At 70.6% G+C, this 56,388-nt stretch carries 48 protein-coding genes, 2 tRNA genes, 1 pseudogene and 4 riboswitches (2 of these 55 only partly in view); of the genes and pseudogenes, 23 read left to right on the plus strand and 28 right to left on the minus strand.

From position 1 onward, the window contains the following. The 3 genes and pseudogenes from AC3DEV_RS09935 to AC3DEV_RS09945 all read right to left on the minus strand — a co-directional run. Positions 1–1,296 carry the 5' portion of an HNH endonuclease signature motif containing protein gene (locus AC3DEV_RS09935; RefSeq protein ID WP_488371983.1) on the minus strand. The gene continues 228 nt to the left of window position 1, outside the view, so 1,296 of the gene's 1,524 nt are visible here — the first part of the coding sequence; its start codon is at positions 1,294–1,296; its stop codon lies off the left edge, out of view. 108 nt (positions 1,297–1,404) lie between these two features. Further along, positions 1,405–1,751, minus strand: a pseudogene (locus AC3DEV_RS09940) (dihydrofolate reductase family protein); the annotation flags it as partial. 49 nt (positions 1,752–1,800) lie between these two features. Further along, entirely contained in the window at positions 1,801–2,223 is a 423-nt protein-coding gene (locus AC3DEV_RS09945; protein WP_488371984.1) for a nuclear transport factor 2 family protein, read from the minus strand. A 59-nt stretch (positions 2,224–2,282) separates the two neighbouring features. Here AC3DEV_RS09945 and AC3DEV_RS09950 point away from each other — a divergent pair, with 59 nt between their 5' ends. The 4 genes from AC3DEV_RS09950 to AC3DEV_RS09965 all read left to right on the plus strand — a co-directional run bounded on the left by AC3DEV_RS09950 (position 2,283) and on the right by AC3DEV_RS09965 (position 6,194). Then, entirely contained in the window at positions 2,283–3,671 is a 1,389-nt protein-coding gene (locus AC3DEV_RS09950; protein ID WP_488371985.1) for a carboxylesterase/lipase family protein, read from the plus strand. A 52-nt stretch (positions 3,672–3,723) separates the two neighbouring features. Further along, positions 3,724–3,800, plus strand: a tRNA-Ile gene (locus tag AC3DEV_RS09955). Between the two features lie 91 nt (positions 3,801–3,891). Then, positions 3,892–5,457: a cobyric acid synthase gene (locus AC3DEV_RS09960; RefSeq protein WP_488371986.1), complete on the plus strand. Its 1,566-nt coding sequence runs from the start codon at positions 3,892–3,894 to the stop codon at positions 5,455–5,457. Then, a complete protein-coding gene (locus AC3DEV_RS09965; RefSeq protein WP_488371987.1) occupies positions 5,454–6,194 on the plus strand; it encodes a cobalt-precorrin-6A reductase in 741 nt (246 codons plus the stop codon). The genes AC3DEV_RS09960 and AC3DEV_RS09965 overlap by 4 nt, the downstream gene beginning before the upstream one ends. 26 nt (positions 6,195–6,220) lie before the next feature. Here AC3DEV_RS09965 and AC3DEV_RS09970 read toward each other — a convergent pair whose 3' ends face one another. The 4 genes from AC3DEV_RS09970 to AC3DEV_RS09985 all read right to left on the minus strand — a co-directional run bounded on the left by AC3DEV_RS09970 (position 6,221) and on the right by AC3DEV_RS09985 (position 10,970). After that, positions 6,221–6,592: a nuclear transport factor 2 family protein gene (locus tag AC3DEV_RS09970; protein WP_488371988.1), complete on the minus strand. Its 372-nt coding sequence runs from the start codon at positions 6,590–6,592 to the stop codon at positions 6,221–6,223. A gap of 102 nt (positions 6,593–6,694) precedes the next feature. Further along, entirely contained in the window at positions 6,695–8,155 is a 1,461-nt protein-coding gene (locus AC3DEV_RS09975; protein ID WP_488371989.1) for a cobyrinic acid a,c-diamide synthase CobB, read from the minus strand. Further along, complete coding sequence (gene cobO, locus AC3DEV_RS09980; RefSeq protein WP_488371990.1) at positions 8,149–8,763, minus strand: cob(I)yrinic acid a,c-diamide adenosyltransferase; 615 nt, start codon at positions 8,761–8,763, stop codon at positions 8,149–8,151. The genes AC3DEV_RS09975 and cobO overlap by 7 nt, the downstream gene beginning before the upstream one ends. After that, positions 8,763–10,970, minus strand: coding sequence for a magnesium chelatase subunit D family protein (locus tag AC3DEV_RS09985; protein ID WP_488371991.1), 2,208 nt, complete (start codon positions 10,968–10,970; stop codon positions 8,763–8,765). The genes cobO and AC3DEV_RS09985 overlap by 1 nt, the downstream gene beginning before the upstream one ends. 22 nt (positions 10,971–10,992) lie before the next feature. Continuing rightward, positions 10,993–11,179: riboswitch (cobalamin riboswitch) on the minus strand. A 76-nt stretch (positions 11,180–11,255) separates the two neighbouring features. Between AC3DEV_RS09985 and cbiE the strand changes: the two genes are divergently transcribed. Together cbiE and AC3DEV_RS09995 are read left to right on the plus strand one after the other, a co-directional pair. Further along, complete coding sequence (gene cbiE, locus AC3DEV_RS09990) at positions 11,256–12,500, plus strand: precorrin-6y C5,15-methyltransferase (decarboxylating) subunit CbiE (RefSeq protein WP_488371992.1); 1,245 nt, start codon at positions 11,256–11,258, stop codon at positions 12,498–12,500. After that, complete coding sequence (locus AC3DEV_RS09995; protein ID WP_488371993.1) at positions 12,497–13,255, plus strand: cobalt-precorrin-4/precorrin-4 C(11)-methyltransferase; 759 nt, start codon at positions 12,497–12,499, stop codon at positions 13,253–13,255. Before cbiE ends, AC3DEV_RS09995 begins: the two co-directional genes overlap by 4 nt. A 301-nt stretch (positions 13,256–13,556) precedes the next feature. On the opposite strand, the gene AC3DEV_RS10000 is transcribed toward AC3DEV_RS09995, so the two are convergent. Then, complete coding sequence (locus tag AC3DEV_RS10000) at positions 13,557–14,153, minus strand: recombinase family protein (protein ID WP_488371994.1); 597 nt, start codon at positions 14,151–14,153, stop codon at positions 13,557–13,559. A gap of 209 nt (positions 14,154–14,362) precedes the next feature. On the opposite strand from AC3DEV_RS10000, the gene cmtR reads away from it, so the two are divergent. After that, complete coding sequence (cmtR, locus tag AC3DEV_RS10005) at positions 14,363–14,722, plus strand: Cd(II)/Pb(II)-sensing metalloregulatory transcriptional regulator CmtR (RefSeq protein ID WP_253003346.1); 360 nt, start codon at positions 14,363–14,365, stop codon at positions 14,720–14,722. After that, positions 14,719–15,318, plus strand: a complete 600-nt coding sequence (locus tag AC3DEV_RS10010) for a cadmium resistance transporter (RefSeq protein ID WP_253003345.1) — start codon at positions 14,719–14,721, stop codon at positions 15,316–15,318. Before cmtR ends, AC3DEV_RS10010 begins: the two co-directional genes overlap by 4 nt. A 259-nt stretch (positions 15,319–15,577) precedes the next feature. Here the strand turns inward: AC3DEV_RS10010 and merA are convergent, their stop codons facing one another. Continuing rightward, entirely contained in the window at positions 15,578–16,972 is a 1,395-nt protein-coding gene (gene merA / locus AC3DEV_RS10015; protein ID WP_317815268.1) for a mercury(II) reductase, read from the minus strand. A gap of 92 nt (positions 16,973–17,064) precedes the next feature. Between merA and AC3DEV_RS10020 the strand changes: the two genes are divergently transcribed. Next, positions 17,065–17,454 (plus strand): heavy metal-responsive transcriptional regulator, encoded by a 390-nt coding sequence (locus AC3DEV_RS10020; protein WP_061230215.1) that lies wholly within the window; start codon positions 17,065–17,067, stop codon positions 17,452–17,454. 95 nt (positions 17,455–17,549) lie between these two features. On the opposite strand, the gene AC3DEV_RS10025 is transcribed toward AC3DEV_RS10020, so the two are convergent. Together AC3DEV_RS10025 and AC3DEV_RS10030 are read right to left on the minus strand one after the other, a co-directional pair. Beyond that, entirely contained in the window at positions 17,550–18,146 is a 597-nt protein-coding gene (locus tag AC3DEV_RS10025; protein WP_488371995.1) for a CueP family metal-binding protein, read from the minus strand. A 5-nt stretch (positions 18,147–18,151) separates the two neighbouring features. Further along, positions 18,152–20,092 carry a heavy metal translocating P-type ATPase gene (locus tag AC3DEV_RS10030; protein ID WP_488371996.1) on the minus strand — a complete coding sequence of 647 codons (1,941 nt, stop codon included), beginning with the start codon at positions 20,090–20,092 and terminating at the stop codon, positions 18,152–18,154. Positions 20,093–20,131: 39 nt separating this feature from the next. On the opposite strand from AC3DEV_RS10030, the gene AC3DEV_RS10035 reads away from it, so the two are divergent. Beyond that, the gene (locus tag AC3DEV_RS10035; protein WP_312027428.1) at positions 20,132–20,344 is read left to right on the plus strand and encodes a hypothetical protein; all 213 of its coding nucleotides are present in this window, start codon (positions 20,132–20,134) and stop codon (positions 20,342–20,344) included. Positions 20,345–20,560: 216 nt separating this feature from the next. On the opposite strand, the gene AC3DEV_RS10040 is transcribed toward AC3DEV_RS10035, so the two are convergent. Together AC3DEV_RS10040 and AC3DEV_RS10045 are read right to left on the minus strand one after the other, a co-directional pair. Continuing rightward, a complete protein-coding gene (locus tag AC3DEV_RS10040) occupies positions 20,561–21,208 on the minus strand; it encodes a DUF305 domain-containing protein (protein ID WP_488371997.1) in 648 nt (215 codons plus the stop codon). A gap of 60 nt (positions 21,209–21,268) precedes the next feature. Continuing rightward, complete coding sequence (locus AC3DEV_RS10045) at positions 21,269–22,771, minus strand: multicopper oxidase family protein (protein ID WP_488371998.1); 1,503 nt, start codon at positions 22,769–22,771, stop codon at positions 21,269–21,271. Positions 22,772–23,084: 313 nt separating this feature from the next. Here AC3DEV_RS10045 and AC3DEV_RS10050 point away from each other — a divergent pair, with 313 nt between their 5' ends. From AC3DEV_RS10050 to AC3DEV_RS10060, 3 genes are all read left to right on the plus strand, one after another. After that, a complete protein-coding gene (locus AC3DEV_RS10050; RefSeq protein WP_338082645.1) occupies positions 23,085–23,774 on the plus strand; it encodes a winged helix-turn-helix domain-containing protein in 690 nt (229 codons plus the stop codon). A gap of 92 nt (positions 23,775–23,866) precedes the next feature. Further along, positions 23,867–24,952: a sensor histidine kinase gene (locus AC3DEV_RS10055; RefSeq protein WP_488371999.1), complete on the plus strand. Its 1,086-nt coding sequence runs from the start codon at positions 23,867–23,869 to the stop codon at positions 24,950–24,952. Positions 24,953–25,869: 917 nt separating this feature from the next. Beyond that, on the plus strand, positions 25,870–26,649 hold the full coding sequence (locus tag AC3DEV_RS10060; RefSeq protein ID WP_488372000.1) for an SDR family NAD(P)-dependent oxidoreductase: 780 nt from the start codon (positions 25,870–25,872) through the stop codon (positions 26,647–26,649). Between the two features lie 88 nt (positions 26,650–26,737). Here AC3DEV_RS10060 and AC3DEV_RS10065 read toward each other — a convergent pair whose 3' ends face one another. From AC3DEV_RS10065 to AC3DEV_RS10080, 4 genes are all read right to left on the minus strand, one after another. Continuing rightward, the gene (locus AC3DEV_RS10065) at positions 26,738–26,914 is read right to left on the minus strand and encodes a hypothetical protein (protein ID WP_488372001.1); all 177 of its coding nucleotides are present in this window, start codon (positions 26,912–26,914) and stop codon (positions 26,738–26,740) included. 142 nt (positions 26,915–27,056) lie between these two features. Then, positions 27,057–28,619 carry a precorrin-2 C(20)-methyltransferase gene (locus AC3DEV_RS10070; protein ID WP_488372002.1) on the minus strand — a complete coding sequence of 521 codons (1,563 nt, stop codon included), beginning with the start codon at positions 28,617–28,619 and terminating at the stop codon, positions 27,057–27,059. Next, positions 28,616–29,281 carry a precorrin-8X methylmutase gene (locus AC3DEV_RS10075; RefSeq protein ID WP_488372003.1) on the minus strand — a complete coding sequence of 222 codons (666 nt, stop codon included), beginning with the start codon at positions 29,279–29,281 and terminating at the stop codon, positions 28,616–28,618. Before AC3DEV_RS10075 ends, AC3DEV_RS10070 begins: the two co-directional genes overlap by 4 nt. Before the next feature lie 73 nt (positions 29,282–29,354). Beyond that, a riboswitch (cobalamin riboswitch) is annotated at positions 29,355–29,429 on the minus strand. Positions 29,430–29,449: 20 nt separating this feature from the next. After that, complete coding sequence (locus AC3DEV_RS10080; RefSeq protein ID WP_488372004.1) at positions 29,450–30,343, minus strand: nitrite reductase; 894 nt, start codon at positions 30,341–30,343, stop codon at positions 29,450–29,452. Positions 30,344–30,435: 92 nt separating this feature from the next. Here AC3DEV_RS10080 and AC3DEV_RS10085 point away from each other — a divergent pair, with 92 nt between their 5' ends. The 4 genes from AC3DEV_RS10085 (at position 30,436) to cobA (ending at position 37,380) form a co-directional block, all read left to right on the plus strand. Next, a complete protein-coding gene (locus AC3DEV_RS10085) occupies positions 30,436–31,602 on the plus strand; it encodes a M23 family metallopeptidase (protein WP_488372005.1) in 1,167 nt (388 codons plus the stop codon). Positions 31,603–31,823: 221 nt separating this feature from the next. Beyond that, positions 31,824–32,019, plus strand: a riboswitch (cobalamin riboswitch). 72 nt (positions 32,020–32,091) lie between these two features. Beyond that, positions 32,092–35,775, plus strand: a complete 3,684-nt coding sequence (gene cobN / locus AC3DEV_RS10090) for a cobaltochelatase subunit CobN (RefSeq protein ID WP_488372057.1) — start codon at positions 32,092–32,094, stop codon at positions 35,773–35,775. Continuing rightward, complete coding sequence (gene cobF, locus AC3DEV_RS10095; protein WP_159148798.1) at positions 35,768–36,556, plus strand: precorrin-6A synthase (deacetylating); 789 nt, start codon at positions 35,768–35,770, stop codon at positions 36,554–36,556. The genes cobN and cobF overlap by 8 nt, the downstream gene beginning before the upstream one ends. Beyond that, positions 36,553–37,380, plus strand: a complete 828-nt coding sequence (gene cobA, locus AC3DEV_RS10100; protein ID WP_488372006.1) for a uroporphyrinogen-III C-methyltransferase — start codon at positions 36,553–36,555, stop codon at positions 37,378–37,380. The genes cobF and cobA overlap by 4 nt, the downstream gene beginning before the upstream one ends. 78 nt (positions 37,381–37,458) lie before the next feature. Here the strand turns inward: cobA and cbiB are convergent, their stop codons facing one another. The 5 genes from cbiB to AC3DEV_RS10125 all read right to left on the minus strand — a co-directional run bounded on the left by cbiB (position 37,459) and on the right by AC3DEV_RS10125 (position 42,705). Next, positions 37,459–38,487: an adenosylcobinamide-phosphate synthase CbiB gene (gene cbiB, locus AC3DEV_RS10105; RefSeq protein WP_488372007.1), complete on the minus strand. Its 1,029-nt coding sequence runs from the start codon at positions 38,485–38,487 to the stop codon at positions 37,459–37,461. Further along, a complete protein-coding gene (locus AC3DEV_RS10110; protein WP_488372008.1) occupies positions 38,465–39,238 on the minus strand; it encodes an ABC transporter ATP-binding protein in 774 nt (257 codons plus the stop codon). The genes cbiB and AC3DEV_RS10110 overlap by 23 nt, the downstream gene beginning before the upstream one ends. After that, positions 39,235–40,320 carry a FecCD family ABC transporter permease gene (locus AC3DEV_RS10115; protein WP_488372009.1) on the minus strand — a complete coding sequence of 362 codons (1,086 nt, stop codon included), beginning with the start codon at positions 40,318–40,320 and terminating at the stop codon, positions 39,235–39,237. Before AC3DEV_RS10115 ends, AC3DEV_RS10110 begins: the two co-directional genes overlap by 4 nt. A gap of 4 nt (positions 40,321–40,324) precedes the next feature. Next, positions 40,325–41,365 (minus strand): ABC transporter substrate-binding protein, encoded by a 1,041-nt coding sequence (locus AC3DEV_RS10120; protein WP_488372010.1) that lies wholly within the window; start codon positions 41,363–41,365, stop codon positions 40,325–40,327. Positions 41,366–41,420: 55 nt separating this feature from the next. Then, a riboswitch (cobalamin riboswitch) is annotated at positions 41,421–41,598 on the minus strand. A gap of 12 nt (positions 41,599–41,610) precedes the next feature. Next, positions 41,611–42,705 carry an alpha/beta hydrolase gene (locus AC3DEV_RS10125; RefSeq protein ID WP_488372011.1) on the minus strand — a complete coding sequence of 365 codons (1,095 nt, stop codon included), beginning with the start codon at positions 42,703–42,705 and terminating at the stop codon, positions 41,611–41,613. Positions 42,706–42,764: 59 nt separating this feature from the next. Here AC3DEV_RS10125 and AC3DEV_RS10130 point away from each other — a divergent pair, with 59 nt between their 5' ends. From AC3DEV_RS10130 to AC3DEV_RS10145, 4 genes are all read left to right on the plus strand, one after another. After that, the gene (locus AC3DEV_RS10130; protein WP_119192619.1) at positions 42,765–43,718 is read left to right on the plus strand and encodes an ABC transporter ATP-binding protein; all 954 of its coding nucleotides are present in this window, start codon (positions 42,765–42,767) and stop codon (positions 43,716–43,718) included. Beyond that, the gene (locus AC3DEV_RS10135; protein ID WP_488372012.1) at positions 43,715–45,295 is read left to right on the plus strand and encodes an ABC transporter permease; all 1,581 of its coding nucleotides are present in this window, start codon (positions 43,715–43,717) and stop codon (positions 45,293–45,295) included. The genes AC3DEV_RS10130 and AC3DEV_RS10135 overlap by 4 nt, the downstream gene beginning before the upstream one ends. A gap of 112 nt (positions 45,296–45,407) precedes the next feature. After that, entirely contained in the window at positions 45,408–46,283 is an 876-nt protein-coding gene (locus AC3DEV_RS10140) for a serine hydrolase domain-containing protein (RefSeq protein WP_488372013.1), read from the plus strand. A gap of 202 nt (positions 46,284–46,485) precedes the next feature. Further along, the gene (locus AC3DEV_RS10145) at positions 46,486–46,995 is read left to right on the plus strand and encodes a DUF3145 domain-containing protein (RefSeq protein ID WP_067714234.1); all 510 of its coding nucleotides are present in this window, start codon (positions 46,486–46,488) and stop codon (positions 46,993–46,995) included. Positions 46,996–47,201: 206 nt separating this feature from the next. Here the strand turns inward: AC3DEV_RS10145 and AC3DEV_RS10150 are convergent, their stop codons facing one another. From AC3DEV_RS10150 to aceE, 5 genes are all read right to left on the minus strand, one after another. Next, the gene (locus tag AC3DEV_RS10150; RefSeq protein ID WP_096905695.1) at positions 47,202–48,638 is read right to left on the minus strand and encodes an acyl-CoA carboxylase subunit beta; all 1,437 of its coding nucleotides are present in this window, start codon (positions 48,636–48,638) and stop codon (positions 47,202–47,204) included. Positions 48,639–48,893: 255 nt separating this feature from the next. Continuing rightward, a complete protein-coding gene (acpM, locus tag AC3DEV_RS10155; RefSeq protein ID WP_067714230.1) occupies positions 48,894–49,145 on the minus strand; it encodes a meromycolate extension acyl carrier protein AcpM in 252 nt (83 codons plus the stop codon). Positions 49,146–49,247: 102 nt separating this feature from the next. Beyond that, the gene (locus AC3DEV_RS10160) at positions 49,248–50,174 is read right to left on the minus strand and encodes an ACP S-malonyltransferase (RefSeq protein ID WP_488372014.1); all 927 of its coding nucleotides are present in this window, start codon (positions 50,172–50,174) and stop codon (positions 49,248–49,250) included. Positions 50,175–50,329: 155 nt separating this feature from the next. Next, on the minus strand, positions 50,330–51,574 hold the full coding sequence (locus AC3DEV_RS10165; protein WP_096905693.1) for a PucR family transcriptional regulator: 1,245 nt from the start codon (positions 51,572–51,574) through the stop codon (positions 50,330–50,332). 5 nt (positions 51,575–51,579) lie between these two features. Further along, positions 51,580–54,375: a pyruvate dehydrogenase (acetyl-transferring), homodimeric type gene (gene aceE, locus AC3DEV_RS10170; RefSeq protein WP_132061884.1), complete on the minus strand. Its 2,796-nt coding sequence runs from the start codon at positions 54,373–54,375 to the stop codon at positions 51,580–51,582. Between the two features lie 307 nt (positions 54,376–54,682). Between aceE and AC3DEV_RS10175 the strand changes: the two genes are divergently transcribed. Next, complete coding sequence (locus AC3DEV_RS10175; protein ID WP_256821476.1) at positions 54,683–55,117, plus strand: DUF3052 domain-containing protein; 435 nt, start codon at positions 54,683–54,685, stop codon at positions 55,115–55,117. A gap of 97 nt (positions 55,118–55,214) precedes the next feature. Further along, positions 55,215–55,287: transfer RNA gene (locus tag AC3DEV_RS10180), tRNA-Val, on the plus strand. A 75-nt stretch (positions 55,288–55,362) separates the two neighbouring features. On the opposite strand, the gene AC3DEV_RS10185 is transcribed toward AC3DEV_RS10180, so the two are convergent. Then, on the minus strand, positions 55,363–56,388 hold the 3' portion of the coding sequence (locus AC3DEV_RS10185; RefSeq protein WP_488372015.1) for an SURF1 family cytochrome oxidase biogenesis protein. 27 nt of this gene lie beyond the right edge of the window; 1,026 of the gene's 1,053 nt are visible here — the last part of the coding sequence; its start codon lies beyond the right edge, outside the window; its stop codon occupies positions 55,363–55,365.

Consider the following 56,388-nt stretch of genomic DNA (forward strand, 5'->3'; position numbering starts at 1 on the left):
CTTCTCCCGGTGGTGTTTCCGACACAGGCAGACGAGGTTCCACTCGGTGGTCGGCCCGCCGAGCTCGGGATCCTTCTTGTTGAACGCGATCACATGGTCCACGTCGCAGGCCTCGGCGGGAACCGAGCACCCCGGGTGACGACAGGTGCCGTCGCGCATACGGATTCGCTCGGCCATCGCGGGGGTGATCACGTAGCGCAGGGCGTGCTCGGGGGAGTCGAGCACGCCGGGGGCGGGGTCGATGAGCTCGAACCGCACGCTCGCGTCGTCGCCCTCGAGCAGTTCCGTGCAGAGCCACTCGACGCTGCTGTACGTGCCGTGGACGAACTCGACACGGTTGGGCAGGCCCCGGGCTGCGGAGGCGATCACGCTGATGCGGATCGGCTGACCGGCCCGCGCGGCGTTGCCCAGTGTGGGCCGGGGCAGGTCCGCCCCGAGTCTGACGTCGCCGAGTTCGATGCCGTCGTGCTCGGACGCAGGGGCCGGGCCGGAGCCGGGGCTGGTCGCGGACGGGCCACCAGCAGGCGGATAGACGGCGAGCGCGGCGAGGGCGTCGGCGCGGAGCTGATCCAGGGAACCGTCCAGTCCGTCCGCCGAGGCGGCCGACGCATCGGTCTCGATGCGACGCCGGAGGAGCTCGGCATCGGCGGCGGTGAGCCTGGCCCACATCGTGGCCATGCCGTTCCGGTCGCCGCGGAATCGGACCGAGCGGGTGGCGGCCGCCGCTGCGGCGGCGTCCTCCGCGGCAGCCGGGTCGTGTCGCTCCACGGCGTCATCGATCGCCGAGTCCACCGCGTTGCGGGTCGGCCGGTCGCCACCGTCGAGATCGTCCGTGAAGCGCGCGACCACCTCGTCCTCCACGACCGACACGATCGCGTCCGGCACCTCCGCCAGGCGACACGCGATATCGACCGCCAACTGCTCGGGCAGCAGCCCGCGGTCGACCGTGGACCGCAGACGAGGCAGCCGTCGGTGGATCTGCGTCCCGGCCGTCACCAACCGCGCAGCGTGCCAACACGTGAGCTGACATGCCGCCACGAGGTGATCTCGGGCCCTGGCCTGCGGATCCAGCCGGGCGTACGCGGGTCGGCGCGAACCGGCGCCGGCCTCCTCCGCCTGTGCCTGCTCGGCCCGGGCGAACTGTTCGACCAGGACATGCGCCGCCTCCAGCCGCGTGGCCCCGGCGCGGTTCTGCGCCAGCGTCGCGGCACGGGCCGCCTCGCTGACGGCCTCCCTGTCGACCATGCCGAGGGGCTCGGGTACGGCGAACAGTGCACTCGTCGTCGTCGTCACCATTCCACCCCCTCCGCCACCGGCATCGAATCTACATTCGACAGTACCCGCACCGGCTCACTAGCACAAGGGTTCGATCATCTTCGATCACTCACCCCAACCTGGAACCCACCCACTGCGCCAGGGAAACACTGTCGCCTGCATCCGATCGACCAGACCGGCGGCCATCAGCGCCCGGTTCATCGACAAGCTGCCGTGCGAGCGCAACGACACGTCGGATTGCTGCTTCAAGCGAGTGACCACCTCGACGGCGTCTCCGCTGACGATGGCCGCGTCCGGCCAGTCGAGGGGACCATCCAGCGTCGTTGACACCACCGTGGTCAGCAGCGTGGTCATCTGGGTGACCCAGGGGTCGAACACGCCGGAATCGTCAGTAGGCCGCCCCAATCACCGTTGTCGTTGTACGACCCGAAGCCGTTGAGGCTGGCGAAGACGTCAAACGTGTAGGTGGCGGTCATGGTGTTGCCTCCTAGATCGTGGACGTCTCCCATGGGAGGCGTCCGGAGGTCAGCCGGGTTGGAGTGTCCGGAAATCGCCTCGGTCGAAGCTGATGTGGAACCTCCTCGAGTCGATCCGCCAGCCCTCCGGCGTCCGGGTCCACAGATCCGAATACTCGCCGAAGCACTCGTATGACAGATCGGACTGGTCCCCGGTGCCGAGGTGGAGGACACGCGCGTACGTGAGGCTTCGTGCCCGGTCCTCGTCTCCGTGGAAGGCGAGCTGGACCCGATGGTTGCCCAACAGGTGCTGGGACGGTCCGCAGCCCCCGAGGTGCTCCCTGACCCTCTCGATGATCGCCTTCAGACCGGTCGCGCCGTACCCGGTCGCGGACTCGGTGAACAGCTCGCCCAGCCCGTCCCAGTCACGTGAGTCCAACGCTGAGGCCACGTCGGCCAGACGCTCGATGATCAGGTCCCTGTCACTCGTCATCTCCCCTTGGTCGCAGGGATCGCCGGGGGATCTCAGCTGTCCTGGCTAATCTGGCCGCCATGACCGACGTCGAGATCGCGCTGTCCACCGGCCGCGTCAAGGGCACCGACCTGGGGGATGTGGTCCGCTACTACGGCATCCCGTACGCCGAGGACCCCGTCGGCGACCTGCGGTTCGCCGCCCCGGTCCGCCGCGAACCGTGGCCGGGCGTCCGGGACGCGACCAGGCCCGCCGCCACCGCGCAGCGGCTGCGCTTCGACCCCGCTCCGGCGATCCCCGAGCCGATCGTCGCCGGAACGGACATCCTGCACGTCGACGTGTGGGCTCCCACCGAGGGCACGGGCCACCCGGTGCTGGTGTGGATCCACGGCGGCGGGTGGGAGTCCGGTTCGTCGCACCAGCCCTGGTTCGACGGGACCGCCTTCGCGCGCGCCGGGATCGTCGTGGTCTCGGTGGGCTACCGCCTGGGCGTCGAGGGGTTCACCGCGTTCCCCGACGCCCCGGACAACCGCGGGGTACGCGACTGGATCATGGCCCTGGAGTGGGTCCGCGACGAGATCGCGGCGTTCGGCGGCGACCCCGGGCAGGTCACGGTGTCGGGTCAGTCGGCGGGCGGCGGGGCGGTGCTCTGCCTGCTCGCCTCGCCGTTGGCGGCCGGCCTGTTCCACCGGGGGATCGCCTCGTCGCCCGCGGTGCTGCGATCGCCTGCCGCTCAGGCCCCCAAGGGGACGACCGCCGCGGAGCTGGCAGCAGGCGGTCGGGGCGCCGTCGACGAGTTCCACCGTCGACTGCGCAAAGACAATCCCTTCCTCATGCCGTTCCGGCCGACAGTCGGCGACGACACCGTCCCGGTCCCACCCCTGGAGGGCATCGGGAGCGGGCCCGGGCTCGACCTTCCCCTGCTCATCGGCTCCACGGCCACGGAGTTCGAGGGAGTCGTCCGGGCCCTCCCCGGGCCGGCGCTGGTGCCGGGTGCCGCGATGATCCTGCGGTCCCAGGAGCTGCCCACCACCGGACTGCGCGCGCTGGCCAGACAATCGGCGGGCAAGTCGCTGCGACGGGCGGTGGGGGCGGTGGTCGACGCCGCGACCATCCACTCGACCGTCGTGCGAGCGGCGGAGACCCGGGTGGCCGCCGGCGCACCCACCTGGGTGTACGACTTCCGCTGGGCCGAGGGCCGCGGCGCCGTGCACTGCGCGGACCTGCCGTTCTTCTGGGCGGTCCCGGAAGCCGCGAACGTGCGGGCCTACCTCGGAGCTGACGCCCCGCCGGAGCTCGTCGACGCGATGCACCGGTCGTGGGTCGACTTCGTCCGCTCCGGGGACCCGGGGTCCCCGCCCTATGCGCCCCTCGGGAGGCGGGTGCAGGTGTGGGATGACCCTCCCGCCGTCGTCGAGGACGGACTGGCCGATGTCCGCGCGGTTTGGTGGCCCGCTGGTGGCTCCTGACACCTTGCTACGATTGCGCCGCGCGTGCCGGTGACGTTCCCGGTGCGTGCGGGGGGCTATAGCTCAGTTGGTTAGAGCCGCGGACTCATAATCCGCTGGTCGCGGGTTCGAGCCCCGCTGGCCCCACCACCGCTGGCCCCACCACCACGCCGCGACCCCACCTCGGACGTGGGTCGGCCCGGTCAGGCGGGTCCGGAGCGTCCGACTAGGATCGATCTCCATGGTCGCCTCCCTGCTCGTCGCCGGTACGACCTCGGATTCGGGCAAGAGCGTCGTGACCACCGCGCTGTGCCGGGCGTTCGCCCGCCGCGGCATCGACGTGGCCCCGTTCAAGGCCCAGAACATGTCCAACAACTCGATGGTGGTCGCCGCCCCTCGCCGCACAGGTCCGCACAGCACAGGCCCGGACGGCACCGCCGAGATTGGGCGCGCGCAGTGGATCCAGGCCCTGGCCGCGGGCGTGGCCCCGGAGCCGGCGATGAACCCGGTGCTCCTCAAGCCCGGTGGCGACCGGCGTAGCCACGTGGTGGTGATGGGACAGCCGGCCGGGTCGGTGTCCTCCCGCGACTTCGTCGACGGACGGGCCCACCTGGCCGAGGCCGCGTTCGCCGCCTACGACGACCTCGCCTCCCGCCACGACCTGGTCATCTGCGAGGGCGCCGGCAGTCCCACCGAGATCAACCTGCGCTCCAGCGACTACGTCAACATGGGCCTGGCCCGGCACGCGGACATGCCCGTCGTCGTGGTGGGGGACATCGACCGCGGGGGCGTCTTCGCCGCCCTCTACGGCACGGTCGCGCTGCTCGAGCCCGCCGATCAGCGGCTGGTCGCCGGGTTCGTCATCAACAAGTTCCGCGGCGACCCCACGCTCCTGGCGCCCGGGTTGCGCCAGCTCGAGGACCTCACCGGCCGCCCGGTCCACGGGGTGCTGCCCTGGAATCCCGACCTGTGGCTGGACTCGGAGGACGCCCTCGCGGTGGGTCCCCGCGCCGCTCACGCCACCGCCACCCTGCGCGTGGCCGTGATCCGTCTGCCGCGCATCAGCAACTTCACCGACGTCGACGCCCTCGGCCTGGAAGCGGACGTGGAGCTGGAGTACGTCACGGAGCCCCGCGACCTCGCCGGGGCGGACCTCGTCGTCGTCCCCGGGACCCGCGCCACCCTCGACGACCTCGCCTGGCTCCGCGCCCGGGGCCTGGACCGTGCGCTCACCTCCCACGTCGAGCGCGGCGGCGCGGTGCTGGGGATCTGCGGCGGCTTCCAGATGCTCGGCGGGGAGATTTCCGACCCGGACGGCATCGAGGGCGAGCCCGGCACGCGCGTGACCGGCCTCGAACTGCTCCCCATCACCACGCGCTTCGGCGCGGAGAAGGTGCTGCGGCTGCCCACCGGACGCGTGCTGGGCCAGGACGTGGGCGGGTACGAGATCCACCACGGGAGGGTGAGCGTCGGCGGCGGGCGCGAGCGGGTCGACGACGACGAGGAGTTCCCCGGCGGAGCCCGGCGGGGCCGCGTGTTCGGCACCATGTGGCACGGAACCCTCGAATCGGACGGCTTCCGGTCGGCGCTGCTGGCCGAGGTCGTCGGCGGCTGTGGGGGTGATGGCTCCGGCGGCGCGGGTCGTATGCGCCCGGCGTCATCGGTGAGTTTCGCCCGGGCCCGCGAGGCGCGGCTCGACCTGCTGGCCGATCTCGCCGAGGAGCACCTCGACCTGGACGCGCTGCTCGAGTTGGCTCGCTCGGGCGCTCCGGAACTGCCGCTGCTGCCGCCGGGGGCGGACCGATGAGCGTGCTGATCCTGGGCGGGACCGCCGAGGCCCGCGACCTCGCCGTACTGCTGCAGGAGCACGGCCTGCGGTTCTGCTCGTCGCTGGCGGGCCGGGTCGCGCGGCCGCGGTTGCCGGTGGGGGAGGTGCGCGTCGGCGGGTTCGGCGGCATCGACGGGCTGCGGCGGTACCTCACGGAGGCCGGCGTGACGGCGGTGGTGGACGCCACCCACCCCTTCGCCGCCGGCATCTCGGCCAATGCCGCCGCCGCCTGCGCCGCCGCGGAGGTCCCGCTGCTCCGCCTCGAGCGGCCGGGGTGGGCCGCCGCCCCCGGCGCGGAAGGCTGGCACTGGGTGGACGACCACGACGAGGCCTCGGCGACCGCGTCCTGCGTGGGCCGGCGGCCGTTCCTCACGATCGGCCGGCAGTCGCTGGACAGGTTCGTCGGCCCGCTCGCCGGGCACCACGCGCTGGTCAGGGTGGTGGACCCGCCGGAGGTGGAGCTGCCCGCGCCGTGGCGACTGCTGCTGAACCGCGGCCCCTACTCGGTGGCGAGTGAGCGCGAGCTCTTCGCCGACCACGGCGTGGACGTGCTGGTCACCAAGGACTCGGGCGGCGGTCACACGTGGTCGAAGATGGCGGTGGCCGACGAACTCGGCGTGCCGGTCGTGGTGGTGCGGCGGCCCGGGTCCGCGCCGGGCGTGCGAGTGGTGGACGATGCGGCTGCCGCTGCGGAGTGGGCCGGCGCCGCTGACTGACCTGGCCGGAACCCCGGGAACCGCGGTTAGAGCAACTCGATGTGGATCTCCCGGATCCGGTCATCGTCCACCGTGTAGCGGCCGCGCAGATGCAATTTCACGGTCTGCCCCTCGTCCAGCGACGTTCCCATGAAGTTCTTCACGTCGGCGCGTGCGGTGAGCGTGTTGACCACCGTGACGGTGGCCGTGTCGCCGCTGACCTCGATCTCCTCGGGCGTCATGCGGTCGACGAACGTACTGGTCATCGCGCGGTAGGTGTCGAGGTAGGCGGAGAGTCCGTGCTGCGTGCCGGCGGCGGAGTGCAGGACGACATCCTCATCGAGCACGGCGGCCAGATGGTGGGGGTCCTCACTGTTGTACGCGTCGAAGTAGGCGGTGATGACGTCGCGCACGCTCATGGGGTCTCCTCGGTGGTCGTCACGACCCTGGCGGTCATTGGGACCGGACGCGGGGTCTACGCATATTCGGCCAGAACGCGCCCGCGACCGCAAGGGGCCCGGTTAGCCGAGTCGGGCGGGCCGGCGCGCGGGGGCGAAGCGCCGCGCGTGCGCCGCGAACCGGGCCGCCATCGCCGGATGCCCCGCCCAGTGCGAGTGCAGGTAGGAGGCGTGGACCGACCCGCTGACGAAGCCCTCCGGTCCGGCGCTGCTGGTCCAGGCGGGAGCCGCGCCCGGCCCGTCCGTGCTGGGCACGCCCGCGTGAGAGCCCGCCGCGCCCCCCGCCCCAGCCGGCGGGTTCACGGCCGTGCGGTGGAACTCGTGGCCGGTGACCTCGGTGCCGGCGGTCGCCAGGACGCTGTCGGCGACCGCGGTCGACCGGCGGTAGGCCAGCGTGAGCCGCGGGGCCATGGCCGCGTCGGCGTCGACCGCACCGACCATGGGGACACCGTCGAGGGTGCAACAGAGGTAGAGCAGGCCCGCGCACTCGGCGACGGTCGGCGTCCCGGCGGCCGTCGCCGCGCGCAGTGCCCGCAGCATCGGCTCGTTGGCGGCGAGGTCCGCAGCGTGGACCTCGGGGAACCCGCCCCCGAGGTAGATCCCCGCGGCGGTGTCGGGCAGTGCCTCGTCGGACAGCGGGTCGAACGGCACGACCGAGCAGCCGGTCGCCTCGAGCAACTCGACCGTCTCGGCATAGCGGAACGTGAAGGCCCGGCCACCGGCCACGGCGATGAGCCGGCGGCCCTCGTCGTCGTCGACCTCGTGGGCTCGGTCACCACCCAACGCCACGCGCGCCGACCACGCCTCGCCCGCCAGCGGCGGCGCCTCACGCGCGATCCGCATGACGGCCTCGAGGTCGATCGACGCCGCCACCTTCCCGGCCAGGTGGTCGAGCGACCGCGCGGCCTCCGGGCGTTCGGCGGCGGGGACCAGGCCGAGATGGCGGGAGGGGGCGGTGACGTCGTCGTCGCGCTGGAGGACGCCCAACACCGGGATGCCGAGTGGGGCGAGCGCGCGGCGGACCTCGTCGGAGTGGCGGACGGAGCCGGCCTTGTTGAGCACCACCCCGGCGATGCGCACGGCCGGGTCGTAGGAGGCCATCCCCAGCACCACCGCGGCGATGCTGCGCGAGGCGTGGGAGATGTCCACCACCAGCACGACGGGGGTCCCGGTGAGCGCGGCGACGTGGGCCGTGGAGGCGAACCCGTCGCCGCCGATGTGCCCGTCGTACAGGCCCATGACGCCCTCGATCACCGCGACGTCGGCGGGTCGACCCGCGCCGGCGCCGTGCAGCAGCAGCGGCACGATTCGCTCCTCGCCCACCAGGTGCGGGTCCAGATTGCGGCCCGCCCGCCCGGTGGCCAGGGCGTGGTAGCCGGGGTCGATGTAGTCGGGGCCCACCTTGTGCCCCGAGACCTCCAGCCCGGTGCGGCGCAGCGCGGCCATGAGGCCGGTCGCGACGGTGGTCTTGCCGTGCCCCGACGCCGGCGCGGCCACGACGATCCGCGGCAGCGCGGTCACCATTCGATGCCCCGCTGACCCTTCTGCCCGGCGTCCATCGGGTGTTTGACCTCGGTCATCTCGGTGACCAGGTCGGCGACCTCGAGCAGCCGGGGGTCGGCATCGCGGCCGGTGATCACCACATGCTGCCGGCCGGGGCGGTTCGCGACGGTGGCGACCACGTCGTCGACATCCACCCAGCCCCATTTCATGGGATAGGTGAACTCGTCGAGCAGGTAGAGGTCGTGCCGCTCGTCGGCGAGGCGCCGCTTGATCTCGGCCCATCCTTCGGCGGCGTCGGCGGCGTGGTCGTCCTCGGTGCCGTCCTTGCGCGACCACGACCACCCCGAGCCCATCTTGTGCCACTGGACCGGCCCGCCCTCGCCGGTCTCGTCGTGCAGGCGGGCGAGGCGTTCCATGACGGTCTGCTCGCCGATGCGCCACTTGGCGGACTTGACGAACTGGAACACCCCGATGTCCCAGCCCTGGTTCCAGGCGCGCATCGCCAGGCCGAACGCGGCGGTGGACTTCCCCTTGCCGGGCCCGGTGTGGACCATGACCAGCGGCCGGTTGCGGCGTTGGCGGGTGCTGAGCCCGTCGTCGGGCACGATCTCCGGCTGTCCCTTGGGCATCAGGCCACCTCGTTCCGGGGGTCGACGCCCCGGGGGCGCGCGGTGCGGGCGCGGGCTGTGTGAACGTCGACCGTGTCGGTGAGTCCCTCGGCGGTGACCTCGCCCAGTGGCACGTGCTCAGCGCCCAGGTGCCCGGCGAGCTCGGAGGCCAGGCCCATCCGGAAGCGGCCGGTCTCGCAGTCCACCACCACCGAGGCCACGCCGAGGGAGGCCAGCCCGGTCGCCGCGGTGCGGGACCTGGCGAGGGCGTCCGGGCCGTGGGTGGCGCGGCCGTCGGTGACGACGACGAGGAGGGCCCGCCGCCGCGGATCGCGGACGCCTTCGATGCGCAGGACCTCGGCGGCGGTGAGCAGTCCCTCGGCCAGTGGGGTCCGGCCGCCCGCCGGGAGTTCCGCGAGGCGGGTGGCCGCGATGTCGACCGACGAGGTGGGCGGCAGGGTCACGTGGGCCGCGGACCCGCGGAAGGTCACCAGTCCCACCTTGTCGCGGCGGCGGTAGGCGTCCAGCAGTAGGGAGAGGATCGCGGTCTTGACCTGCTCCATCCGGGTGCGGGCGGCCATGGAGCCGGAGGCGTCCACGCAGAACAGCACGAGGTTGGACTCGCGGCCCTCGCGCACCGCCGAGCGCAGGTCCTCGGCGGCCAGCCGGAGTCGGCCACCGTTTGGGCCGGCTCCGCGACCGCGGGCGGACTGCTGCGGCGCGGCGGACCGGATCGTGGCGGGCAGGTGCAGGTCGGACCCGGTGAACGCGCCCTCGCCGATGCGCCGGCCGCTGGTTGTGATGGCCCTCGACCGGCGGCCGGCAGCGCCCTGGCCGGTACCGGCGACGGCGAGCAGGCGGGTGCGGTACGGCGCCGCGGCCGCGGTGACCGTGCCTGGCTCGGGCGGGGTGGGCCCGTGTGCACCGGGCTCGGAGGCGTCGGCGGTCTGGCCGTGGGCATCGTCGTCCGATTGGCCGCCCGATCGGCCGCCCGCCTGGTCGGTGCCCGCGGTGCCGGAGTCGTCGCCAGCGCCGGGGCTGTCCTCGGTCTGCTCGGTCTGCTCGGGCGAGTGCTCGTGCCCGGCGTGCTCGGCCGAGGCCCGCGCCGGGGTCGACTCGGCGTCCGGGGTGTCTGCCGACGCGGACTCGTCTGCGGACTCCGACTGTTCGGCGTCGTCGGCCGGCGCGGTCTCGTCCCGGGGGTCGGGATCGGGCTCGTCGTCGTCGCCCAGGAGCCGTTCCAACAGGTCCTCGTCGAGGCCCGGCGCATCGAACGGGGCACGACGGCGGCGGTGGGGCAGTGCCATGCGCGCGGCGACGCGGATGTCCTCGCGGGTGATCCGGGTCCGGCCCTGCCATGCGGCATGGGCGGCGGCGGTGCGGGCGGTGACGATGTCGGCGCGCATGCCGTCCACGTCGAAGCCCGCACACACCCGGGCGATGGTCGACAGCGCCCAGGGGGTCAGCGTCACCCGGTCGAGCACGCGCCGCGCGGCGGCGATCCGCTCGCGCACTGCGGCCTCGTCGGCGGCGTGGGCGGCGACGAGTCCCGCCGGGTCGGCCTCGAACGCGATCCGGCGGCGCACCACCTCGGCGCGCAGCTCCGGGTCCCGGGGCGCGGCCACCTCCACGGTGAGGCCGAAGCGGTCCAGCAGCTGCGGTCGGAGCTCACCCTCCTCGGGGTTCATGGTGCCGATCAGCACGAAGCGCGCGGCGTGCTCCACCGAGATGCCGTCGCGCTCCACGGTCACCCGGCCCATCGCGGCGGCGTCGAGCAGCAGGTCCACCACGTGGTCGTGGAGCAGGTTGACCTCGTCCACGTAGAGCAGTCCGCGGTGTGCGCGGGCGAGCAGGCCAGGTTGGAACACGGTCACACCGTCGGCGAGCGCACTCTCCAGGTGTAGTGATCCGGTGATGCGGTCCTCGGACACCCCGATCGGTAGCTCGACCAGGCGGACCGGCCGCCGCTCGGTGGGCGCGTCGTGGGGGATACGCCCGTCCGGGGTCTCGGAACCGCGGTCGTCGGGTGCGGAGGAGAAGCGGTCGCCGGTGACGACCTCGACCTCCGGCAGGATCCCGGCCAGGGCGCGGACCATCGTGGACTTGGCCGTGCCCTTCTCACCGCGGATCAGCACGCCGCCGACCGCCGGGGACACCGCGGTCAGGGTCAGGGCCAGCGACATGTCGTCGGAACCGACGACAGCGCTGAAGGGGTAGTGCAGTGGCATGGGGGCTCCCGCTCTCGTCTGCCAGGCTGGTCAGCGCGAGGCCGGTCTCCGGACTTCCCGGCTCATCTCGGACGTGCGCGCGGGGCGCGATCGCCTGATAGGCCGGGTTACCGTAGCGGGCCCTGTGCCGGATTCTCACCGGCTTCCCTGATTCTCCCCTCCGCTCCGCCTGTGGCGGGTCGTGGGGCACCTCGTGCTGTGGGGTCTGTTCGGTTGTGTGGTGCTTCAGGCTAGCCCAACGGCCTGTCCCGGGGCGCCTCAGGTGTCGCGGTAGGGTTCCGCGTCATGAATGCACGGGTGGTGGTCGTCGGCATCGGCGGCGACGGGTGGGCGGGGCTCGACGAGGCCCGCCGCCGCGCCGTCCTGGGCGCCGATGTGGTGCTCGGCGGGGAGCGTCATCTGGCGATGATTCCGGGCGACGTGACGGCCGAACGAGTGCCGTGGCCGCGGCCGCTGCGGGACGGATTGCCGGAGCTCCTCGAGCGATTCCGCGGGCGCTCGATCGTGGCCCTGGCCTCGGGCGATCCGCTGGTCGCGGGGATCGGCACGACCCTGATCGATGGGCTGGGCGCGGATGCGGTGGAGGTGCTCCCGGCGGTGTCCTCGGTCGCTCTGGCCCGCGCCCGGATGCGGTGGCCGGCCGAGTCCGTGGCGGTGCTGCGCGACCACCGCGGGCTCGGTCGTGAACTGGCACCGGGGCGGCGTGTGTTGGTGCTCTCGGCCGATCGGCACACGCCGGGAGAAGTCGCCGCGACGCTCCGGGGCGCCGGCTTCGGGGGGAGCGCGATGACCGTGCTCGCCGATCTCGGGGGCCCGGCCGAAGCGCGATTCAGCTGCCCGGCGCGCGACTGGTCGCACGGTCGCGAGGTGCCCGCGCTGCACGTCCTGGCGGTTGAGTGCGTGGCCGATCCCTCCGCCCGCCCGCTCGGGCTGGCGCCGGGATTGCCCGACGACGTCTTTGAGAACGACGGCCAGCTCACCCGCCGCGACCTGCGTGCTTCGGCGCTGTCGCGGCTCGCTCCTTCGGCCGGCGAGCTCATGTGGGACGTGGGCGCCGGCGCCGGGTCGGTGGGCATCGAGTGGATGCGCGCGCACCCGTTGTGTCGGGCTGTCGCTGTGGAGGCCGATCCCGAGCGGGCGGCGCGTGTCGCGCGCAACGCCGTGCGGCTCGGGGTGCCGTCGTTGGAGGTCGTCAACGGCCGCGCCCCGCAGGTTCTGGACGGCCTGCCCCGCCCCGACGCGGTGTTCATCGGCGGGGGCGGCACTGCCTCTGGCCTGCTCCAACAGTGCTGGGACGCGCTGGCCCCGGGCGGCCGGTTGGTTGCACACGCCGTGACCCTGGAGACCGAGCGCGCACTGATCGACGCCCGCGCCGAATTCGGCGGGGAGCTCATCCGGCTGCAGGTCGAGCAGACAGATTCGATCGGCAGGTTCACCGGCTGGGCGCCGACGCGGGCCGTGGTGCAATGGTCCGCCGTGAGGCCTCGCTCGACCGCGACTGATGTCCAGGAGATAGGGAAGACCTCGTGACCGTTCACTTTGTGGGAGCCGGGCCCGGCGCCGCGGACCTGCTCACCCTGCGGGCGGCTGCGGCGCTGGCCGCGGCCGACGTGTGCCTGTACGCGGGCACCTACCTCGACGACGGGGTGCTCGATCACTGCCGCCCAGGCACCCGGTTGGTGGACACCCAGCGCCTGGACCTCGACGGGATCATCGCGGAGATCGTCGCCGCCCATGCCGAGGGTCTTGAGGTGGTCCGGCTGTGTTCGGGCGATCCGTCGCTGTACTCGGCGCTGGCCGAGCAGACTCGCCGCCTCGACGCGGCCAGCGTGCCGTGGGACGTGGTTCCTGGTGTTCCCGCCTACGCGGCGGCCGCCGCCGAGCTGGGGGTGGAGCTCACGGTTCCCGAGGTGGTGCAGTCGGTGGTGCTCACCCGCGTTCAGGCTCGGTCGACGGCGATGCCGTCGACTGAGTCGTTAGAGAGCTTTGCCGCCACCGGCGCGACGCTGGTCCTGCACCTGGCCATCACCCGGATCCGCGAGCTGGCCGAGCGTCTGGTGCCCACCCACGGCGCGGACTGCCCGGTGGCGGTGGTCGCCAACGCGAGCCGCCCGCACCGCGTGGATCTTCGCGGCACGCTCGCCGACATCGCGGACGCGGTCGAGTCCGCCGGCCTGCGCCAGGCCGCGGTGATCCTGGTCGGTCGCGCGCTGGTCAGACCGGGGGAGGCCGAGTCGTGGCTGTACGCGTCAAGCCCGGAGCGGGAGTCGAAGCGGCGGGGCTGAGCGGATTGGCCGAAGGCAGCGGGCAACAGACGGTGTCCTCCGGCCGGCAGGAAGCCCGAACCGACGCAACGGTATCGGCGAAGGGCCGCGTGGCTCGCCAGGAACGCCAGCTGCGAGACCCACGTGGATCGGAGAGGCTTAAGCTGCGCTCGCCAGCACCGAAGCGTAGCCACCTCCCCTGTGGGGTACACGGCAGCGGGGCATCACTCAGCTTGGGCTTCCTCCTGGTTCAAAAGGCCACGAACGTTCTGTGGCACGTGCATTTCTTAGGGTCTAGAGCCCAGAGGTGCTCGCTTCATCGTCAGTGGGGGAGTACCTGCCGGTTGCGAGCTGCCTGCTGGTGGCGGTAAAGCGTGGCTCGGGACCAGCCGACCAGACTGGCTGCTTCGGCGGCGGTCCGGCCCTTTCTTCGGGCGTCTTGGGCGATCTCGAGCTTCTCGGCGATCACTGTGGGATCAACAGGGGGCCGGCCGAACCGAGTGCCGCTCTGCTTCGCCGCGGCGATGCCGGCGTTGACTCGCTCGGTGATGAGCTCGCGCTCGTACTCGGCCAGCGTGGCCAGCATGCCCAGCATCAACCGCCCGGAAGTGGTCTCCGGGTCGATGCCATCTGAGAGCGATCGGATCTTCACGCCCTTGTCGCGAAGCAGGTTCACGGTGTTGAGGACATCGATCAGGGAGCGGCCGAGGCGGTCAATGCGCCACACCACGACCGTATCGCCGGGCTCGACGTAGTCCAACAGCCGCTTCATCCCCGGGCGCTCGATCGCGGCCCGGCTCCCCGAGGTGACGTCGGCGAAGACGTCGCGCTTCTGCACCCCGGAATCCACGAGTGCATCCAGCTGCAACTGCGCGTCCTGACTCGCAGTACTGACGCGAGTGTACCCCAGATGCCTCATAGCCCGATTCTGCCTCACAAATCCCTACCGAAGCCGGCTCTGAAACAAATTACGTCAAGACGACTTAGTGAGACTCCGGTGGGTGCCTGTAGCGCCAGGAAACCTGTTCAAAACTGGCCGTAGTCCTGGACGAGGTTAAGTGTCTTGACAACCTTTAGGTTTTTAAGGCGTTGTCACAACAGTTCAGCAGACGCTGTATAGTTCAGCAAGTGCTGACTATTGTTTCGCGTGTGGATGTGATGAATCGGTTAGGGCGGGCGATGGCCGACCCGACGCGGTCCCGGATACTGCTGACCTTGCTGCAGCAGCCGGCCTACCCGGCGGAGCTGGCCTGCGATTTGGAGCTGACACGGTCGAACGTGTCGAACCATCTGGCATGCCTGCGCGACTGCGGGATCGTTGTCGCAGTGCCCGAAGGCCGCCAGACCCGGTACGAGATCGCAGACCCGCACTTGGCGCGGTCGCTATCCTCCTTGGTCGAGGTCACCCTCGCGGTCAACGAAAACGCCCCCTGCTTGGAGCCCGACTGCTCAGTGCCGGGTTGTCACGCCACGGAGGTGCAGGCGTGATCCTGTCCTCGGCCCTGCAGGCGATCGGCCTGTTCATTGCCACCAATATCGACGACATCATCGTCCTGTCGCTGTTTTTCGCCCGCGGAGCAGGCCAACGCGGAACCACCGCACGCATTCTGGCCGGCCAGTATCTTGGCTTCGTCGGCATCCTCGGCGTCGCTGTGCTCGTCTCCCTGGGCGCGGGAGCCTTCCTGCCCCCGGGGGCCATCCCTTACTTCGGGCTGATCCCACTTGGCTTGGGACTGCGGGCCGCGTGGCAGGCCTGGCGCGGGGACGATGATGACGACGACGACGCAAAGATCGAGGGCAAGAACGTCGCCGTATGGACCGTGGCCGGCGTAACCTTCGCCAACGGCGGCGACAACATCGGCGTCTACGTCCCCGTCTTTCTCAACGTGGGCACGGGAGCCGTAGTTGCCTACTGCATCGTGTTCCTGGTGCTGGTGGCGGGACTGGTGGGCCTGGCCAAGTTCGTCGCCACCCGCCGACCGATCGCCGAAGTCCTAGAGCGCTGGGAACATATCCTGTTCCCGACTGTCCTGATCGGCCTGGGCGCCTTCATCCTGATCAGCGGCGGAGCATTCGGACTCTGACAGAACCGACGCAAACCCCACCACGCACCCGTGAGCCGCCGACTCGCTCTGATTCTTCCGGCCAGAACGCCCGATTGGTACGTCGCCGCCAAGAAGTAGCCACAGAAGACCGCCACAAAGCGATCAAGTCCACAACAATTCGCGAATGCAACAACTGTCCCAAAATTGATCGTTTTACGGATGTGGGAGTGATGTAGCTTTCTGAGGCGATCACAAAATGCCGCGACTGAGCGATTAATCCCGCCACGCGAGGCGGTGGTCAGACGCAGCAGGAGGTGGGCAGTTCGGTGTGGAAGGTGCCTGCGACCAGGCGCAGAGCTTCGGAGACGGTCAAATAGGGGGCCCAGGTGTCGGCAATCTGGCGGGTGGTCATCCCGGCTGTGATGGCGTAAGTCGCCGCGAGCATGACTTCTCCGGCGTGGTCTCCGATTGCGCTGAGTCCGAGGATTCTTCCGGTTTCTGTTTCGGCGACCATCTTGATCGCCCCGCGGGTGTCCTGGTCGACTAAGGCGCGCGGCAGGTCCTCGAAGCTCATCACCCGGGATTGGCAGCGGTGCCCGGCGGCCCGGGCTGCGGCCTCGGTGAGCCCGGCGGTGGCCAGGTGGGGGCGGGAGAAGATCACCGCTGGCAGTCCGGTGTAGTCGACGACCTCGCCTGGGCCCTGCGGATCGGTGCGAAGGGCGTTGGCCGCGGCGGCTTTCCCGGTGGCAGCAGCGACGTAGACGAACTGGGGTGCCGAGGTGGCGTCACCGGCGGCGAAGACGCGCCGGTTGGTGGTGCGCTGATGCTCGTCGACGAGGATGAATCCGTCCGGGTCGGTGGCGATTCCTGCGGCTGGCAGGTTGAGGCGGTCTGTGGACGGGCGACGCCCGGTGGCCACTAGTAGCCGTTCTGCGCAGTGGCTGCGGCCCGAAGCGGTACGGACTGTGACCTGTGCGTTCTGCCGGTCGACAGAGGTGGCGTGCTCCTCGATCACCGTGATCCCGTCCTGAGCCAGGGCCTGGCGAAGGATGGCGACCATCTCCGGCTCGGCAGCAGGGGTGATCCTGCCGATGATGGTCACCCGGGTGCCCAGATGGGCGAAGAGTTGGGCCTGTTCGATACCGACGTAGCCACCGCCAATGACGATCATGGAGTCGGGCAGTTCAGTTAATTCCATGGCGGTGGTCGAGGTCAGATGCTCCACCTCGTCCAGCCCGGTCACCTCCTTCGGTAGTGCCGGTTCTGCTCCGGTGGCCAGTACCACCGAACCGGCCGCCACCGGATCCCCATCCATCACCAGAGTGTCGGGATCGAGGAAGGAAGCCTCCCCACGGCGGATCTCGAAGCCATGGGCGTTCGCGACGTCGGCGTACTTGGTCTCTCGCAGTCGAGTGACCAGCTGGTCCTTCTGCTTGACCAGCGCTCCCAGATCAACGCCCCGGGCGAGGGTGGGGACCCCGGGGAAGGGATTGGTCAGTGCGACCTGGCGGGTGCCGGCAGCGGCCAGCAGCGCCTTGGACGGGACGCACCCGATGTTCACGCAGGTGCCGCCGATGGTGCCGTGCTCGATCACCAGCACCGTCCTGCCGGCCTGGCGAGCGGTGATAGCGGCCGCCATGGCTGCCCCGCCGGAGCCCACCACCGCCAAATCGAATTCGAAACCCGGTTCCATCAGATGGCCCCTCTCTTTCTTCGCTCATTAGGATGGACCTTCCAGCGCACTGGAAGGTCAACCCAGGCGGTCTCGAAGGAGCGGTAATTCCAATGAGGATCGGCGAACTGGCTGCCACGGCGGGCACCACTCCGAAAACCCTTCGCTACTACGAATCCGTGGGCCTGCTCCCGCCCCCACAACGAACCCTCAACGGCTACCGTGACTACCCCGAGCACGTGATCTCCCGGCTCGATTTCATCCGGCGGGGCCAGAGCGCGGGACTATCGCTTGCCCGCATCGGTGAGATCCTCCGGATTCGCGATGACGGACAGGCACCTTGCGCTCACGTCGACACGCTCCTGGTGACTCGACTGGACGAGATCGACCAGCAGATAGCCGATCTCTTGCAGCTGCGTCAGGCAGTCGCCCAGCTCCAGTCCGCCAGCCGCACAGTGGACCCTGCGACCTGCCAAGCCGAGACGATCTGCCGCTACCTCTGACTGGCGGTGCTGTGGTCCATGCGGGACGCACCGCCTTCCCTGCCGGCCGGTGGCCGCGACCCGGCGGGGGGTTGTTGATGCGGGGAGGGGGGTTGTCAGGTGAGTCTCATGGTGGTCAGGCAGGTGAGGTCCTGGTCTCCGGTGGCGATCGGAACAGTGGCCGACTTGTCGTCGTAGTCGATGGTGAGCGTGGCAGTGATGTCTCGCGGTAGCCAGAATCCGAGGAAGCCGTTGTCGTAGGTGGTGCGTGGTTCGTCGATGAGGATGTCTCCGGTGGCGGTATCGGTGACTGTGACGTGCACCTCTTCGGTGGCCATCTCGCCGCGGCAGGTGGTCAGGCTGTGGAACTGGCAGGGGTGGGTGCTGGTGTTGTAGGGCGCCACTGACAGATAGAACTGGTCCTCTGGAATAGGAATCGTCTCGAGGCTCTCATCGCTACTGGTCAAGACCACCTCTGTCGGCTGCACCGAGGCGATCAGATCGTCTGGCCTGTCGGCCACCGGCATGGTGTCGAGCGTGTTGATGATCTGGGGTGCCTCGAGGCCGGCGAGGTCGTAGTGCTCCAACGACGCAGGGTGAGATTCCGGCACTGAACTGTCGGAGGTGCCGATCGAGCAGCCGGTGAGGGTCAGGGCAGCGGCGGCAACGAGCGCGGTCGCGGCTCGTCTCCGAGTGGAGTGGGTGGCGTTCATCGGATTCATCCTCGTTGCATCGCTGTGGTGACGGTGTCCGGGCGCAGGTCGAGACGACGCAGCAGCTGAGCGTTGAGAGCAACGACGACCGTGGAGGCGGACATGAGGATGGCGCCGACGCCCATGGGCAGTACGAATCCGATCGGGGCGAGGACACCTGCGGCCAGGGGCACGGCGGCGAGGTTGTAGCCGGCGGCCCACCACAGGTTCTGCTTCATCTTGCGGTAGCTCGCCCGGGACAGTTCGATGACCGAGAGCACCGAGCGCGGATCCGATGAGGCCAGGATTACCCCGGCGGAGCCGATCGCCACGTCGGTCCCGGCGCCGATGGCGATGCCGACGTCGGCTTGGGCCAGTGCGGGCGCGTCGTTGACCCCGTCGCCGACCATGGCGACCTTCTTGCCTTCGGACTGCAGTTCGGCGACTTTGGCGGCCTTGTCTTCTGGCCGGACCCCGGCGAAGACCCGGTCGATGCCCAGTTCGGCGGCGACGGTGTCGGCCACGGCGCGGGCATCGCCGGTGATCATGACGACCTGCGCACCGGCAGCATGCAGGGCGTCGACGGCCGCGCGGGACTCGGGCCGGATCTCGTCGGCCAGCCGCAGCGCGCCGATCACCCGGCCCTCGGCGAGGATGTGCAGGATGATCGCGCCCTCGTCGCGCCACTGGTCGGCGACGGGCAGTTCATCGCGTGCGTGCTGATCGAGCAGGTAGGGGCCGCCGACCTCGACGACGGTGCCGTCCACCGTGGCCTTGACGCCCACGGCCGGGGAGGAGGAGAAGTCAATCGCCGTCGACACGGTCAGTTCGCGGGCCCGTGCGGCCCCGACGACGGCTCTGGCCAGCGGGTGCTCACTGTCGGACTCGGCCGCGGCAGCCAGGGCAAGCACCTCGTTGGCGGTGTGTCCGTCTATTGATTCGATTCCGGTGACGGTGGGTTCGCCCTTGGTCAGGGTGCCGGTCTTGTCGAACAGGACGGCGTCGACGGTGCGCATCGACTCGAGCGCGAGGCGGTCCTTGATCAGTACGCCGCCGCGGGCGGCGCGTTCGGTGGCGATGGAGACCACGAGCGGGATCGCCAATCCCAGCGCGTGTGGGCAGGCGATGACCAGCACGGTGATCGTGCGCACCACACCCGCGTCCGGCAACCCGAGAGCGCTCCAGATGACCGCGGTGATCACGGCCGACGCGAGGGCGAACCAGAACAACCAGCCGGCGGCGGTGTCGGCGATGCGCTGGGCACGCGAGGAGGACGCCTGTGCGTCGGCCACCAGCTTCTGGATCCCGGCCAGCGCGGTGTCGTCACCGATTGCGGAGACTTCGACGCGCAAGCCGGAGTCGGTGGCCACCGTGCCGGCGACGACCTGCTCGCCGATGCCGCGGCGGACCGCCTTGGATTCGCCCGTGACCATGGATTCGTCCATGCTGGCCGAGCCGTCGATGATCTTGCCGTCGGCGGGCACAGAAGCACCGGGGCGGACGATCACCACGTCGCCGACCACCAGGTCGGCCGGAGCGACTGTCACCACGTCGTCGCCGTCGACCTTCTCGGCCTCATCCGGCAGCAGCGCCGCCAGGGAGTCGAGTGCGGAGGTGGTCTGCGCCAGGGAGCGCATCTCGATCCAGTGGCCCAGCAGCATGATCACCACCAGCAGGGCCAGTTCCCACCAGAAGTTCAGCTCATGATCCAGGATGCGCAGGGTAGCGCCCCAGGAGGCGATGAACGCCACGGTGATGGCCAGGCCGATCAGGAGCATCATGCCGGGCTGGCGAGCGCGGAGCTCGGACAGCGCGCCGGTCAGGAACGGCCGACCGCCCCAGAGGTAGATCACTGTGCCCAGGGCGGGGGAGACCCACCGCACCCAGTCGGCCTCCGGCAGCTGGTAGCCGATGAGGTCGGCGAACATGTCATTGAAGCCGACCACCGGCACTGCCAAGACGAGCATGATCCAGAACAGCCGTCGGAACTGCCCGACGTGGTCTGCGTGGCCCGCATGACCGCCGTGGGCTTCATGACCGGTGTGGTGCTGTCCGGTGTGGCCGTGGCCGGCCGCGTCGTCAGCGGCGCCCGGGTGATGATGTTCGGCTACCGATGTGGCCATGTCGTCGGGGCGGCCGTCCGAACCGTCACCGGGTTCGCCGCGCCGATCATGGTGGTGGTGATCGTGTGGCTGACTCATTTGTCTGTCTCCGTGTGAGCGCCGGCGGCCAGGGCGGCATCATCGTCAGCTTGCGGACGGCCGGTGGCGTCGATCCGTTCTAGGTCCGTGGGCGTGGAGCAGCACGAACACGCTTCCTTGACGGCCGTGAGCGGGAGCGCAGAGCGCGTTGTGGAGAACATGGATTTTCCTCTCCGCGTGGTGTGGTGTCTCGGGTGTCGTGCCGGGCCGGGGTGGCCCATGGCGATGGGGTGGTTAGAGCGAGGTGAGCAGGTCGCGCATGGTGTCGATCTCCTGCTGTTGGGTGTCGATGATGGTCTGGGCCAACTCGACCGCGGGCTGGTAGCGGCCACTTTCGACCTCGTCCTCGGCCATGGCGATGGCGCCCTGGTGATGGGCGATCATCTGCTCCATGAACATCCGGGCGGCGTCGACTCCCTGGGCCTGGGACAGCTGCTCAAGTTCGTCGTCGGAGAGCATCCCTTCCATCATGGACATGTCGTGACCGCCGTGACCATCCTGCGCCTCGATGGGCTCTTCCCACTGCTCGAGCCAGTTGGTCAGCTGCGCGATCTCGGGGCCCTGGGCGGCTTTGATCTCCTCGGCCAGCGCCGTGACGTCGGCGGGGATGTCGTCCTTGGCCAGGATGATGTCGCTCATCTCGATCGCCTGCTGGTGGTGCGGGAGCATCATCTGCGCGAACATCACGTCGGCCTGCGAATGCTCCTCGTCCTGGCCGGAGGCAGCGGTGCCGGTCACGGACGTGGTGGCGCCGGCCGCGGTGGTGGGCGCGGCGGGCGAGGCTTCGGTGCTGTCGGTGCTGTCGGTGCTGTCGGTGCAGGCGGACAGCGTCAGGGCAACGGCGGTCAGGGCTGCGGTCAGGAGCAGAGTGGTGCGGGTCATCGTGGTCGATGTCCTTTCGGGTCGGCGTCAAGATCGGGTGGTGTGTCGATCGGGTGGTGGTCAGGCGAGGTAGGACAAGGTGGTCATCATTCCGGCTTCCTGGTGGTAGGCGTTGTGGCAGTGGAACGCCCATTGGCCGGGGTTGTTCGCCTCGAACTCGATCTCGATAGTCCGCATGGGGCGGATCGTGACGGTGTCTTTGCGCAGCCCGCTGTCGGCGAGGGCGAAGGTGTGACCGTGAAGGTGCATCGGGTGGGCCATGTCGGACATGTTGCGCAGCCGCATCCGGACCCGGTCGCCGCGGGAGACCTCCAGCGGCGTGGTGTCGGGGTGGGTTTGGCCGTTGAGTGTCCAGCGATACGGCATCATGCTGCCGCCCATGTCGACGCTGAGGTAGCGGTCGTGCCCCCGGCCGGGCAGTCGTGAGTCCGGCGCTGGGGTCAGGTCCGCGGCCAGCAGCACCGGTCCGTCGAGTTCGCCGGGGCGCGGGTCGGCGGGTAGCTCACCGGCCCCGGTGCGCACAAGGGCGTACCCGTACCCGTTCTTGCCTTCTGCTTCGACGAAGAGGGGAAACACCCCGTCTGTCAGCGTGACCACGACGTCGACCCTCTCGCCCATTCCGAGCAGGATCGCCTCCGTCTCCTGGGGCGCGGTGGGAAAGCCGTCGGTGTCGGTGACGGTCATCGTGTGTCCGCCGAGGGCGACGCGGAAGAACGTGTCCGCCCCGGCGTTGATGAACCGGATCTTCGCGCGTTGGCCCGGGCTGGCAGTCCATGAGATCGGATCGGCCGGGACTCGGCCGTTGACCAAGTAGTGCGGATAGTGGACGTCCCCGGCGACACCGAGCAACCGGGAGGTCATCATCGGGTTGCTGGACCGGGCGCCCCCCATCGGGCCGTGCCCCATTCCGGCCATCGGCCGACCCCGAGTGCCGGGGGCATCCATGCCCACTCGCCCGGCGGCGTCCTCGGGAGTGCCGTCGATGCCGTCGAGCCAGTCGTCGAGGACGACGATCCATTCGTGGTCATAGTCCCCGGGGTCGGCGGGATCGTCGATGATCAGCGGACCGTACAGGCCCCGGTCGAGCTGTAGCCCTGAGTGTGAGTGGTACCAATGTGTGCCGGCGAGCGGGACGGTGAAGTCGTAGGTGAACCGGGCGCCCGGACGGATCGGGTCCTGGGTCAGACCGGGCACTCCGTCCATATCGTTGCGCAGGGCGATGCCGTGCCAGTGCACGCTCGTCTCCTGGTCGAGCTGGTTATCCACCTCGACTTGCAGCAGATCTCCTGCCCGGGCCCGCAGGACCGGACCCGGAACAGTGTCAGCAAATGCCCAGGTCGACACCACGAGACCACCGAGATCGACCTCCACCGGGCGCGGGGACAGCCGAGCGTTCACCACCTGCTGTCCCGGTCGTTGCCGCTCGGCCTCCAGGTCCCGGATCGCCGGATCCGACGCCGATACCGGCCCCCCCGAGGGCCCCGGCTCGCTGCAGGCGGTCACCGCACCCGCGCCGGCCAGGACCGAACCGATGAGAAATGCCCGCCGCGACAACTCCTTCACCGGTCGCCCGCCGAGGGCGACGGCCCGAACAGGGCAGTGACCAGCAGCAAGGTTGACGCCCACAGTGCGGTGACGACCACAGCGCCGACCGAGAATGTCACCCATCCGAGCATGAGGTACCTCCGGTGTCCGACTCGACCGCCCATGGTGACCGGCTACCCGAGCGTTCTCGATGGAGATCGTGTGAAGATTCGGTCAAGGCGCCCACCTGGGTGAGGGACTGCCAGGAGTTGCGGCGATGATGGCCTGCATGTCCCCTTCCGTTTCTGGCGTTCGCCGTTCGCATGCCCAGCAGCCTGCCGGTCCGCGGGCGCTGGTGGTCGATGACGAGGAGCCTTTGGCGGACCTGGTCGGGTCGTATCTTGAGCGCGACGGTTTCGATGTCACGATCACCGGGGACGGACAGGAAGCGGTGGGTCTGGCTCGCCGAATCGATCCCGATGTCATCGTTCTCGACCTCGGGCTGCCCGGGCTGGACGGGATCGAGGTATGCCGGCAGGTCAGAACGCACTCCGACGCCTACATCGTCATGCTCACGGCCCGGACCGAGGAGGTCGACACGCTGATCGGCCTGTCCGTCGGCGCGGATGACTACATGACCAAACCGTTCAGCCCACGCGAGCTCTCGGCCAGGATCCAGGCGATGATGCGCAGACCTCGAATCGGCACCGAGACCCACCACGGCAGGGCGCCGGAACAGGTACGGACCGTCGGCGACCTGACGATCGACACCGCGGGCCGAGAAGTCACCGTCGGCGGCGCCGATGTCGCGCTGACCCGCACCGAGTTCGACATCCTCGCCGCGCTCGCCCGCGACCCTGGGGTCGTCTTTAGCCGAGCGCAGCTCATGGCCGCCGTGTGGGGCCCGAACTGGGTGGGCGATGACCACCTGGTGGACGTCCACATCGGTCACCTTCGCCGCAAGCTGGGCGACGATGCCTCCCGAGGCCGTTTCGTGCGCACGGTCAGAGGAGTTGGCTACCGCATGGGAACGGGCCAGTGAACGACATACCATCGCCGGACGCGGCCACAACTGGGCCCCGCACCACTCGACGCATCGCTGGATTCAGCTTCGGTACCCGCCTGCTCCTGGCCATGTCCAGCGTGGTCGTCGGGTGCGCCGTCAGCGCGTGGCTCGTCGCCTCCGCCCTGGCCCCGGGCATTTTCCACGACCACCTCGGTCAAGCCGGCATCGATCACGATTCGAACGAAGCAGCCCACGTCGAAGAAGCCTTCACGGTCGCCATAGTCCTGGCCTGGGGGCTGGCGGTGGCCATCGCGGTCCTGGTGGCCTTGCTCACCAGCTGGTACCTCACCCGCCGAGTCCAGCGCTCGGTCACCATGGTCACCACTTCGACGTCAGACATAGCTCGAGGGCACTACGAGACCCGGATGGCGAGCCCGAAACTTGGTCGGGAGTTCGACGATCTGGCGACCAGCGTCAACGAACTGGCCCGACGTCTCGATGCAACAGACGTCACCAGGCGGAGGATGCTCGCAGATCTGGGTCACGAGCTGCGCACCCCGCTGGCCACCATCGACTCCTACCTCGAGGCCGTGGACGACGGAGTCCGTACCTTCGACGACTCCACAAGGCAGGTGCTGTGGGCGGCCACCCGGCGGCTCGAACGCCTCGCGTCGGACATCGTCGACGTCTCCGATGCAGAAGAATACCTCACACGACTGCAACCAGCCCGAACCACCACTAAAGCCCTGGTGGAAACGGCAGTCAACGCAGCACGCGAACGCTACTCGGACAAAGGTGTCCAGCTGCACATGGGTGAGATCGAACCGACCGACGTCACTGTGGACGTCGAGCGAATCGGACAGGTATTGGGAAACCTTCTCGACAACGCCTTACGACACACACCAACCGGAGGGATCGTCACCCTCAGCGCTGTTCCCTCGAGAACGAACACAACCGCGATCACCGTCTCTGACACCGGGGAAGGGATCGCCGCCCAGCACCTGGATCATCTCTTCGACCGCTTCTACCGAGCCGATCCCGCCCGAGGCCGAAACGCAGGCGGCACCGGAATCGGCCTGGCGATCACCCGAGCACTGGTCGAAGCACACGAAGGGCGAATCCGAGTAAGCAGCCGCGGTCCAGGCCACGGAGCACAATTCACACTCGAACTCCCCTGTGCGCGAGAGGCGCAAGGAACCACAATGCAGTCATAAACTAGTCCGCCCTGTATATGCGCCCATCCTCGCTGATCTCTCGGCATCTACAGATTTGTCTCCCGAGTTAACATGAGGGGATCTCACGGTCTTCGGGCGACGCCATCTCGGCCCCGCACGGGCCGAGGGCAAAACCAGACAAGGGGAGACAATTGACGGAACGACGATGGACCGTGAACGGTCTAGGACATCATTCGGAAGTCTTTGACGAGCAAAAGCAGTCATGGGTGAAGGCAAGCAAGCAAGTTGTCACACCATCCGGACTGGTGAAGGTGACCGGCCGCAACAACAGCGGGGAGAAGGTCACTATTCGGATGTGTGAGGGCGAGACCTGGCTGGTCCGCTAGAAGCCACATCTGTTGCATTCTTAGGGTGCCGACCTTCGTAGCTTTACACAATCACGCTTCTCGGCCATTGTTCCAATCACCTGAGATGGATCGGGTCCGGCGACATACTCCAGCGCCACATCGCAGGTGACAGTGGCTACGGTGAGGCTTGGCGGGCTCCAAGTTCGGCGACCTTGATGAAGTAGAGAAGAACGTCCCTACAGCGATGGTTCTTGCGGGCTCTGGCTACTTGGGTTCAAGTCGGCCGCTGTCGCGCATGCCCGTAATAGTGAGGCGACGGGATTGGTCGCCGAACCTGGTCCGGAGATCCTCACCGCATGCCCGCTTTACGAAGTGGATAAGGCCTGATGGGTTGCCCGTGGCGCGGGACGTAAATACAGCCGCCCGTCTCGAGCGCGCACGCGTAATCTCAACAAGCATGACGCCTCGCGACAATGATGAACGGCTCATCGGGGCCCTTGGCCCTACCGCCTGCGTCCGCTTGAGCTCCTGCGTCCAGCAGCACCGGTTGATCTCCGGCGGCGCAGGGCCTGCAATCGAGTCGCAGCGCACCGACTGTGGGCAACGGACATGACCGTGCCCGCGTCCGGACGGCGGGTGCTGGTCACCGGCGCCACCCAGGGTATTGGCCGTGCCGTGGCACAGGCGTTTGCCCGGCTCGGGGATATCGTGGCTGTTCACTACGCATCGCGCCCCGAGGAAGCTCGACGTACGCTCGAGTCCCTTGATGGCGAGGGGCACGTCATGGTGAACGCCGACATCAGTGACCCGCACCAGTGCCGAGCCCTCGTGCAGAAGGTCCTGAGCGAGTTGGGAGGAGTGGACGTGCTGATCAACAACGCAGGTATCGCTACGAGCCCGTTCAACGCTCATCCGATCGTAGACGCAACGTTCGAGGACTGGACGGATCGTTGGGAGCAGATGTTGTCGGTCAATCTCCTGGGAGCCGCCCACGTCACCTGGGCGTTCGCGCAGCAGCTCCGTGAAGGCGGCGGTTCTGGCGCCGTGGTGAACATCGGGTCGCGCGGCGCGTTCAAGGGCGAGCCCGAGCACCCGGCCTATGCGGCCAGTAAAGCCGCACTCCACGCGTTCGGGCAGTCAATCGCCGCGACGCTTGCCCCGTACGGAATCTCGGTCTCGTCGGTGGCGCCGGGCGTCGTAGCCACCGAACGCCAGGCGACAACACTGGCTGGCCCGGACGGCGATGGGCTGCGCGCACAGAGCCCCTTCGGTCGCGTTGCCACCCCGGAGGAGGTCGCACACGCCGTGCTCTACCTTGCCTCCCCCGAGGCGGTCTGGTCCTCGGGCGCCGTACTCGACCTCAACGGAGCCTCGTACTTCCATCCGTAGAGGGCTGACGGCTGACCCGTATGCCGGGCGCATCTCAACAGCAATGCTGGTCGTGGGTCTCCGCCGGGCCGTCAATTCCCGCCGGCCACTAGACCCAGTCGACGGTCTGCAGCAGCGGCTCCTCGAGCTCCAGAGCGGGGTGCCCCAAACAGTGGTATGCCAGGGGACGGGCGTCCTCCGGCAGCGGAACGCTCCCGGAGAAGTGGTCGGGATCGACGAAGCTCGTGACGTGCCATGGTTGGCTCAGCCCGACGCTCGGCGCCACGGCGAAGACGCGGGGAGCCGCTCGACGGTCTGGCGCGAAAGGGGTGTGGTGGAAGTGCCGATGGTCCCGGCGCGCGTTGCCAGAACGCGCCACAATGCTTCGACATTGTCCGCGCGATCGTCGCCCGGGCCGGGACCGGTGCTCATGCCCGCACGAATCGGGGGCTCCACACCCGCCCGGAGTCCGTGATCCGCGTCCCGGAGGCGCCCACGATGAGCAGGCACTTCATGTCGATCGACCCACAGTCGAGTTCGCCGAGGGTGGTGACGGTCAGCGATTCCTCGGCCCGGCCCACGTCACGGCCCACGATCACGGGCGTAGTCGGGCAGCGGTGGCGGAGCAGGACCTCGCGGGCGTCGGCGACCTGACGGGTGCGCGAGCGCGAGGCCGGGTTGTAGACGGCCAGCACCAGGTCGGCCGCCGCGATCGCGTCGAGGCGGCGCTCGATGACCTCCCACGGCTTGAGCCGGTCGGACAGGCTCATGACGGCGAAGTCCGCGCCGATGGGGGCCCCGGCCCGCGCAGCGACCGCCTGCACGGCCGAGACGCCGGGCGCGACGCGGATGTCGATGTCGGCGAAGCGGGGATCGTCCGCGGCCTCGAAGACCGCCGAGGCCATACCGAACACCCCGGCGTCGCCGCCCGAGACCACGGCCACTTGCTCACCCGCGCGGGCCACCTCCAGTGCCAATGCAGCCCGGTCGACTTCCACGGTGTTGCCCGAGCAATGGCGACGCAGCCCGGGCCGCTGCGGAACCCTGGCGACGTACGGCGCGTAGCCGACCACGTGGTCGACCTCGGACAGGATCTGCGAAGCCTCCGGGGTCAGCCACTCTGTCGGGCCCGGGCCCAGGCCGACGACGTGCACGACGCCGCGCGATGCTGGGGACTGCTCGTCGGCAGAGTTGGCCGAGCCGGCGGTAAGCGCCGGGGAGGGCTCCCCGGGTGCAGAGAGCTGCGCGGGCCGGCGGCCGGTGGGGTCGGAGTGCTGAGAGTCGCCGGGGACGACGATGAGCGAGAAGTACGGCACGGAGTCCGGGTCGACCTCGCTGACCGGGTGATGTGCCTCCGCGTCGGTCGACGCCCGCTCCACATAGACCGCGCCGTCGAGCCGACCAGCCGCCTCGAGGGCCCGCCGGACGGCGGGGAAGTTGCGGCCGAGCTTCATAATGATTGCGCCGTCGGTGTCTGCAAGCCGCCGCGCGAGCTCGGGCTCGGGCAGAGTGCCCGGCAGGACGGTGAGGACGTCGGTTTGCCGGACCAGGGGAGTGGCGGCCGCCGCGGTTGCGGCGGCGAACGCGGGAATGCCCGGCACGATCTCGGTGTCGAACCGAGGGGCGAGCTTGTCGTGCATGTACATGAAGGAGCCGTAGAACAGCGGGTCCCCCTCGGACAGCAGCACCACGTCGCGGCCGGCGGCGAGGTGTGCGGCCAGCCGCTGCGCGCTGCGCTCGTAGAAGTCCGTGATCGCGCCCGCGTATCCGCCCGGGTGGTCGGTGACGCCCGTGGTCACGGGGTACTCCAGTCGCTCCTCGATCGCGCCAGAAGGGATGAGGTCGGCGGCAATGCGGCGGGCGTTGGACTCCTTGCCGCGCCCGGCGTGAAAGGCCACGACGTCGGCCGCGCCGATGAGCCGGGCGGCCTTGAGGGTGAGCAGCTCGGGATCGCCGGGTCCCACGCCGACGCCGTACAGCCGGCCGGTCACTCCGCCTCCTGCGCCAGGGCGTTGACGGCAGAGGCGGTCATCGCGGACCCGCCGCGCCGCCCGTGCACTGTGACAAAGGGGATGTCGATGCCGTGGTCGTCGGCGAACTCGGCGAGCGCTGCCTTAGACTCGGCGGCTCCGATGAAACCCACGGGGCAGCCGACGATCGCGGCGGGTCGGGGAGCGCCGTCGAGGATCATCTCCAGCAGGTGGAACAGGGCGGTGGGGGCGTTGCCGATCGCGACGACGGCGCCGTCGAGGCGATCGTCCCACAACGCCAGCGCGGCGGCGGAGCGGGTGGTGCCCATCCGCGCGGCCAGGTCGCGAACGCCGGGATCGGACAGGGTGCACACCACGTCGTTGTCGCGGGGGAGCCGAGCCCGGGTGATCCCGGAGGCGACCATGTGGGCGTCGCAGAGGATCGGCGCGCCGGCGTCGAGCGCCGACCTCGCCGCACTGACCAGGCCGGGGTGCACCTGCAGGTCACGGGTCAGGTCCGTCTGGCCGGTGCCGTGGACCATCCGCACGGCCAGTCGCTCGGCGTCGGCCGGAACGCGGGACAGGTCGGTCTCGCCGCGGATGGTCGCGAAGGAGTCGACGTAGATGGCGGGCCCGTCGTCGAGGTAGTCGTAGCGACGCGGCGGCCTCAGGGCAGCACTCATGGGGTCCTCCTCGGGGTTCTCGCCCCGGTGTGAGAAGTCGCAGCGACGCGGTGGGAGCGCGCTGATCCCCGGTGAGTATCTGGCTGGGCCCATCGGCTCGACGGGCCTCACAGTGGCGGAACCGCCCCGGACTTGCACCGGGTTCCTCGCCGTGGGACAGCCCGCAGCCTACTCGCGGACGGCCAGCACCCCGCGCCACGGGGTCACGATGAGCTCGGCGACGTCGCCGCCGGTGAGCCGGGCGATGAGGTCGCGGTCGAGGATCCCGTCCGGCGCCTCGACGTGCTCGATCGGCTCCGCCGAACCCGCGACCGGCCCGTACGGCAGCGCCGGGGCCGGGCTCGGCAGTCGGCCGTCCGCAGTGCGGGCCGCGACGAGGGGGGCGGGCAGTTCCCGCACGTGCCACGGCGCGTCCGGGCCGGTGCCGCGGGCCCGGACGAACTCGCGGGCCAGCCCGACCAGCCGGTCGGAGGCGTAGGCCAGCGGCACCACCTCGGACCAGCGGTCGCCCACCCGCAACTGTGCGGTGTCGGCATCCAGGGCGACCAGGCCCAGGTCGCAGGAGCGGTCGAGCAGGTCCCCGCGGCCGTCGTCCAGGACGAACAGGAATCGGCCCGGCAGACCGCCGAGCGCAGGGTCGGCCAGCAGTCCGGCGTCCAGCGCGTCAGTCACCGGTCGCAGGTCCGCGCGGCCTCGGGCCTGCCCGCCGAACGACTCGCCCAGGCCTGTCATCGGCGAGACGAGGACGTTGCGCACCAGCTCGTGCCCGGGCGCGGGGAGCAGGCCCGTCTCCGCGATCGCCGCCACCACCTCGCCGGGCAGCTGCCCGTCCGGACCGATCGGCAGGGCCCGAAGCTGCAGGTTCGCGCGTGTCGTGACGTGCACGTTGTCGTCGTCGCCATATCTCACGGCGACCCCGTGCAGGGCGGACAGGGCCGCCGGTGACACGCGGCCACCCGGCACGCGCAGTCGGACCAGGGCGCCGTCGGAGGCCGGCCACGGCCGCAGGACGCCCGGGCACAGGTCGCCACGGGTCCGGCGGGTGGGTTCGGCGATGCTCACGGGGGCCATTGTGGCAGCCCGACGCGCGCGTTCAATTTCCCGATCCCCGGCGGTAAGTTTTTTCTTCACAACTGAAGAAACGGAGCTCCACCGTGACACCTCGCCGCGTACCCACCCTTCTCGGCTCCGCCCTCACCGCAGTCGCACTGGTCGCGGCCGGGTGCTCGTCGGACGCCGCCACCGAACCCGCCGCCGCCGAAGCGGCCGCCACCACCACGGCATCACCGGCCGCCGGGTCCGTCGCCGGGGTGACCGTCCCGGACGCGTTCACCGCGCTGACGATGATTCCCATCGGCAACCCGCCGCTGCCGTTCAAGGGCACCGACGGCAAGTACCACGTGGCCTACGACCTGCAGCTCACCAACGCCACCAAGGTGCCGGCGAGCGTGGACAAGATCGACGTGGTGGACGGCACTGATCCCACCAAGGTCATCGCCAGCTTCTCCGCCGCCGCTCTCGTGGACCCGGACTGCGTCTTCGGTGACTGCAACCGCCTGCGCGACCTGCCCGCCGGGTACGTCGACACCGCGCAGATCCCGCCGCAGGAGAGCCGGGTCATGTTCATCGACTTCACCCTCGACTCGCTCGACCAGGCCCCGGACGCGGTGCTGCACCAGCTCTACGGGACCGGCGCCGCCTCGCCGGCGTTCGGTGAGCCCGGACCCATCGACTACCTCACGACGCCGGTCGCCTTCTCCACCCGCACCGTGCCGGTCATCGCGCCGCCCGTGCGGGGCGAGAACTGGGTGGCCCTCAACGGGTGTTGCGAACCGGGCTTCCCGCACCGCAGCTCGGTGATGTCGGTCAACGGCAAACTCAACAACAGCCAGCGCTTCGCGATCGACTGGAAGCGCACCAACGACCAGGGCGAGTTTTACACCGGCGACAGGAACCACAACGAGAGCTACGTGGACTACGGCGCCGAGATCCTCGCCGTCGCCGACGCCACCGTCGTCTCGGTCCTCGACGGTATGGAGGCCAACGCGCCGGGGGTCCTGCCCGCCAGCAACCCGGAACTGGCCTCCAAGCTCACCGTCGAGAACGTGGACGGCAACCACGTGGTGCTCGACCTCGGCGACGGCGTGTTCGCGATGTACGCACACATGATCTCCGGCTCGGTCACGGTGAAACCCGGCGACACGGTCACCGAGGGCCAGGTGCTGGGCAAGCTCGGCAACACCGGCAACGCCAACGCCTCGCACCTGCACTTCCAGCTCATGGACGGGCCGAGCCTGCTCGAGGCCGACTCGCTGCCGTAGGAGCTGAAGGGGTTCGACTACGCCGGGCAGGTCCCGCCGCAGCGGACCGCCGACGCCGACGACTACCTGTCCGGCACCTTCGTCGACACCGCGGACCTCTCGCCGGAGCCGCGGATGAACGAGCTGCCCCTCAACCTCGCGGTGGTGGACTTCCCCTGACCGGGATGGCCGTCCCCGGCTGACGCGCGGCAGCCGGTCGGCCACGGGCGGGGTGCGCCGGATAGGCTCGCCCGTGCCGTGGTGTTCGGGAAGCCGGAGGAAAAGCCGGCGCGGCCCTCGCCACTGTAGTCGCGGAGTCATGCGACCCTCGTCCGTCCCTCAGGGGGCGGAGGCCACTGGATCCTCCAGGATCCGGGAAGGTCGGTCGCACGGCGTTGATGCGGAAGCCAGGAGACCGGCCACGGCGACATGTTCCACGAGGGTTTGGAGAAGAACATGCGCCCCACCCGGCGTTTGGCGTCCCCTGATGACGCCGCGGCACAGCACGACGTGCCCCGCATCACCCTGTTGTCCACCTCCGACACGGACCTGCTCTCCGCGCGCGAATCCGGCGCGGCGTTCACGCTCGGCAACCCGTCCCGACTCGACGTCGAGGCGAATCTGCCCGCACTGCTCGTCGGCGCCGACCTGGTGGTGGTCCGCATCCTCGGCTCCCGACGATCCTGGGAGGCCGGGTTCGCCGCCGTGCTCGGCGCGGGCGTCCCGGTGGTGGTCCTGGGTGGGGAGCAGACCCCCGACGCCGACCTGATGGAGCTGTCCACGGTCCCGATCGGCATCGCGGCCGAGGCGCACCGCTATCTCGCCGAGGGCGGCCCGGGCAATCTCGCGCAGCTGCACGCGTTCCTGGCCGACACCGTGCTGCTCACCGGCGCCGGGTTCGAGCCGCCGGAGAACGTGCCGGTGTGGGGTATGCCGCCGCGGCCGGACACGACGGAAGCCCCCGGCCTGCCCCGCGTGGGCGTGCTCTACTACCGCGCCCACGAGGTGAGCGGGAACTCCGGATTCGCCCACTCGCTGGCCGACGCGATCGACGCCGCTGGCGCGGTGGGAGTGCCGGTCTTCGCCGGCTCCCTGCGCTCGGCCCCCGACGAGCTGTTCGACGCGCTCGGCTCACTGGACGCGCTGGTCGTCACGGTCCTCGCCGCCGGCGGCACCACGCCCGGTGCGGTGCGTGCGGGCGGCGAGGACGAGACGTGGGACGTCGAGCGCATCGCCGCGCTGGACATTCCCGTCCTGCAGGGCCTGTGCCTGACGTGGAGCCGCGAGGACTGGGCGGCCTCAGACGACGGCGTCAACCCGCTGGACTCCGCCAACCAGATCGCGATCCCCGAGTTCGACGGCCGGATCATCACCGCGCCGTTCTCGTTCAAGGAGATCGACGCCGACGGCCTGCCCCGCTACGTGGCCGATCCGGAGCGGTGCGCTCGCGTCGCCGGGATCGCCGTGGCCCACGCGCGGCTGCGCCATGTGGCGCCCGCCGACCGCAAGGTCGCGCTGGTCCTGTCGGCCTATCCGACCAAGCACTCCCGCATCGGCAACGCCGTCGGCCTGGACACCCCGGTCTCGACCATCCGCCTGCTGCGCCGGATGCGCGACGAGGGCTACGACCTGGGCCCGGACGACGGCCCCATCGCCCGGTTCCTGGACACCGCCGGGGACTACGCCGACGACACCGCCGCCGGCGACGCCCTCATCCACGCGCTCATCGCCGCGGGCGGGCAGGACGAGGAGTGGCTCACCAGCGCCCAGCTCACCGACAGCCACGTGCGGATCAGCACCGAGGACTACCTGCGCTGGACCGCGGACCTGCCCGAGACGCTGCGCACGGAGATGGTCGAGGCGTGGGGCGAGGCGCCGGGAAGCCTGTTCGTCAACGACGCCGGGGAGATCGTCCTGGCCACCATCCAGGCCGGCAACGTGGTGCTGCTGATCCAGCCGCCCCGCGGGTTCGGCGAGAACCCGGTGGCGATCTACCACGACCCGGAGCTCGCGCCGTCCCACCACTACCTGGCCGCCTACCGCTGGCTCGCCCACGGCTTCGGGGCGCATGCGCTGGTGCACATCGGCAAGCACGGCTCGCTCGAATGGCTGCCGGGCAAGAACGCCGCGCTCTCGGCCGGCTGCGCCACCGACGCGGCGATCGCCGACCTGCCGCTGATCTACCCCTTCCTCGTCAACGACCCCGGCGAGGGCGCGCAGGCCAAGCGCCGTGCGCACGCGACGATCGTCGACCACCTGGTCCCGCCGATGGCCCGCGCGGAGTCGTACGGGGACATCGCCCGCCTGGAGCAGCTGCTCGACGAGTACGGGAACATCGCATCGATGGACCCGGCCAAGCTCCCGGCCATCCGCGCGCAGATCTGGACGCTCATGCAGTCCGCGCACATGCACGAGGACCTGGGCCTCGAGCAACGGCCCGGGGACGAGGAGTTCGACGACTTCCTGCTCCACGTCGACGGCTGGCTCTGCGAGATCAAGGACGTCCAGATCCGCGACGGCCTGCACGTCCTGGGCCAGGCGCCCGCGGGCGAGGCGCGCGTCAACCTGGTGCTGGCGATCCTGCGGGCCTCGCAGGTGTGGGGCGGCGAGTCCGGGGCGGTTCCGGGCCTGCGTCGCGCACTCGGGCTGGCCGAGGGCGCGCCGACCGAGGAGGTCGACCGGGTCGAGGCGCTCGCCAAGGCGCTGGTCGAGGGGATGGACGCGCGGGAGTGGGACGTCGCCGCGGTGCCCGACGTCCTCGCCGCCGCGGGCCTCACCGCGGGTGAGGCGGGCGACGGCGCGTCCGAGGGCGATGACGACAACGACGACGACAACGACGACGAGGTCGCGCAGGTGCTCGAGTTCGCCGCCCGTGAGGTGGTGCCGCGACTGGCCGCCACTGTCGATGAGCTGGACGCCGTCATGCACGCCCTGGACGGCGGGTTCATCCCGGCCGGGCCCTCGGGATCCCCCCTTCGGGGCCTGGTCAATGTGCTGCCCACGGGCCGGAACTTCTACACGGTGGACCCGCGCGCCGTCCCGTCGCGGCTGGCGTGGGAGACCGGTCAGGCCATGGCGGACTCGCTGCTGGACCGGCACGTCGCCGAGACCGGGGAGTACCCGAGCTCGGTGGGGCTGTCGATCTGGGGCACCTCGGCCATGCGCACCTCGGGCGACGACATCGCCGAGGTCCTGGCCCTGCTGGGCGTCCGCCCCGAGTGGGATGAGGCCTCCCGCCGGGTCACGGGTCTGGAGGTGGTCCCGTCCGAGGAGCTGGGCCGCCCGCGCGTCGACGTGACCGTGCGCATCTCGGGCTTCTTCCGCGATGCGTTCCCGCACGTCATCGGGATGCTCGACGACGCCGTGCGGATGGTCGCCGAGCTGGACGAGCCCGACGAACACAACTTCGTCGCCGCCCACACGCGGGCCGACCTGGCCGAGCACTCCGACCACCGCCGGGCCACCACCCGCATCTTCGGCTCCGCACCGGGCTCCTACGGCGCCGGGATCCTGCAGACCATAGAGGCGGGCAACTGGCGTGACGACCGAGACCTGGCCGAGGTCTACACCCGTTGGGGCGGGTACGCCTACGGCCGCGGCCTCGACGGAGTCCCCGCGGCCGACGACATGCGCACCAACTACCGGCGCATCGCGGTCGCCGCGAAGAACATCGACACGCGAGAGCACGACATCGCCGACTCGGACGACTACTTCCAGTACCACGGCGGGATGATCGCCACCGTCCGCGCGCTCACCGGCGCCGAGCCGCGCGCCTATGTGGGCGACTCCACCACGCCTGACGCCGTGCGCACCCGGTCGCTGGCGGAGGAGACCACGCGGGTGTTCCGCGCCCGCGTGGTGAACCCGCGGTGGATCGCGGCTATGCAACGCCACGGCTACAAGGGCGCGTTCGAGCTGGCGGCCACGGTGGACTACCTCTTCGGGTTCGACGCGACCGCCGGCGTGGTCCACGACTGGATGTACGACTCGCTCGCCCGCGAGTACGTCCTGGACGAGACCAACCAGGAGTTCCTGCGCCGGTCCAACCCGTGGGCGCTGCGCGGGATGATCGAGCGGCTCTCCGAGGCCGCCGACCGCGGGATGTGGGCCGAGCCCGACGCGGACATCATGGATCGGATGCGGCAGGTCTACCTCGACGTGGAGGGCGATCTCGAGGAGTCCCACGGTGACTGAGTTCCCCACCGGCCGGCGGCGCGTGCGCGTGGTGGGCATCGGCTCGGGCGGGCTCGACCAGATCACGGTCGAGGCCGCCCGGGCCCTGCAAGCCAGCGACTACGCCCTCGCGGCCGTGAAAGGCCCGGCCGACCCGTTGATCGATCTCCGCGCGCGGCTGCTCGCCCGCCACGCGCCGGGCGTCGAGCTGGTGGGTGTGCCCGATCCGGAGCGGGACCGCTCGTCGTCGTCGACCTCCTCCGACGCCGGGTATCGCGGCGTGGTGACGGACTGGCACGAGGCCCGCTCCCTGGCCTGGGAACGCGTCGTGGCCTCCCGGCCCGGCGATGTGGCGATCCCCGTGTGGGGCGACCCGGCGTTCTACGACTCCACGCTGAGGATCCTCGACCGGATCGCCGAGCGCGGTGCGCTGGACCTGGAGGTGGAAGTCGTGCCCGGGATCTCCGCGCTCCAGGTTCTGGCCGCGCGCCACCGTCTGGTCCTGCACGAGATCGGCGGCACGGTCACCGTGACCACCGGTCGCCGGCTGCGCGAGGTCGTGGCCGCCGGCGCCGACAACGTGGTGGTGATGCTCAACGGCGACCTGCCGCTCGATGACCTGGCCGACTGGAACATCTGGTGGGGCGGGAACCTCGGCGACGCCGGCGAGACGCTCGTCGCGGGCCGCGTGGGCGACGTCCTGCCGGACCTGCGCGCGCACCGCGAGCGGCTGCGCGACGAGCACGGCTGGGTGATGGACGTGTATCTACTGCGACGCGGAGAAGGGACGACGGCCCGATGACGGCTGAGAAGGACACCGCCGGGGCGACGGCCGGGACGACCGGCGGGAAGGACAGCGCCGGCGCCACGGCCGCGCGGGACTGCGCGGGCCGGGTCGTGCTGGTCGGCGGCGGGCCGGGGGACCCGGGGCTGATGACCGTGGCCGGCCTCGACGCCGTCCGCACCGCCGATGTGGTGGTGACCGACCGCCTGGGACCGGTGTCGATCCTCGACGAGCTCGACCCGGGCATCGAGGTGATCGACGTGGGCAAGGTGCCCTTCGGTCCGGCGACCCCGCAGGAGGAGATCAACCGGATCCTCGTCGAGCACGCGCGGCGCGGGCGCACCGTCGTCCGACTCAAGGGCGGCGACAGCTTCCTGTTCGGCCGCGGCGCCGAGGAGCACCTCGCGTGCACCGCGGCCGGGGTGCCCGTCACCGTGATCCCGGGCGTCACCTCGGCGCTGTCGGTTCCGGCCCTCGCCGGCGTCCCGGCCACCCACCGCGGGCTCTCGCAGGGCGTGTCGGTGATCTCCGGCCACGTCCCGCCGGGCGACCCGCAGTCTACCCTTGACTATGGGGCGCTCGCCCGGTCCGGAACCACGCTCGTGCTGCTCATGGCGGTGACGAACCTCGCCGCCATCGCCGCTGAGCTTCTCGCCGAAGGGCTTGCAGGGGATACTCCCGCGGTCATGATCGAGAACGGCTCCACCCCGGCGGAGCGGGTCCTGCGCGGGACGCTGGCGACGATCGCGCGGCAGGCGGCCGAAGCGGAGGTCGAGCCTCCCACGATCACCGTGATCGGGGCGGTCGCCGGGCTGGCAGGGCAGATGATGGCCCACCCCTGAGCGGTGTGGGCGGCGACGGATCAGGCCCCGCCGCCGCCGTCGGTGAGTTCCCGCCCGCGCCGATGCGCACGCGTGAGTTCATCGGCAGGAGCGTGCGACCACACCCAGCACGGCCAGCGCGGCGGTGACCACCTGGACGCGGTTGTGCAGGAGAATCGCGCGGCGGATGTCGTCGGCCCGGACCGACCGGCCGTCGCCGAGGACCGCCCGGTCCTCCATCCCGTACGGGTAGGGCGTGGGCCCGCCGAGCCGGACCCCCAGTGCGCCCGCGCACACGGCTTCGACGACCCCGGCGTTCGGGCTCGGGTGCGCCGGTGCGTCACGGACCCACGCCCGCAGGGTCCCGGCGGGACTCCCGCTCACGGTCGGGGCGCAGACCACCCCGAGCACGCCGGCCACCCGGGCCGGCAGGAACCCCAGCACGTCGTCGAGCCGAGCGGCGGCGGTGCCGAAGTGGCGGTACCGCTCCGAACGGTGACCCACCATCGCGTCGAGCGTGTTGGCCGCGCGGTGGACGGCGGCGCCGGGCGAACCCGCCACCGCGGCCCAGAACAGCGTGGCCACCGCCGCATCGGAGGTGTTCTCCGCGACCGACTCGACGACCGCCCGCGCGAGATCCTCCGGGCCGAGCGCGGCCGGATTCCGTCCGCACAACCACGGCAACAGGTCCCGGGAACCCGCGTGATCGCCCCGGATGAGAAGGTCACCCTGCCGCCGCGCGACCTCGAGCAGCGAGGACCCGCCCAGGCATGACCACACCACGGCCGCGTCCCACACCACGGCAGCCGCGAGGTTCCTCCCGGCCAGACGGCGGACGACCGTCACCGTCGCAGCCGTGCCCCCCACGAGGACGCCGGTGAACAGCAGGCCCGCCGCCCTCTGGGCGTTGGCCGTCCGGCCGGGCCGCAGGAGTCGCGACTCCACGACGAGCGCGACCCGGCCGAAGCCCGCGACGGGGTGGAACCGTCGCGGGTCGCCGACGAGGCGATCGAGGGCGAACCCGGCCGCGATGCCCGCCGCGCGGGCGGCAAGCGCGTACCCGTCACCGCGGCGGCGCGTGCACGACGCGCGGTGCGGGTGGGGGTCAGCGCGCGAGATAGCGGACATGCGCCCCCCGCCCGTCGTGGGTCACCTCGGCCTCCACTCCGTACACCTCCCGGATCAGGTCGGCGGTGAGCACCTCGTGGGGCGCGCCGCCGGTCACGAGTCGCCCACCGGACAATACGATCAGATGGTCGCAGAACGTGGCCGCCAGGGTGAGATCGTGCAGGGCGGCGATCACCGTGGTGTCGGTGGCGCGGACCAGGGCCAGCAGGTCGAGCTGGTGGCGGATGTCGAGGTGGTTGGTCGGTTCGTCGAGGACCAGCACACCGGGCTCCTGGGCCAGCGCCCGCGCGATCTGCACCCGCTGCCGCTCGCCGCCGGACAGGGTCGCGTACCGCTGGTCCAGGCGGTCGCCGAGGCCGGTCGTGGCCGCCGCGCGCCGCACCACCCCGTCGTCCCCGGGACCCGGACCCGACCAGGCCGCGCGATGGGGGATGCGGCCGAGTTCGATGACCTCCCGGACCGTGGGGTTCTGGTCGGTGGTCGCCTCCTGCGCCACCAGGGCCACGCGCCGGGACAGGCGTTTGCGGGGGATCGACCGGATGTCCGTGCCGTCGAGGTGCACCGATCCGGTGTCGGGCCGGAGCAGGCCCGTCAGGATGCGCAGGAGCGTCGACTTGCCGGATCCGTTCGGCCCCAGCACCCCGACCATCGTGCCGGGGGCGGGAGCTACGGTGACGTCGTCGAGGATGGTCCGTCCGCGCACGGACCACGAGACGCCTCGAGCCTCGAGGGTCGACGGGGCGGCGGTCATCGGCCGTGTCCCCGTCGCAGGAGGAGCCCGACGAAGGCCGGGACGCCGATGAGTGCGGTGGCCACCCCGATCGGCAACTCCTGGGGCGCGATCACGGTGCGGGAGACGGCGTCGATCCACACGACGAACACGGCGCCCATCAGCGCCGCGGTCGGGACGAGGACCCGGTGTCGACCCCCGACCAGGGCCCGCGCGGCGTGCGGGAGTACCAGCCCCACGAAACCGATCGCGCCGCAGGTGCTCACGATGACGGCCGTGACGAGCGCCGTCACCACCATGAGCACCAGCCGCGTGCGGGCCACGTTGACGCCGAGGGCGGCCGCGGCGTCCTGGCCGAAGGTGAACGCGTCGAGGCTGGAGGTGTGCAGCAGGCACGCCACCAGCCCGAGCAGGACCACGACGCCGCACACCGCCACGTCCGACCAGCGGACGGAGGCCAGCGAGCCGAGCAGCCAGAACAGTACGCCGCGGGTCTGTTCCGCGTCGGCGGCGATGTAGACGACGAACGAGGTCACCGCGGAGAACAGCTGGGTCGCCGCGACCCCGGCCAGCACCACCCGGTCGGTGGTGCCGCCGGACGCGAAGGCCAGGACCAGGACGAAGCCGAACGCGGCGAGCGCTCCGACGAACGCCCCCGTGGTGAGCCCGACCGCGCCCGCGCCGACCCCGAGCACCACCACGAGGACCGCCCCGGTCGAGGCGCCGGAGGAGATGCCGAGGATGTACGGGTCTGCCAGCGGGTTGCGAAGCAGCGACTGCAGGATGACGCCGCACAGTGCGAGCCCCGCCCCGGCCAGGGCCGCCATGAGGGTGCGCGGCAGCCGCAGGTTCCAGATGATCCCCTCCTGGATCCGCGTGAGCCCGGAGTCGGCTCCCGTGAGGCGGGCCAGGGCGGACTGGACGACGTCGGCGGCGGTGAGTCCGGACGGGCCGATGGTGATGACGAGCGCCGTCGACACCGCCAGCAGCCCCAGGCCGCCGAGCCATAGGGTGACCAGCGCGGACGGCCGCCGCAGGGGCGGCCGCCGACGCGGTGGCGCCGGGACCACCGGGGCGGTGGTCCTCTCGGGTGCGAGGGTCATCGGGTCAGTTGGCCGGGTCCGGCTCGGCGAGACCCGGTGTGGTGAGTCCAAGCTCGGTGAGTCCCGCCGCGACGGTCTCCACCCCGTAGATCGTGCGCAGCGACGGGTTCATCTCGGCGCCGGTGATGTCGATGAATCGCTTCTCCCGGACCGCGGCCATCTCCCGGGTGACGGGGTTGGACTCGAGGTAGGCGATCTTGGCCTCCGCGGTCTCGGCGGTCTGGCTCTTGCGGGTCAGGTCGCCCACGACGATCACGTCCGGGTCGCGCTCGGCCACGACCTCCCAGCTGATCTGCGGCCACTCCTGGGTGGTGTCGTCGAAGACGTTCTCCAGGCCCAGGGTGGTCGAGATGAGGCCGGGGGCACCGCAGCAGCCGGCCAGGTACGGGGACTCGGAGTTGGCGAACCAGTACATCGCGGAGACACCGCGGGCATCGACGCTCTCGGCGGCCTCGTCGAGCCGGCGTTGCAGGTCCGCCACCAGCTCGTCACCGGCTTGCGCCACGTCGAAGATCCGGGCGAGCTCGGTGATCTCGCGGTAGAGCAGGTCCGGGGTGAGGGGGGTCTCCCGGACGCCGTCCCCGGAGTCGGCGACCTTGCCCACGCAGTCGGTGGGGGAGAGGTACGTACCCACGCCGAGTTCGTGGAACTGCTCGCGGGCGGCGACCCCGCCCTGGCCGAGGGTGCTGCCGAAGGAGGCGGTGACGAAGTCCGGTTCCACGTCGAGGACGGCCTCCATCGACGGCGCGTTGTCGGCCAGGCGGGGGACCGACCTGTTCACCTCGGCGAACTCGGGCAGGACCGGGTCTGTCCAGGTGGCGGTGCCGACCATCCGGTCGCCGAGGCCGAGGGCGTACAGGATCTCGGTGGAGCCCTGGTTGAGCGAGACGACCCGTTCGGGCGGGGCGTCGAGCTGGACCTGCTCCCCGCAGTTCTCGATCGGATCGGTGCCCGGGCCGGCGATCGCAGCCGGGTCGTGGGCGGTGCAGGAGGTCAGGGTGAGAAGGGTGACGCCGGCGAGGGCGACCAGGGTGGAAGAACGCATGGGTGTGCTCCGAGGTCGCGGGCCTGGAACGCGAAGCCCGGTGATGACCTGGCGGTTGTCACCGCGAGGGCCAGCCGGTATTCGGACTCGGGATCACCTGGACGGAGCGCCTTCCCAGACCGTGCGGCCCAGTGGCATAGTGCCCCGCCATCACCCTCACCGCTGCGCGTCAGTTCCGGATTCGCACCGGATTCCCGCGACCGATCGGTCTCGCTGGCGATCACAAGGTAACACGGGCTCCAGGGTCAGTACGCCAGCCCCATCCGCATCGCGCCCACCGCCTCGGACAGTGCCGAGCGCGCGAGCGGGGTGGCCCCGACGGCGTTGACGAACGGGTGGACCAGCGAATCGTGGCGGCGCAGCGAGACCGGGACACCGGCGTCGGCCATCTTCCGGGCGTACGCCTCGCCCTCGTCGCGCAGCGGGTCGAATCCGCCCGTGGCCACGTGGGCGGGCGGCAGTCCCGAGAAGTCCTCCGCCAGCAGGGGGGAGGCGCGGGGGTCGAGCCGGTCCTCGTCGGACCGGATGTAGGTCTCCTCGTACCAGTCCATGTTGGCCCGGGTGAGGAAGAAGCCGTCGCCGAACAGCTCGTACGAGCGGGTCCGCGCGGACATGTTGGTGGCGGGGACGAACAGCAGTTGGAAGTCCGGCATCTTCTCCCCGGCGTCGCGCGTCTGCTGACAGACCACCGCCGCCAGGTTGCCGCCGGCGCTGTCACCGCCCACCGCGATGCGCGTCGGGTCCACGCCGAGTTCGTCGGCGTGGTCGCGGACGTACCGGAACGCGGCGATCGCGTCCTCGACCGCGGTGGGGAACCGGAACTCGGGTGCCAGCCGGTAGTCCACGCTGATCACCTTGAGCCGGCCCGTCTTGGCGATGTAGCGGCAGGTCGCGTCGTGCGAGTCGACGCTGCCGAGCACCCAGCCGCCGCCGTGGAAGAACACCAGTGCGGGCAGCGTCTCGTCACCGTGGACCGGCGAGTACAGGCGCGCGGGCAGGTCGGCCCGGTCCGGGTCGGTGCCGCCGAGCGGGAGGACGATGTCGGTGACGACGGCGAGGTCGATCTTCTTCCCCGAGACGGTGAACGCCGACCGCTCGACGGCCGAACGTGCCTTCTCGACGGTCAGATCCTCATATTCGCCCTCGGATGTCATCGAGATGACCCGGAGCCCGGCCTGGAAGTGCGGGTCGAGGACCTGGCCGTCCATCCGTCGCGGGGTCCCGCCGACGAGTCGGAGGAGCGGGCCGGGCAGGAACCCGGCAGCGGTCATGACGGCCTTGGTCAGGCGATCCGGGATCGACGGGGAAAAGTCACGGTGGCCGGACATGGGAGAGCGCATGGGCACATTGTGACGCGGATCCCTGGGATGATCGGGGTAATCGGACGAAGGAGCTGATCATGCGTTCAGAACACGACAGCGTGGTGCGGGTCGAGGGCCTGGTCAAGACCTTCGGCCGCGCCCGGGCCCTGGACGAGCTGGACCTGGAGGTGCGCCGCGGGGAGGTCCACGGGTTCCTCGGACCCAACGGGTCGGGTAAATCCACCACCATCCGGATCCTGCTCGGGCTCATGCGCGCCGACTCCGGGCGGGCGACGGTGTTCGGCGGGGACCCGTGGCGCGACGCGGTCGAGCTCCACGCCCGGCTGGCCTACGTCCCCGGCGAGGTGACCCTGTGGCCGCGGCTGACGGGCGGCCAGTGCATCGACCTGCTCGGCCGGGCGCTCGGGGGACTGGACCCGGGCCGGCGGGACGAGCTGATCGAGCGTTTCCGGTTGGACCCGACCAAACGCACACGTGACTACTCCAAGGGCAACCGGCAGAAGGTGTCGCTGATCGCCGCGCTGGCCTCCGACGCCGAACTGCTCGTACTGGACGAGCCCACGTCCGGCCTGGACCCGCTCATGGAGCAGACGTTCCAGGAGTGCGTCCGCGAGGCCGTCGACGGCGGCGCCACCGTGCTGCTGTCCAGCCACATCATGGGCGAGGTCGAGACCCTCGCCGACCGCGTGAGCATCATCCGCGACGGCCGCACCGTCACCTCGGGGACGCTGGCCGACCTGCGGCGTCACACCACGACCGAGGTCCACGCCGTCACCGACGCCGATCCGGGTTCACTCGGGCGCGTGACGGGGGTCGACGGCCTGCGGATCGAGGAGGCCGCCGACGGTCGGTTCGAGGTCCGCTGCCACGTGCCGGCCCCGCAGCTGGGGGAGGTCACCGGCCTCCTTCACGCGGCCGGCATCCACACGCTCACCGCGACCCCGCCCAGCCTGGACGACCTGTTCCGCAACGCCTACTCCGGGGCGGGTGCGGCCACCGGAGACGATGACCGAACGGGGGACCGGCGATGACCTCGCCGTTCGCCGGCACCGGCCTGCTGGCACGCATCGCCCTGCGCACCGGGTGGCGGGCCGCGGCCGCCTGGGTCCTCGGCCTGGCCGCGCTGTACCTCGTCACCGGGCTGTCGATCGCAGCCCTGTACGACACCCCGCAGGAACTCGCCACGTACGGCGCCTCGGTCGGCGAGTCGATGATCATGCTCACCGGCCGGGTGGCCGGGCTCGACACCCTCGGCGGCGTGATGATGAACGAGTACTCGTTCATGGTCGCCTTCGGTATCCCCGTCATGGCGATCGCCCTGACCGCGCGTGCCACCCGCAAGGAGGAGGAGTCCGGACGGTCCGAACTGCTCCTGGCGGGCCGGGTCGGACGGCTCGCCCCGACGGCGGCTGCCCTCGTCGTCGTCGCCGGGGTCTTCACCGTCCTCGGTCTGGCGCTGTGGGCGGCGACCCTCACCGTCGACCTCGACCGCGCGGGCGCGGCGCTGTACGTGGCCTCGATCGTCGCCGCCGGCTGGGTGTACGCGGCCGGCACCGCCGTGCTCGCGCAGGTGTTCGCGCACAGCCGGACCGTGTGGGCGGCGGCGATGACCGTGGCCGGACTGACCCTGATCACACGCGGGATCGGCGACGTCAACCGCAACTGGCTGAGCTGGACCTCGCCGCTGGGCTGGCACGGCCTGACCCGGCCGTTCGGCGAGTCCTCCGTGGTGCCCCTGATCGTCGCCGTCGTCGCCGCGGCCGGGCTCGCCGCGGCCGCGCTGTGGCTCGCCGCGCGCCGCGACGTGGGTCAGGGGATGGTCCCCGCCCGGACCGGCCCCGCCACCGCGTCCCGGTGGCGGGCGTCCCGGACCGGGACCGCCGTACACCAGCACCTGGGCGCGCTGACGGGCTGGACGATCGGCGTGGTGGCACTGATGGCCATGTACGGCGCGCTGATGAACGTGGTGGTCGAGACGATGATGTCCAACCCCGACCTCGCCGTGTTCCTCGGCGACTCGGGCACCGTGGTCGATTCCATCGTGCAGATGCTGGTGGCGTTCACCGGATTCCTCGGGGCCGGGTTCGCGTTGCAGACCCTCACCGGGTTGCGCGGCGAGGAGACCGCGGGGCGACTCGAGATGGAACTGTCCACGGGGCGCTCGCGGTGGTCGTGGCTCGCCGCCCACACCGCGGTCGTCACCGTCGGCACCGTCGTCGTGGTCCTCGCCGGCGCCGCCGCTTTCGGGATCTCCGCTGCCGCCGTGCTCGACGACCCGGACCTGGCGGGACGCATCATCGGCGCCGGGGCGTGGTACGTCCCCGCCGCGTTGGTGTTCGTCGCGATCTCGATCGGCCTGTTCGGCGCATCCCCGAGACTGCAGGTCCTGGCCTGGGCGCCGTTCGCCCTCGCCGTCGTCGTCACCCTCATGGGACCCACGCTCCGGCTCGACGAGGACCAGATGCGCCTGTCCCCGTTCGGCGCGGTGGGCACCGCGCCCGTCGGCCCCGTCAACGCGATCGGCGTGGCCGTGCTCCTCACGGTGACGGTCGTGCTGGTCGCCGTGGGGCTGGCCGGCTTCCGGCGTCGCGACGTGCCGCGGACCTGACCGCGGCGCCCGACCCGACCTGACAGACTGGCTCGCACGGACGCCACGCCTCACCGGCGCGGCCGTCACGGACACCGGCGCCGCCGGTCGCACGCGAACCAGGGAGGAACCGATGTCGGACGAGTTCGATCGAGACAGGCTCTCCACCGCACTGTCGGTGGTGGCGGACTGGCCGGTGGACACCGTCTCGGCCGCGGTGGTCGGCCCCGACGGCGCCCTCGCGGTCCACGGGGACGACACCCGCGTGTACCGCCTGGCCTCGGTGACCAAGCCCCTCGTCGCGATGGCCGCGCTCCTGGCCGTCGAGGAGGAGGCCATCGGCCTCGATGAGCCCGCGGGGCCCGAGGGGTCCACGGTGCGTCACCTGCTCGCCCACGCCTCGGGGCTGGACTTCGCCGACCGCGACAAGGTCCGCGCCGAGCCGGGGGAACGGCGGATCTACTCCTCGGCCGGGTTCGAGGTGCTGGCCGACCACATCGCCGACGCCACCGGGATCGCGTTCGGCGACTACCTCCACGAGGCGGTGTGTCAGCCGCTGGGCATGGAGGCCACCACGCTCGAGGGCTCCGCCGGGCACGGGGCCTCCGCCAGCCTGGCCGACCTCATCGCGTTCGCCCGTGAACTCGTGGCCCCGCGGCTGCTCGCGCCCGAGACCCTCGAGGAGGCCGTGACCGAACAGTTCCGCGGCCTCGACGGGATCGTGCCCGGGTACGGCATGCACAAGCCGTGCCCCTGGGGCCTGGGCTTCGAACTCCGCGACGCCAAGCACCCCCACTGGACCGGGCAGCACAATTCGCCCGCGACCTTCGGGCACTTCGGGCAGTCCGGGACCCTGCTGTGGGTCGAACCGGAGATCTCCACGGCGCTCATCGTGCTCACCGACCGCGACTTCGGCGACTGGGCCAAGCCGCTGTGGCCGGAACTGTCCGACAGGGTGGTCGATGCGGAAACCCGGCGTTCGCGCGAAGAGGACTCGCTCGGCGGGTGAATCCGCCACCCGCGACACGCCCGCACTCGTGCCGGGCGCGGGAATCACCGTGCTGTAACTTTGCTGAGAGTCGAGAAGTGTCGCTGGTGTAATTCGATCACTTCAGGCACAGTGTTAACTACAAGCAACAGAAGCAACATCATTCACACGATTTCGTGAGGTCGTTGGGGAAGACGTCCCTCAGTGAGTCGGGAGTGAAGTGATGTCTGACCATAACTATCTCGCGGATACGACGACCGGCGTGGTGTTCATCCATGCCGCGCCTACCGCGTTATGCCCTCACGTCGAGTGGGCTCTCGCAGCCACGCTCGACGCCAACTCAGCCATGCGCTGGGAAGACCAGCCGGCCCAGCCGGGCGCTCGCAAAGCGATCGTCGACTGGATCGGCCCGGTCGGCACCGGCGCGCGTCTGGCCGATTCGCTGGCCAAGTGGTCGATGCTGTCTTTCGAGGTCACCGAGGACCCGAGCGACCTCGTCGACGGCGAACGCTTCTCCCACACACCCGAACTCGGGATGTGGCGGGGGCAGACGGGCGCCAGTGGCGACGTGGTGCTCAGCGAGAACCGGCTCCGGCATCTCATGAAGGCCGGTCCCGCCGCCTTCCATGCCGCGGTGGAGGACGAGCTCGGCACCGCCTGGGACCGCGCCCTCGAACCGCTGCGCGGCCACCCGGCCGCCGCCGAGGTCACCTGGCTCTCCCGGGTCGGCTGACCCGCCGGACCTCCGCACTCCCGCGCTCACTCCGGACAGCGCCCGCCCAGCTCTCGGGGCGGGCGCTGATTCGTGTATCCGGCACGATGGCGGCGGGCGGCCCCCGCGCCCTTCCGGGACACGACTGCGCCCCCTCCCGTCAGATCGGGGAGGGGGCGCAGTCGTCGGGTGCGGATCCTGCCGGAGGTATTCCGGCCGGATTCAGGTCACAGCGGGATGTTCTTGTGCTGGCCGCGGGTGTGCGCGGCCGCGTCCAGCGCCTCGGCGATCCGTCGGCGGGTGTCGGTGGGCTCGATGACCTCGTCGACCACACCGATGGAGACCGCGCGACCCACGCCACCGGCGATGGCCGCGTGCTCATCGGCCAGACGGTCGTGCAGGGCCTCCCGCTCGTCCTCGGGAGCCGCCGCGAGGGTGCGCTTGTGGAGGATGCCGACGGCGGCCTTGGCGCCCATCACCGCGACCTCGGCGTCGGGCCAGGCGAACACGGCGGAGGCTCCGAGAGCGCGCGAGTTCATCGCGATGTAGGCACCGCCGTAGATCTTGCGGGTGACGAGCGTGACCCGGGCGACCGAGGCCTCGGCGAACGCGTGCAGCAGCTTGGCGCCGCGGCGCACCACGCCGTCCCACTCCTGCGAGACGCCGGGCAGGTAACCGGGGACGTCCACGATCACGACCAGCGGCACGCCGAAGGCGTTGCAGAGCCGGACGAACCGCGAGGCCTTCTCCGCGGACTCCGAGTTGAGGCAACCGCCCAACCGCAGCGGATTGTTGGCGATGACACCCACGGTGCGGCCGGACATCCGGCCGAAGCCCACCACGATGCTGGGCGCCCACTTGGCCTGCAGCTCCTCGAAGGTGGTGCTGCCATCGAGCTCCGAGGAGTCGAGCAGCCCGTGGACGAGAGGACGGACGTCATACGCGCGCTTCGGTGAGTCGGGGAGCAGGCCCGCAAGATCGGTGTGATCGCCCTCGAGGGCACGCGGGTCGAACTCGCCCTGCGCGGACAGCAGGGTCACCAGACGACGCGCCCGGTGCAGGGCATCACGCTCGTCGGTCGCGGCGATGTGACACACCCCCGACTTGCGGTGGTGCACGTCCTGGCCGCCCAGGCCCTCCATGTCGACCTGCTCGCCGGTGACGGAGCGGACCACGTCGGGACCGGTGACGAAGATCTTGCCGGCCGGCGCCATGATGACGACGTCGGTCAGCGCGGGGCCGTAGGCGGCGCCGCCGGCGGCGGGCCCGAGCACGACGGAGATCTGGGGCACGTGGCCCGACGCGCGGACCATGGCCTCGAATACGAGGCCGACCGCGTGCAGCGCCTCGACGCCCTCCGCGAGTCGCGCCCCACCCGAGTGCCAGACGCCGACGACGGGCAGATGCTCGTCGATCGCCACGTCGATGGCACGCACGATGTGCCGGCACCCGTCCAGGCCCATGGCACCACCCATGACGGTGGCGTCCGTCGCGTACGCGATGGTGGGTTCGCCGTCGATCAGGCCGCGCGCGGCCATGGCGCCGGAGGCGTCGGGCTCGGTGATGAACTCGAGCGAAGCCGGGTCGAAGAGGTTCTCGAGCCGGACGACGGGATCTCGAGGGTCGATCTGGGTGTTCTGGTCAACAGGGCTGGTGATGGTCATATGTGCAGTCCTTTCCTCGGCGCGTGTCCCTGGAAGGGAGAGCGCGCCTGCGATGGACCCCCGGACTGGCTTGTGGGCGATCGGCGTTCGGATCGGGACCCCCGTCCCGGTCCGGACCTCTCGCCCGGCACCCCGCCGTGAGCGGGGTGATCATTGTTGGGCCCTGTGTGGGGGAGGGGACGCGGGCTCGACGTGGTGCACCGACCGCACCTTCGGCCCTGACTGCGTCCCCGCCCCGGCACACGGGGCCGGATGTCAGCTCTGGTCGAGCTTCTGGATGTAGTCGACCGCATCCTGAACAGTACGCAACTTGGCGAGGTCCTCGTCGGGGATCTCAACCCCGTAGCGGTCCTCGGTCTGCACGGCGATCTCCACCATGGAGAGCGAATCGATGTCGAGATCGTCGACGAAGGACTTCTCCGGGGTCACCTCGGAGGGTTCGATCCCGGTGACCTCCTCGACGATCTCCGCCAGTCCTGCGATGATCTCGGCCTCGGTGCGTGCCATGTGGTGTCCCTTTCTGATGGGTGGTGCCGTGCCCGGCGGGCGCGACGGATGGTCTGGTCGCGATCGCCGGCCGGGGCCGACGATCGGGGGTGGGAGGAGCGGTCACGCGCCGCTGAGTGCGGGGACCGACTCGAGGGCGAGTTCGAGGTCCTCGGGGGTGGTCACGCCGTACCGGGGAACGTCACGCATCATGCGCTTGGCCAACCCGACGAGTGAGCCGGAGGGCGGCAGCTCGATGAACGCATCGACGCCCAACTTGAGCATCGTCTGCGTACAGAGGTCCCACCGGACGGGATGGGTGATCTGGGAGACGACCCTGTCGAGGGCGTCGCGACCGGAGGTGACGACCATGCCGTCGGCGTTGGAGACCAGCGTCAGCTCCGGGTCGTTGACCTCTATCGTGTCGGCCAGGTCGCGGACCTCGTCGACGGCGGAGGCCATGTGGTGGGTGTGGAACGCCCCGGCGACCTCCAGTCGACGCAGGCGGGCCCGGCTCGGTGGATTCTGCTCCAGGGCGTCGCAGGCCTCGAGCGGGCCGGCGGCCACGATCTGGCCCGCGCCGTTACGGTTGGCCGGCTGCAGCCCGGCGGTGTCCAGCGACAGCAGGACATCGGCCTCGACCCCGCCCAGCACCGCGATCATGCCGGTGGGGCGCTCGGCACACGCCCGGGACATCGCGGCACCGCGGACGGACGCCAGATGCAGGGCGTCGGCTTCCGACACCACCCCGGCGATCGCCAGCGCGGCGATCTCGCCGATCGAATGGCCGGCCACCATCGTGTCGCAGGGCACCTGGCCGCGACGGCGCAACTCGGCGGCACCGAGCAGGGCCGAGGCGACGACGAGTGGCTGGGTCACCGCGGTGTCGGTGATCTCCTGCAGGGTCGCGGTCGTGCCGAGACGCTCGAGGTCGAGTCCGCTCGATGCGGACCACTCGTCGAGACGGTCCGAGGCACCGGGCAACTCGAGCCAGGGCGCGAGCATCCCGGCTTTCTGAGACCCTTGTCCAGGGGCAGTAAGGCAAAGCACGGGTATCAGAGAACACGCCCCGCCCCTCTTAGGATGATGTTCCCCAAGCCAGAAACACAGCCGGGATTTTGTGCGCTTCCCACAAATGGCGAGCTGGCTGGTCGTCCATCTCCGGACGGTTCGGTTTCGTTACACCCTGTTACGGGAGTGATTTATCACGACTCCTGAGTGCTTCGGTCGGCGAACTTCCCGAGGACGAGGGCGATTCTCAGGACAAAAGCGTCCCTCGCGTTAAGCGGGTCGAATTTGGTGATTTGACTCACTCTCTTGAGGCGGTACCGCACGGTGTTGGGATGGACGTACAACTCGCGGGCACACGCCTCGACGTGCCCACCGGAGTCCAGATAGGCCCGGAGGGTGTTCTCGACCGAGGTGTCTGCGCCCCTCAGCGGTGTGACGACCCGGTCGACCAACATCGTCGCCGCGCCCCGGTCGCCGGCGAGGACCCGCTCGGGCAGGAGGTCGATCGCCGCGACCGGTCGGGGGGCGCCGGGCCAGCCACAGACCGCCGCCACGCCGGAGAGCGCCTCGGTCGCGCTGTCCGGGGCCTCGGCGAGGGAGCTCACCGTGTGCCCGACGACGACCGGCGCGTCGGGTGAGAAGGAGTCGAGGACCTCGGCCGGGACGGCGGAGGAGGACTCGAGCTCCCCGGAGAGGATGACGACGAGGCGCGCGCCCTGCACCACGGCCAGTGCGTGGCGGCCGGCCGCGACCGCGGCTTTGTGCGCGGCGGGCACCGACGCCAGTCCGAGTTCCTCACGGGGCCTGCCGACGATCACCGTCGCCGCGGTGGTCGGGTCCCAGTTCAGGGCCGAGGCACCGGAGGCGAGGTCGGCATGACGATCACCGCGGACCACGGCGTCGACCAGCATCGCCTCCATTCGGGTGTCCCAGGCTCCCCGGTTCTCCGCGGCGGCGGCGTAGACCGCCGCCGCGGTGAAGCCGAGTTCACGGCCGAACTTGAGCACCGCGGTGATCATGAGTCCGCGTTGGCGCTCGTTGTGGGTGATCCGTGGCATCACCAGCTCGAAGTACTCACACGTCGACCGGACGAGCTGGACCGTCTGCTGCAGGGTCAGCCCCTGGCCGAGCCCCTTGGGGAGCAACTTGAACCCCGCGATGGTGTCCGTGTGCGGGGCCTCGGGGTTGCGCATCCAGGTGACGAAGTCGCGCACCGCGCTCTGGATGATCAGCTGGATCTCGGCCCTCTGGTCGGCGGACAACTCGGCGAAGAACGCCAGATCCTGTTCCAACGCGCGGACCGCCTCGGTCGACAGGGTCCCCGAGTACCGGGTGATGCGCTTGAGCAGGGCATCGGAGACGGGACGATCGTCCGGCGGCGTCGCGGAGCGCCGCCGGACGGGATGTGCGTCCCTCTCCCCGGTCCCGGGGTCGGCCATGTCTGTCACGCCACTCCGGGGTCCGTCGTCGGCTCGGGGGCGGCCATGACGTCGTCTATCCGGTACAGACGCGCCGCCTCGAGCAGGGTGGTCTTGTCGATGGTCCCCTCGCGGGCCAGGCCCGCGAGGACGGCCACGACGATCGACTCGGCGTCCGTGTTGAAGAAGCGGCGGGCCGCGGGCCGGGTGTCGGAGAACCCGAAGCCGTCACATCCGAGGACGGTGAAGTCCCCGGGGACCCAGGCGCGGATCTGGTCCGGAACCGCCTTCTGGAAGTCGCTCACCGCGACCTTCGGCCCCTCGGCCGACGCCAGTGCCGCGGTGACGAACGGGATGCGCGGCTGCTGATCGGGGTGGCGGAGCTCGTGGCGTTCGCACTCGAAGCCGTCACGGGCGAGCTCCGTCCACGAGGTCGCCGACCACAGGTCGGCCGCGACGTCCCACTTGTCGGCGAGCATCTTCTGCGCCTCGACCGCCGCATACATCGCCACGCCGGACGCGAGGATGGAGGCCTTGTGGCTCCCGGCCTCCGCCGCGCGGAAGCGGTACAGACCGCGCAGGAGGGCGTCGACGTCCAGGTCCTCGGGCTCCGCGGGCTGCGGGACGGGCTCGTTGTACAGGGTGATGTAGTACGACACGTTGCGGTCGATGCCGTCGGTCTCGGTCTCGTGGGCCGCGCCGGGGCCGTACATGCGCTCGATGCCCGCGCGCATGATGTGGGCGACCTCGTACGCCCATGCCGGGTCGTAGGAGATGATCCCCGGGTTGGTCGCGGCCAACAGCGGGGAGTGGCCGTCCATGTGCTGAAGGCCCTCGCCGGTGAGCGTGGTGCGGCCGGCGGTGGCGCCCAGCAGGAAGCCCCGGGCGAGCTGGTCGGCGGCGGCCCAGATGCCGTCGCCGGTGCGCTGGAACCCGAACATGGAATAGAAGATGTACAGAGGGATCATCGGCTGGCCGTGGGTCGCGTACGCGGTCCCGGCGGCGGTGAACTCGGCGACGGACCCCGCCTCGCTGATGCCCTCGTGCATGATCTGGCCGTCCTTGGCCTCCTTGTAGCTCAGCATGAGGTCGTGGTCCACCGAGGTGTAGTTCTGCCCGTGCGGGTTGTAGATCTTCAGGGTGGGGAACCACGAGTCCATGCCGAAGGTGCGGGCCTCGTCGGGGATGATCGGCACGAAACGGTCGCGCAGGGACTCGTCGCGCATGAGCTCCTTGGCCGTCCGCACGAGCGCCATGGTGGTGGCGACGGCCTGCTTACCCGACCCCTTGCGGAGTGACTTCAGGGCGTCGATGCCCGGCACGGCCAGGGGGGTGAAGGTCTGGCGCCGCTCGGGGACGTGCCCGCCGAGGGCGGACCTGCGGTCCAGCATGTAGCGGATCTCCGGCGAGTTCGGCCCCGGGTTGTAGTAGGGCGGCTGGGTCGGATCGGCCTCCAGCTCCTCGTCGGTGATGGGGATCTGCTGCTTGTCGCGGAACAGTTTGAGGTCGTCGAGCGTCAGCTTCTTCATCTGGTGGGTCGCGTTGCGGCCCTCGAAGTTCTGGCCCAGTCCGAAGCCCTTGATGGTGTGGGCCAGGATGACCGTCGGCCGGCCGGTGTGCTCGAGCGATGCCTTGTACGCGGCGTGGATCTTGCGGTAGTCGTGACCGCCGCGGCGCAGCGCCCAGATCTCGTCGTCCGTCATGTCCTCGACGAGCTTGGCGGTGCGGGGGTCGCGGCCGAAGAAGTGCTCGCGGATCCAGGCGCCGTCGTTGGCGCGGAAGGTCTGGTAGTCGCCGTCGGAGACCGAGTTCATCAGCGAGACGAGCGCGCCCTCGGTGTCCTTGTCGAACAGGGCGTCCCATTCGCGACCCCAGACCACCTTGATGACGTTCCAGCCGGCGCCGCTGAAGTACGACTCCAGCTCCTGGACGATCTGCCCGTTCCCTCGGACCGGCCCGTCGAGACGCTGGAGGTTGCAGTTGATGACGAAGGTGAGGTTGTCGAGGGCGTCGTTCGCGGCGATCTGGAGCGCGCCGCGCGACTCGACCTCGTCCATCTCACCGTCACCGAGGAACGCCCACACGTGCTGCTGCGACGTGTCCTTGATGCCGCGGTTGTGGAGGTACCGGTTGAACCGCGCCTGGTAGATCGCGTTGATCGGCCCCAGGCCCATCGAGACCGTGGGGAACTCCCAGAACTCGGGCAGCGAACGGGGGTGGGGGTAGGAGGGGAGTGAACGCCCCGGATGGCTCTTCTCCTGCCGGAACCCGTCGAGGTCCTGCTCCCGCAACCGGCCCTCGAGGTAGGCGCGGGCGTACATGCCGGGGGAGGCGTGGCCCTGGAAGTAGATGTGGTCGCCGCCGCCGGGATGGTCCTTGCCGCGGAAGAAATGGTTGTACCCCACCTCGTAGAGCGGGGCCGCCCCGGCGTAGGTGGAGATGTGACCACCCACGCCGATCCCGGGCCGTTGGGCGCGGTGGACCATGATGGCGGCGTTCCAGCGGATCCACCGACGGTAGGTCCGCTCCACCGCCTCGTCGCCGGGGAACTCCGGCTCGAGGCTCGTGGGGATGGTGTTGACGTAGTCGGTGGACGTGAGGGCGGGCAGCGGAACACGCTGCTTGGAGGCCCGCTCGAGCAGACGGAGCATGAGGTAACGGGCGCGCTCGGGGCCGGCCTCGGCGAGCAGGCCGTCGAGCGAGTCCATCCACTCCTGGGTCTCCTCGGGGTCGGAGTCCGCCAGGTAGGAGGCGACCCCTTCCCGGAGAATCGGAACGTTGGTGGGGGCGGTCCCGTCCCGTGGGCCTTCGTTTCCGCTCATGCGTATCGTCCTCACTTCTGTGATTCGTACCGTGGACGCCCGGTGGGGCCACCACATGTCGTGGTACATCGTCGGGCCCGGGCCGCGGTGCGCAGGTGTGGGGCGGATCGCGTCGGGCTCGGGGCGGGCCACCGTAGGCCCACCGGTTCCGATTGTGCCCCAAAGCGTGACGCGCGACACCGTCGCGTGAGCCGACACACCGACAAATGGGCGGTAGTCGTTTCCCCGGCGGGTGTGCGCGGGTAGTGTTCCTGGTCAGCGAAAGACCAGAGAAGTAGTACGACGGAGTAGAGGGAGGAACACCACGGTGGTCGCCGCGGCGAACCAGCAGGACGGAGCGGACCAGGTAGCTGGTCAGCTCGAACTGACGGAGGGCATGCTCGTTCAGGAGGTCGGATGGGATTCCGACTGTGACGAGTCGATCAGCGAGGCCGTCGAGGACGCCGTCGGATCGGAGCTGCTGGAGGAGGACACCGATGAGGTGGTCGACGCGGTGCTGCTCTGGTGGAGGGACGGTGACGGCGACCTGGTCGACCGACTCATGGACGTCATGACGCCCCTGGCGGACGAAGGTTCGGTGTGGGTCCTCACCCCCAAGACGGGGCTCGACGGGCATGTGGTGCCCGCTGTGATCGCGGAGTCCGCGCAGACCGCGGGGATGTTGCAGACGCGCACCGCCGCGCTCGGGGACTGGGCCGGCAGCCGGCTCGCACTGCGGAAGAACAGCATGCCCCGCAAGTGATCGCGGCACCCCGGACCCCTCGTGCGCCCCGGGGTGGGGCGCTGTCCCGGGTGGGATAATCTGACCGCACCGGCGCGATCGACGCGTCGGTGCGCACGCGCGCGTAGCTCAGCGGTTAGAGCTCTGGTCTTACACACCAGCGGTCGGGGGTTCGATTCCCTCCGCGCGCACCGATGACGAAGACCGACCGATGACAACCGGCCGATGACAACCGGCCGCACCCGGTGCCGAGGGCTCGGCGCGGGTCAGGTCCGGAGGCGGTCCGCTCGGCGGAAGGCCCTGCGCTGCTCGGCGTCGTTGCGGTCGCCGTAACGGGCCCGCATCGCGCGTTCACGGGCGGACGCCTCGTCGAGCTCTGTGGCTCCCCGGCCGCCGCCGTCCGAGCCGCCGCCGTCCGAGCCGCCGCCCGACGAGTCACCGTTCGCGGGATCGTCGCCGCCGTCGCGGCCGAGGTCGTCGGTGTCGCCTCCCCGGGCGTCGGTCCCCGCGGTGGGCGTGGTGCCGTCATCCGGTGTCCCCGCCCCCTGATCGGCGTCGGCGTCGGCGTCGGCGGCCGCGACCTCGGCGTCGCGACGCCGGGCGCGGATCTCCGCCCAGGCGAAGTAGATGAGCGCGGCCGGGGCGAGCACGCCGAACGCCAGCCACTGCAGTCCGTAGGACAGGTACGGGCCGTTCTCGATGCCGGGGATCGGGGCGGGGGAGAGCGATCCTGGCTGGCCCCCGGCCAGCTGCAGGTAACCCTCCGACACGAGGTCGTGTTCGAGGGCGTCACCGATGACGACCGGGTCCACCACGCGCACGGCGGGCAGTCCGGCCATCGGGACGGGCTCGGCCTCGCCGGGCTCGGTGACCCGCAGCCGGGCGGTGATCTCGACCTCGCCGGCGGGGGCGGCGGGATAGTCCGGTACCGCGTTGTTCTCCCCGACGAGCACGTATCCGCGGTTGACCAGCATGTCCGCGCCGTCCACGGGGTCGAACACCGTGAGAACCTGGTAGACCAGCTCGCCGTCCACCGACCGGAGTCGCAGCAGTGCCTCGGAGTCCGGTCGCCACTCCCCGGTGAGGGTGACCAGGCGCCATTCGCGCTCGGCGTAGGCCTGCGGGCCGTCCACCACCTGCGCCAGCGGCGCGGGTTCGGCCTCGACGGATTCGGCCAGGCGGGCGTTGCGGGCGTCGAGATCGTCGCTCTTGCCCAGCTGCCACGGGGCGAGCAGCGCGAAGCACGCCCAGGCGAACAGGGCCGCGGCGAGGACGCCGATCACCCATCCCGG

It is taken from the genome of Dietzia sp. IBK-p2-15D, assembly GCF_057773105.1.

Coding starts and splice junctions, on each gene's coding strand:
- AC3DEV_RS09970 (WP_488371988.1), bottom strand. CDS start 6,592: ATGAGCGTGCGCGACGTCATCACCGCCTACTTCGACGCGTACAACAGT.
- AC3DEV_RS10060 (WP_488372000.1), top strand. CDS start 25,870: ATGACCGTGCCCGCGTCCGGACGGCGGGTGCTGGTCACCGGCGCCACC.
- AC3DEV_RS09965 (WP_488371987.1), top strand. CDS start 5,454: ATGAGCGTGCTGATCCTGGGCGGGACCGCCGAGGCCCGCGACCTCGCC.
- cbiE (WP_488371992.1), top strand. CDS start 11,256: ATGAATGCACGGGTGGTGGTCGTCGGCATCGGCGGCGACGGGTGGGCG.
- AC3DEV_RS09945 (WP_488371984.1), bottom strand. CDS start 2,223: ATGACGAGTGACAGGGACCTGATCATCGAGCGTCTGGCCGACGTGGCC.
- merA (WP_317815268.1), bottom strand. CDS start 16,972: ATGGAACCGGGTTTCGAATTCGATTTGGCGGTGGTGGGCTCCGGCGGG.
- AC3DEV_RS09960 (WP_488371986.1), top strand. CDS start 3,892: ATGGTCGCCTCCCTGCTCGTCGCCGGTACGACCTCGGATTCGGGCAAG.
- AC3DEV_RS10150 (WP_096905695.1), bottom strand. CDS start 48,638: ATGACCATCACCAGCCCTGTTGACCAGAACACCCAGATCGACCCTCGA.
- AC3DEV_RS10020 (WP_061230215.1), top strand. CDS start 17,065: ATGAGGATCGGCGAACTGGCTGCCACGGCGGGCACCACTCCGAAAACC.
- cobA (WP_488372006.1), top strand. CDS start 36,553: ATGACGGCTGAGAAGGACACCGCCGGGGCGACGGCCGGGACGACCGGC.
- AC3DEV_RS10115 (WP_488372009.1), bottom strand. CDS start 40,320: ATGACCCTCGCACCCGAGAGGACCACCGCCCCGGTGGTCCCGGCGCCA.
- AC3DEV_RS09975 (WP_488371989.1), bottom strand. CDS start 8,155: ATGGTGACCGCGCTGCCGCGGATCGTCGTGGCCGCGCCGGCGTCGGGG.
- AC3DEV_RS10130 (WP_119192619.1), top strand. CDS start 42,765: ATGCGTTCAGAACACGACAGCGTGGTGCGGGTCGAGGGCCTGGTCAAG.
- AC3DEV_RS09985 (WP_488371991.1), bottom strand. CDS start 10,970: ATGCCACTGCACTACCCCTTCAGCGCTGTCGTCGGTTCCGACGACATG.
- AC3DEV_RS10165 (WP_096905693.1), bottom strand. CDS start 51,574: ATGGCCGACCCCGGGACCGGGGAGAGGGACGCACATCCCGTCCGGCGG.
- cbiB (WP_488372007.1), bottom strand. CDS start 38,487: ATGTCCGCTATCTCGCGCGCTGACCCCCACCCGCACCGCGCGTCGTGC.
- AC3DEV_RS10140 (WP_488372013.1), top strand. CDS start 45,408: ATGTCGGACGAGTTCGATCGAGACAGGCTCTCCACCGCACTGTCGGTG.
- AC3DEV_RS10075 (WP_488372003.1), bottom strand. CDS start 29,281: ATGAGTGCTGCCCTGAGGCCGCCGCGTCGCTACGACTACCTCGACGAC.
- AC3DEV_RS10145 (WP_067714234.1), top strand. CDS start 46,486: ATGTCTGACCATAACTATCTCGCGGATACGACGACCGGCGTGGTGTTC.
- AC3DEV_RS10040 (WP_488371997.1), bottom strand. CDS start 21,208: ATGACCCGCACCACTCTGCTCCTGACCGCAGCCCTGACCGCCGTTGCC.
- AC3DEV_RS10025 (WP_488371995.1), bottom strand. CDS start 18,146: ATGAACGCCACCCACTCCACTCGGAGACGAGCCGCGACCGCGCTCGTT.
- AC3DEV_RS10125 (WP_488372011.1), bottom strand. CDS start 42,705: ATGCGCTCTCCCATGTCCGGCCACCGTGACTTTTCCCCGTCGATCCCG.
- AC3DEV_RS10030 (WP_488371996.1), bottom strand. CDS start 20,092: ATGCTCGTCTTGGCAGTGCCGGTGGTCGGCTTCAATGACATGTTCGCC.
- acpM (WP_067714230.1), bottom strand. CDS start 49,145: ATGGCACGCACCGAGGCCGAGATCATCGCAGGACTGGCGGAGATCGTC.
- AC3DEV_RS10135 (WP_488372012.1), top strand. CDS start 43,715: ATGACCTCGCCGTTCGCCGGCACCGGCCTGCTGGCACGCATCGCCCTG.
- AC3DEV_RS10055 (WP_488371999.1), top strand. CDS start 23,867: ATGTCCAGCGTGGTCGTCGGGTGCGCCGTCAGCGCGTGGCTCGTCGCC.
- cobO (WP_488371990.1), bottom strand. CDS start 8,763: ATGCCCAAGGGACAGCCGGAGATCGTGCCCGACGACGGGCTCAGCACC.
- AC3DEV_RS10000 (WP_488371994.1), bottom strand. CDS start 14,153: ATGAGGCATCTGGGGTACACTCGCGTCAGTACTGCGAGTCAGGACGCG.
- AC3DEV_RS10120 (WP_488372010.1), bottom strand. CDS start 41,365: ATGCGTTCTTCCACCCTGGTCGCCCTCGCCGGCGTCACCCTTCTCACC.
- aceE (WP_132061884.1), bottom strand. CDS start 54,375: ATGAGCGGAAACGAAGGCCCACGGGACGGGACCGCCCCCACCAACGTT.
- AC3DEV_RS10110 (WP_488372008.1), bottom strand. CDS start 39,238: ATGACCGCCGCCCCGTCGACCCTCGAGGCTCGAGGCGTCTCGTGGTCC.
- AC3DEV_RS09950 (WP_488371985.1), top strand. CDS start 2,283: ATGACCGACGTCGAGATCGCGCTGTCCACCGGCCGCGTCAAGGGCACC.